This window comes from Kaistella haifensis DSM 19056 (genome assembly GCF_000735695.2).
GTDB classification, from domain to species: domain Bacteria; phylum Bacteroidota; class Bacteroidia; order Flavobacteriales; family Weeksellaceae; genus Kaistella; species Kaistella haifensis.
In genome coordinates this window covers 1-54996 of the sequence record NZ_JASZ02000014.1, presented here as the reverse complement: position 1 = coordinate 54996, position 54996 = coordinate 1, and the positions used below count along the sequence as shown (strand labels likewise).

Below are 54996 nucleotides of genomic sequence, written 5' to 3'. Positions count from 1 at the left end.
GCGGCAATAGAACCTATCATCGGACATTTAAAAACCGATTTTAGGCTGGCAAAAAATTACTTCATGGGAGAAACGGGACCACAAATCAATGCATTACTAGCTGCAACCGCTTGGAACATGAAGAAAATGATGGAACTACTGAAACAGAAAATTATTTTCTTATTTTATAAGATACAAATTATGCTGTTTTCTAATCCTGTTTTTAAATATAAATTAAATAGTGGGTTTTGTTAAGGAACGACTAAATAACCAACGATAAGCTTTGGGGAATTCTTTCGCCCAATAACTTTCAGAATGCTTTCCGTGTGGGTCAAATTGGGTTTTCAAATTGGCTTCCGGAATTTTTTTCTTTAAAAGCATGATCACTTCATCGATATCTTTGGTCATGTTTTCCGACTCTTTTGTTCCTGCAAGAAAGAGAATTTGAGTTTTTTTAAGATTCTTTGAATTTTTTTATGAATATCCGTAATTTATCATAATTTTTGTATATTTGTAGTAATCAAACAATTAGATATGAATTTATTCAGTTTTTCAGCACATTTTGGGACAGAAGATGATTGTATAAATCATTTTAAATCTGAGAGAGATAAAATAGGACTCACGTGCAAATGTGGAAGCACAGAACATTTTTGGATAAAGAGCAGATTAAGTTATGAATGCAAAAAATGCAGAAGTCGAACTTCTTTGAAAAGCAGACAAAGCGCAAAAAATTTAGAACCAGAGCGGCAATAGAACCTATCATCGGACATTTAAAAACCGATTTTAGGCTGGCAAAAAATTACTTCATGGGAGAAACGGGACCACAAATCAATGCATTACTAGCTGCAACCGCTTGGAACATGAAGAAAATGATGGAACTACTGAAACAGAAAATTATTTTCTTATTTTATAAGATACAAATTATGCTGTTTTCTAATCCTGTTTTTAAATATAAATTAAATAGTGGGTTTTGTTAAGGAACGACTATATAATGTAAGAAAACCGCTCTTTGAAGATAATTCTTGAAAAATAAGAATCAAAAGAATGATAAAATCGCCGAAATATTCCCAAAATGAAAATAGCAATTCCAGAGAAGGACTTCAACAATTTTTCATGGATTCCATTAGGGAATTATATTGCGCAGAGAACATCGTGGGAGAAACTTATCAGAAAATAAAAGATGGAATTTTGTCTGATAAATTGAGGTTTATTTTGGACAACCATTTTCAAATTCATCTCAATCATTTGGAACGTCTCGAAAAAATCTTTAAGTTACACAATGAAGAGCCCCAATTTAAAGATTGTGAATCGTTCACTGCACTGATCAACGAAGCCCAGAAACATCTAGAATTTTTTGCTAATGACCCCTTAAATTGGGACATTGCACTGATTTTGACTGCTCAAAAATTGGCTCATTACAAAATTGCAGCTTACAGCGCGAGTGCTCATTTGGCAATCAATTTAAATTTACATACGGAAGCAACACTTCTTGCAGTTGATGTTCAGGAAGAAGAGGAATTTATCCACAACTATCTGGAAGAATTGATTCATGAGTTTTTGAAACCGTTTCGATAGTTTTTTTCGTCATTTTTTTCACAACTATTTTTACCTCTAAGTAAATAAGGTTATTTTCATTTACGACAGATTAAACATTTAAAAAAAATATCCGATTACAAATGGAATTCTTTATATTTGATTATCAAAATTTTAGAGATGCAAAACTGCCTAGAATGTGGTGATCAAATTATCGGAAGAAGCGATAAGAAATTTTGCAACGACGGCTGCAGAAACGCCTATAATAACAAAAATAACCGAGATACATCCAACCTGATGCGCAATATCAATAATAAGTTGCGCAAAAACCACCGCATTTTGAGTGAACAAAAATTCGTTGATGGAAAAGCGAAAACTACCCGTAACAAACTGACTTCAGAAGGTTTTGATTTTGAATATTTCACCAACTTTAAAATTTATAAAAATGGTGCGGAATATCGGTTTCTCTATGAAATTGGTTATCGCTTTTTGGAAGACGACTGGATTTTATTGGTAAGGAAAGAATGATTTTTCCTTAATAAAAACAGAAATTATAAGTTAAAATCAGCTTTTCCTTTTCCTGTGGAATTCTTTTTTTGGGTAAAAATTATTCATTTTCATCAACCAAACGGATTTTATCCTCTAAAATTTCAATTTTTTTATCTCGATATAATCCACCGATAGCTTTCTTGAAATTCTTTTTGCTCATCTGCAGCTCTTGCTTAATTTCTTCTGGTTCAGATTTGTCTGAAAGATAAAGCAATCCGTAATTCTGATTAAGTTTATCAAGAATAATCTGCTGAAACTCATCATTGTTTTCATAACCTTCAGGCTGAAGGGAAACATCTATTTTTCCGTCTTCGCGGATGGATTTTATGTAACCGATTTCTTCCGACAGAGGAAAGAGTTTTTTGTAAACATCGGATGCGTAAATCAGTCCGATATATTTTTTATTTACGATGACATTCCAGCCCAGTTCGCCTTCACCCATTAAAATCAGATTCACCTTATCGCCTTTGCGGAAAGGCAGATCTTCATAAGCAGGATTTCTTTTGAATCTGGTAGTTCCGGTTATCAGGTTTAAAAATTCATCAATATAAACGTAAACCAAATACCTTTTTCCTTCTACAATTTTCTGTTTTTGTTGCTTGTAAGGTATGAACAAATCTTTGATGATTCCCCAATCCATAAAAGCGCCACTTGGCAAACTTTGCACGCAAGTCATCACGGCAAACTCTCCTACTTCGGCGTTGGGTTTTTCAGTTGTTGCTTTCAGTTTGTCGTCGTCCTGATAAACGAAAACTTCCATTTCATCACCGATTTCGGCATCTTCGGAAGCAAAAATCTTAGGAAGAAATGCTCTTTCTCCGTTTTCATCTTCCAGGAATAAACCTGAATAATTTTTTTCTGCGATTTTTAATAATTGAGTTTTGCCGAGATCCATAGGTTAGCGTTATAAATAATTGACTGCAAAGGTAAGAAAACTAAAGGAACAGAAATTGCAGAATTTTGTCATGCCCTCTTCAGTCATCATAAAATATTTTTATAAGCCGGAACTCCAGATTCTAACCATCGTTTATGTGTCTGGAGTCGTATACAATTATCCCGACGTGCCGAAGGAAGTTTTCGATGATTTCCGGGCTGCTTTTTCGAAAGGTGTTTATCTGAACAGAAACATCAAACCTTTCTTTAAATACAAAAAAGTGAGTGATATTTAAACAAATTCATCTCCGCATAAAACGGAGTAGCAGGCATCAGAAATGGTTCCGCAACCTTCAGAAATGGTTTCGCGACCTGCAGAAATGGTTCCGCAACTTACAGAAATGGTTCCGCAACTTACAGAAATGGTTCCGCGACCTGCAGAAATGATTCCGCACGCTGCAGAAATGACAAAACAATATTGCGGAACGATTTCCGTAGCTGATTATTCAAATAATGCATCATTTTCTATAAATTTTGATAATGAAATTATATTTTAATTATTAAATCATCAAAATAAATGCTTAATCTTTTTTCTCAGCAATGATTATCATAAAAATTATGGCTTTGTGATAATGTTATCATTAAGCAACAAAAAAGAGAAGCCGAAACTTCTCTTTATTATCTTAACTAATTAAAGTCTTACATGTGAATCGCGATCTTTCCAGTCGCATCTAATGCAGCTTCCTTAATCGCTTCAGCAAAAGTTGGGTGTGCATGCGACATTCTTGCGATATCTTCTGCACTTGCGCGGAATTCCATTGCGGTTACCGCAGCGGCAATCATATCTGCAGCTCTTGCGCCGATCATGTGAACGCCTAAAACTTCGTCGGTTTTTTCATCAGCGATAATCTTGATGAAACCATCCACATCGCCGGAAGCACGGCTTCTTCCCAAAGCTCTCATCGGGAAATTACCCACTTTAATGGCAACGCCTTCTGCTTTCAGCTGTTCTTCAGTTTTTCCAACTGAAGCAACTTCCGGCCAGGTATAAACCACTCCAGGTATTAAATTATAATTGATATGTGGTTTTTGTCCGGCAAGCTGTTCTGCTACCAAAACGCCTTCCTCAGACGCTTTGTGCGCCAACATTGCTCCTGCAACCACATCACCGATCGCATAAATATTTGAAACGTTAGTCTGCAAATGTTCATTGGTTTTTACTCTTCCTCTTTCATCCAGATCAACACCGGCTTTTTCAAGGGAAAGTCCGTCTGTATAAGGTTTTCTACCTACAGAAACCAAAACATAATCGCCTTCAACAACTACTTCTTCGCCTTTTTTATCTTTTGCGGTAACTTTTACAGTGTCGCCGTTTCTTTCAACAGCCTGAACTGCGGTTGAAAGCATGAATTTCATGCCTTGTTTTCTTAAAACTTTGTTGAGTTCTTTCGATAATGCGCCGTCCATTGTTGGGATAATTCTATCCATAAATTCGACTACAGTTACTTCAGAACCTAATCTTTTGTAAACAGATCCCAATTCCAGCCCGATAACTCCACCTCCGATTACTACTAAATGTTTCGGAATTTCTTTCAGATTTAATGCTTCAGTAGAAGTAATGATTCTTTCTTTATCTATAGTAATGAAAGGCAACGAACTTGGTTTAGAACCCGTCGCAATGATGATGAATTTGGAGTCGATGATTTCTGACGAACCGTCGTTTTTGGTTACTTTTACCTGAGTAGAAGATTCAAAACTACCTACGCCTTCAAAAACAGTGACTTTATTTTTGTCCATAAGGAAGTTGATTCCTTTCGTAGTTTGGTCTACCACTTCGTCTTTTCGGGCAATCATTCTTGCCAAATCTGCTTTTGGCTCGTCGATGATAATGCCGTGATTGGCGAAATTGTGTTTTGCGTTTTCGAAATGTTCAGAACTGTCGAGCAAAGCTTTTGAAGGGATACATCCAACATTCAGACATGTACCGCCCATGGTAGGATATTTCTCTATAATTGCAGTTTTCAGACCTAATTGCGCACAACGGATCGCAGCCACATACCCTCCAGGACCAGAACCGATTACGGTAACATCAAATTGACTCATTTTTATTTTTTTATGATTTTTATTGATTTTTTGAAGTTTACAAATTTACAAAATATTTCGCCACTCGTTTGCAGATTCTGCTAAAAATCTAATAACAGATTTTCATAATGTTTCAGAATAATGTCCTTGGAAAATCTAGTTTTTATCGAGTTGATAATCAATTTTTTATCGTGAGTTTCAGCACAAATCTCTTTTACTTTTTCTGCAAATTGCTGGTGCTGTTCAATATCGGAAATTTCACCATTAATTTTGTCTTGTATAATTTCATTAATCCCGCCCGGACAATTATTGGCCAAGGAATAAACTCCACAGGCTCCTGCCTCCAACAGAACATTAGGGAAACCTTCATAACGCGACGAAAGGATAAACAAATCCGCAAATTTCAGGAATTGATAAGGATTTTTTTGCTTTCCGTGGAAAATAACGTTTTCCAGTTTAAGGTCAATTTTCATTTGATGAAGAATTTCCCGATCTCTTCCTTCGCCAATAATGTGCAGCTTTATTTTTTCATTTTTTAAATGAGAAAAAACTTTCAGTAAATTATCGAAACCTTTTCTGGAAGAGAGATTCCCGATTGCAACAACATTTTTGTAATCATCATTAAATGTCTCCGGTTTTACGGAAATATCCAATTTATTATTAATGAAATCGAAATCTACGGGATTATTTATTTTAACGAGTTTTTCTTTTTTGATATTGAAATACTCAATCAAATCATTCTTCATATCATCGCTCTGACAAATAATCCGATGATAATTGTTGTAAAATTTATAGAAGAACCGAATTTCTTTGCGAGTTACGTGTTTCGAAACAACGTTGGTTTCTCGGGCAATAAATTTAGTTTTCGGAAAAAACTTGATAAATAACGACAAATAAGCATTCACTTCCCCGAAACCGCTGAAAACGATATCAGGTTTCCGCTTTTTAATTTCGAGTAAAATTGGTTTTAAAGAATGCCTGATTCTGGGAGTTTTGATGTCGATAATCTCAATATCTTCATTTAAAATTTCCAGAAAACCGCCTTCTTTTCGGAGCAAAAGAATCTTGGGTTCAAACCGATTTCTGGGAAGGTGATTAGCAAGCGTGGTGACAATTCTTTCTGCGCCACCGGTTTCCAGATCGGGTAAAATGAAGATGATGGAAGTTATTTTCATTTAAAAAAAGTGACAGGAAATTTTCTGTTGCAAATTGATATTGGAAGTGAAACAAACTGCATTTGTTTAAAATTATTTCGAAGATCTTTTTTTACTTTTAATGATGATCACACCGTTTTTCGCTTCTTCACCATATAATTCGATCGCTTTTTCATTCTTTACAACTTCCATAGATTCAATCGTTTCAGGATCTATTTGCCTGAAATTTTCATAAGGAATTCGCTGCCCATCAATAAATATTAATGGTTTATTTTTTACCTCTTTATTGCAACACAAGCAGATACTTTGGTTTTTGTCAACCGGAGTAATATTTAAACCTTTCGTGTTTTTTAATTTTGAATTCTCGTTAGGTCCGTCGATTCCTTTCGTACCGATTACTTGTGCGGAGAAAATCCCACAACATAAGAGCAGTATTACAACAACAAATTTCTTCATTTCTCTTAATTGGCTACATCCGAAATAAATTTAATACGAAGCATTCTCACCTCTTCATCGCTAAGATCATCCCCGAATTCTGCTAGAAGAACTTTCATGCTGTCGCTTTCACTTTCTCCCATAAATTCCATGAATTCCTCAACAATATCTTCATCAAAATTCTCATCGACATAATAATCAATATTCAATTTAGTTCCTTGATATACAATTCGTTCCATTTCTTTTAGCAATTCATCCATCGAAAGATTTTTTGCTTTGGCTATGTCTTCAAGGTCAATTTTTTTGTCGGTACTTTGAATGATGAAAACTTTGTGGCTGGATTTATTGGCGACTTGTTTCAGCACCATATCCTGGGTTCTTTCGATATTGTTTTCATCTACATATTGCTTAATGAATTCAGCAAATTCTTTCCCAAATTTCTTGGCTTTACCGTCTCCAACTCCATATATTTTTGCAATTTCTTCAATGCTGATTGGGTATTGAACGGTCATATCTTCCAAACTTGGATCCATAAAAACTGTGTACGGCGGAATTCCTTGCTTTTTAGCGACCTTCTTGCGAAGTTCTTTCAGTTGACTGAAAAGTACTTCATCCAAACCGCCATTTTGTTGCACCTGAACTTGGTCCGAATCGGCTTTTGTTTGAGCCAAATCATATTCACGGTCTTCTGCGATGAGAAAAGGATTTTTATCTTTTCCAGAAATCACTTGCAAACCTTTTTCAGTTAATTTTAAAACACCGTATGATTCAATATCTTTTTGTAAAAAATTCTGTACTGTAGCTTGTCGAATCACCGATTTCCAAAAGTTTTCCGGCTCATTTTTGCCAATACCAAAATGTTTAGTGGTTTCTAATTTATAAGATTTTGTTACCGGATTTTCTTTGCCAACAATCACCGTAATAAGATCTTTTGTGCGGAATTTTTCTTCCAATTCTTTCACTAAAGTTAAAACCAGTTTCAATTCTTTGGTTGCATCTTTCAGTTTCGGAGGGTTCACGGAATTATCGCACATGTTCGCACCTGCACCGTTCACTGGATCAAATTGCTCGCCGAAATAATAGAGAATGTACTGTCTGCGGCTCATGGAAGTTTCGGCATAACCTACTACCTCGTTCAGCAACTGCAGACCAATTTCACGTTCCGAAACAGGTTTCTGCGCCAAAAATTTCTCCAATTTTTCAATATCTTTTGGATCGTAAAACGCTAAGCAAATCCCTTCTCCACCGTCGCGCCCTGCCCTACCGGTTTCTTGGTAATAACTTTCTAATGATTTAGGAATATCGTAGTGAATTACAAATCTCACATCGGGCTTGTCGATTCCCATCCCGAATGCTATGGTTGCGACGATGACATCGGCTTCTTCCATCAGAAATTTATCTTGGTTGGCCACTCTTGTTTTTTGGTCTAAACCGGCATGGTAAGGAAGCGCATTGATGCCATTCACCTGAAGAAGCTGGGCAAATTCTTCCACTTTTCTTCTGCTCAAGCAATAGACAATTCCGGATTTTCCTTTATGTTGGTTGATGAATTTTACAATTTCTTTGTCAATATTCACTTTCGGGCGAACTTCATAAAAAAGATTCGGCCGGTTGAAACTTTCTTTGAACACCAATGCATTCGACATTCCCAATGTTTTTTGGATATCATCCTGAACTTTGGGCGTTGCTGTTGCGGTAAGTGCAATCACGGGAACATCAGCAATTTTGTCGATAATAAGTTTTAGATTTCGGTATTCCGGACGGAAATCGTGTCCCCACTCCGAAATACAATGCGCCTCATCGATCGCAACGAAAGAAATGGTAATATCTTTCAAAAACTCCAAATAATCTTCTTTAATAAGAGATTCGGGAGCCACATAAAGCAATTTGGTTTTTCCGGCTTTGATATCGTCAAAGACCTGTTTGGTTTGCGTTTTATTTAATGAAGAATTCAAAACATGAGCGACACCTTCATCGGAAGATAGCCCGTTGATCGCATCGACCTGATTTTTCATTAATGCAATTAATGGCGAAACCACAATTGCTGTTCCTTCAGAAATCAGAGCTGGAAGTTGGTAGCAAAGCGATTTACCGCCTCCTGTCGGCATTAAGACAAAGATGTCTTTTCCTTCCAAAAGATTTTTAATGATTTCTTCTTGTTGGCCTTTAAATGTAGAAAAGCCGAAATATTTTTTAAGTTCCTTCGATAAATCGGCAGTATTTGTTTTCATTTGTAATTCCAGTTTTTATGACAATAGTTGAACATAGCACCTGTTTTTTTCTAAAATTCAATTGCAATTTGCGGTCTGTTCATCTAAAATTGTTTGCTAAATTTGCATATTAACCAAAGTTAGAAAATAAAAATCAAAATAAAAAAATTGAAGATTAATTTTAATTAAAATATTAGAAAACATTTGCGTATATTATAAGATTAATCTTTCTGTCCCAATTTATCAAAATGAATCACCCTGATCTACTCCACATCGCCAAAAATGCGCTTTCCATCGAAATCACTGAGCTCGAAAACCTTAAAAACCGTCTCGATGAGAATTTCTTGAAAGCTGTAGAAATCATCAATTCAACAAAAGGAAAACTCATCATTGTAGGAATTGGCAAATCGGCGCACGTGGGAAATAAAATGGTAGCAACGCTGAATTCTACCGGAACACCATCTCAATTTTTACACGCTTCAGAAGCGATTCATGGGGATTTGGGTGTGATCCAAAAAACTGATGTTGTGCTTTGTATTTCTAATTCCGGAAATTCCCCGGAAATTGTCAACCTTCTACCTTTTTTGAAAGATTATTCTTCATCATTAATCGGAATGACTGGAAATTTAAACTCCAAACTTGCTGAGTTTTCGGAAGTGGTTCTCAACACCTCTGTAGAAAAAGAGGCTTGTCCAATCAAATTGGCTCCCACAAGTTCTACGACGGTACAAATGGCGTTGGGAGATGCTTTGGCGGTTTGCTTGATGGAACTCAACGGTTTCCGTGAAAATGATTTTGCCAAATTCCATCCGGGTGGAAGTTTAGGTAAAAACCTTACCGCAAAAGTGGAACAATTTCTTTCTCCTCAAAAACCATTGGTTTCTGCAGATGCTAATATTCGTGAAATCATTATTTCCATCAGCGCATCTACACACGGAATAACCGTGGTTGAAGAAGGTGAAAAAATTACCGGAGTAATTACTGACGGCGATTTGCGAAGAATGCTGATGAGCGAACAGGATCTCTCGAAAATATCAGCCAAAGACATCATGAGCAGTAACCCGAAAAGCATCGATAAAAACGCTTTGGCAAAAGAAGCCATGCAAATCCTGAAAGATAAAAACATCGGTCAACTGATTGTTACTGATCAAGGGAAATATTTTGGAATCATCGATATTCACCGACTTTTGGACGAAGGCATCAATTAAATATTGCGTTTCGGTTTTCATCAATAATTCAGTAATTTCGCAAACTTAATTTTTAACCTTTGAATATATATAATGAGTGAAGGAAAAGAGATGTCGTTTTGGGGACACATCGGCGAATTGCGCAGTCACCTGATCCGTTCGTTAATCGCGATTATTGTGGGTGCAATTCTGGTGGGCTTCAATGTCAACTGGATTATGGATCATATTTTTTTCGGTCCTACACGCAATGATTTCCTTACGTTTCGGGCGGTGAATCATTTTTCTCGCGAGCTGATTGGCCACGACAGCATTGTGTTGCCAGATCATTTTGCGGTGCAGCAAAAGAAACTCTTCCAACAGTTCAATGTAATGATGTCGGTATCGATATTTGGCGGAATGGTAGCGGCTTTTCCTTATATTGTTTGGGAACTTTGGCGGTTTATTTCTCCCGCTCTTCATCCCAACGAAAGGAAAAATTCGGTGTTTTTAATCAACTTTGTTTGGATTCTTTTCATGGTGGGAATTCTTTGTGGGTATTTCCTCATTTTACCATTTGCGATCAACTTCGGGTTGCTCTTCAAAATCTCCGATTCCATCACCCAACTCTTTGATCTCAGTGATTATACGACTTTGTTTATGCAGGTAGTTTTGGGAATGGGCATTGTTTTCCTTTTCCCAGTGATTGTTTATTTCCTCACTTCGATAGGAATTTTAACTCCAAAATTTATGAAAACTTACCGCCGACATGCCATCGTGCTCATCATGGTGGTTGCTGCGGTAATTACGCCAGCTGATGTTTTGAGTATGATGATGGCTGCTTTCCCGCTGCTTTTATTGTACGAATTCAGTATTATGATGAGTGCTTATACTTATAAGAAAGTACAATCCAGAACCGATTTACCGGCAGTAAAATAAGCGATAAGTTGTTCATTAAAATTAAAAATACTACACCTTAAAAATAGAAAAATCCCTTACTAGAAGGGATTTTTTTTTATTTGAAATTCAAAAACTAAGAATGTCCGTCTTCTAGGATTTCTTTGTTCTGATATTCCTGAACCAGATCGATGGCATTGGAAATTACATCGCTCAATGCGGTGATGAAGGTATTTTCTTCCGCAAGACTCATCGCGTGCTTCAGGGCGTCGATTTCCTTCGGAATAATTTCATAGCTGATATCTCTACCGGATTGATGAATTCCGTCAATTAAAAGCCCATTGATTTCTTCTTCGGTTCTCCCGCGAAGATGTTTTTCGTTTCGGATGATGATGTGGTCGAACATCCGTCCGGCAATTTTTCCACATTCCTGGATATCCTCATCTCGCCGATCGCCAACCCCGGAGATAATTCCTATTTTCTTCGGTGATTCTACATTTTTCAGGTAATCTTCAATCGCTTCATAGCCCGCAGGATTATGCGCGAAGTCTATTAAAACTTTGAATTTTTTAAATTTAAAAATATTCAGTCTGCCCGGAGTAAGCGCAGGACTCGGAATAAAGGTACGAAGCGAATTCGCAATATCTTCAATCTCGAAACCTTGAAGATAAGCCGCCAAACTTGCTGCCAGAACATTAGAAATCATAAATTTGGCCTTCCCTTCCATTGTGATGGGAACGTTTTGGGCTTTTACGATTCGGATTTTCCAGTCGCCTTTTTTGATCGTGATGAAACCATCCTCGCATACACAAGTGATTTTTCCTTCCTTAGCAAATTTCTTAATGTGAGGATTGTTTTCATCCAGACTGAAAATGGCTACTTTCGAATGTAAATCAGGCATTAACCTCATGGAATATTCGTCATCTGCATTCAGAACGCTCCAACCGTCTTTTTTTACGGAATCGAGCACTACTCTTTTTACTCGGGTTAAGTCTTTCAAATTATGAATATCACTTAAGCCCAAATGATCTTCTTTAATATTAGTTAAAACCCCGATATCGCAACTGCTAAACCCTAATCCAGAACGGAGAATTCCGCCGCGTGCGGTTTCCAGAATGGCAAATTCTACAGTGGGATCTTTCAGAATAAATTCTGCAGAAATAGGTCCTGTGGTATCACCTTTGGTCAACATGGTATTTTGAATATAAATTCCGTCGGAAGTGGTGAATCCTACACGATAACCATTGTTTTTCACGATATGGGCAATCAAGCGGGTTGTGGTGGTTTTACCGTTGGTCCCCGTCACCGCGATTATTGGAATTCGGAAAGGTTTACCTTGTGGATAGAGCATATCGACTACCGGAGCAGCAACGTTTCTCGGCAATCCTTCGCTTGGCGCTAAGTGCATTCTGAATCCTGGTGCGGCATTCACTTCCAGAATTGCACCACCGCTTTCTTTTAACGGTTGGGTAAGGTTTTCTGCCATAATATCGATTCCGCAAACATCGAGACCGATGATTTTGGAAATCCTTTCACACATCGTCACATTTTCCGGGTGTACCATATCGGTAACATCGATGGAAGTTCCGCCGGTGGAAAGGTTTGCTGTGGATTTTAGATATACAATTTCCCCTTTTTGTGGAACGGTTTCTAAAGTATAACTAAGTTTTTCGAGCAGTTCGTTGGTGTCTTTATCCACCAGAATTTCGGTGAGGACATTTTCATGGCCGTACCCTCTTCTCGGATCTGTATTTTCTTTGTCGATGAGTTGCTGAATGGTCATTTCGCCATCTCCTACGATGTGTGCAGGAACTCTTCTGGCGGCGGCTACCATTTTGTGGTTGATCACCAAAACTCGGAAATCGTAACCGGTAATGTATTTTTCAACAATCACTTTTCTTGAATAGTTCTGCGCATGCTGAAGACCTACGATGGCAGCTTCCATATCATTTACATTGATGGAGGAACCTTTCCCATGATTCCCGTCGAGGGGTTTCAACACAATCGGATAGCCAATTTTGCGGATTACCCTTTCCAATTCTTCTGCCTCGGTGATCAAATCTCCTGATGGAACAGGAATCGCTGCTTCTTCGAGCATTTTTTTGGTCAATTCTTTATTACAAGCAATATCCACTGCGATAGAACTTGTTTTACCGGTAATGGTTGCTTGAAAACGTTGTTGGTTCACCCCGTAACCCAATTGCACCAAAGAGTTTCTTCCCAATCGAATCCATGGGATATTTCTTGCAACCGCCTCTTCCACAATGCTTCCGGTAGAGGGACCCAATCGTTCTCTTTCACGGATCACCTTTAATTGTTGAATGCATTCGTGAATATCATAAGGGCGATCTTCTATTAAACATTTTGCGATTTCTACTGATTGTTCGGCTGCATACACGCCAGAATTCTCTTCCAAATAACTGAATACCACATTATAAACACCAGGAGTTTTTGTTTCTCGGGTTCTTCCGAAACCAGTATCCATTCCTGCTAAAGTCTGAATTTCTAAGGCGATATGTTCTATTACATGCCCCATCCAGGTTCCCATTTCGATTCTATGAAAAAAGCCACCTTCTACCCCTTCCGAACAGCGGTGGGTAAACAAAGAAGGAAGGAGTTGCTCAATTCTTTCACGGAAGCCATCAATTTTATTGGTCGGCAAATGCTCCATTTCTTCCAGATCGAGCCTCATTTGAATTAATTTCTTTCGTCTGATGCTCCAGATATTCGGGCCTCTTAAAACCTGTATTTTCTCAATTTTCATAGTATAATTCTGTAATATTAATGATGGTTTTTTTCAGTAGTTATATCAAAGGTAAAATAAAAGCTTCATAGTTGATATTTTTTCAGAAAAAAAAGTTGAAGAAATGCTTTCGGCAATAGAAATATGTTGAACAACTATTCATGATCTAAGCAAAATAATGCGATTTCTGCACAAGCAATTATAATCTTACCAAATACAGCAGTAGTGTTTAAGGTTCAGATAACCGCATCAATTCCAAAAATGAAGTTTTGGGTGTAGAACGGCTCAAATATCTTGTAAATAAGATATGGTCATTAAACTAAATTGATCGGCATGAAATCGGATATTATTTCCTTGAATTTAAGGTTTGAATCATCGGGAATAAAGCACAAGTTTCATACTGAAAAGTATTTACTTGCTTCGATAAAAACAAATAATTGGAATTATTCTATTTGCATTAATTAACGAAATTAGATGATTTTTCTTATTTCCTTTCAAGATATTCATCTTCTTCTGGTATTGGTTCTCCATTCATAAACGCTTCAAAAGAACCAATTGGAGCAAAATCTATATGAATAGTCGAATAATCATTTTTCTTTCTCCACAAACGAACAGAATCAGTTCCTTTTTTTATCAGCCATTCTCTAGTTACGGGTTGTCTTTCTTTTAAACCTAAAACATCTACTAAAAGCCATTGTCCTAAAGCGGATTGCCCGAAACGTTTTCCATTTTCATCATATTCGGTATTACTTCCCGACTGCAACCCTTTCATATTACTTTGGGTAACCAATGATGGAATTCTCTTACCATTTGGAAGTTGCAAATAAAAGCGAACTTCTGGTTTGTCTTCTTTGTCGCCTTTGAAACTCTCACGACGATTTTCAAAGTCAAAAATATTATTAATGAAGAAATTAGGATTTTTTTTATGAAATTCTCTAGGTATAGGTATATAAACTTCATTAATAGGTCTAAGAGTTCCGCTTCCTTTATTTTTTGGAGCTGCATTCCACGCATTAAGCCCTGATTTTTCTTCTACTTCTTTAGTTTTATAAGAGTACAATGGAAGATATACTTCAACTATATCAGGTTTAGTTTCTTCTTTTGCTGAACCTATTAATTTCATGTAAGATTTTAGAAGAAATTCGAAAGGATCTTCAATTATCTTTACATCAAATTTATTTAATATTAAGGTGTCATTTCTTGATGAGTCAAATTTCTGCCATATTTGAGAATCCCCAAAAGTGAATTTATAATCTTTGTGACCATCAGACCATGAAAATGCTGTTGGTGTTAAAATGAAATTTTGTAATTTATCTACGTCAATTAAAGGATAAGCACATTCATTTATAATAAATTTGCCTTCGTCTCGAGTTACATAATGGTAGATGTTTTTATCTTCGGATAATCCCAAACGTACGTAATCACTCTTCATTTTTTCGTTTTTGATTTCCGAAATTTTGAAAGCTAGTGATTCTAATCCTAATTCTTTACTTTGTTTTATGTCGTCTTGATAACGTTTAAGTTGCATTACCTTTTGAAAAGAAGGTTTGCTACCCAGCCACGTTTTTAAACCAATTCCTATCCTATCATTTCCAAAAACTGATAAGACATCGTGAGGCGTATTCCCTATATCTACATTTTGACTATTGAAAATTTTTGCAAATACAGTTTCTTGAAATTTTGAATCAAGATACGGGATTAAGTCGCCTTGTTTTTGACGAAACAAATTGGTTAAAGCTCCATAAACCTGTAAGAACTGAATATATTCATTTCTTTGTTCAGATGAATATTTATCCCAGATACTCATTTTTGGTTAGTTAGTTGCTCTTGAATAATGAAATAATTCTCCTACATTATTTGTAATAATTTCAAGTTGGTTACTGTAACTTTTAGGTTTTCTTTTTTTAATATTTTTAAAGAATTCAGTTACCACTGAATATTCTAAATTTGAAAGAAAATCATTCATTCTTGATTGATCCCTTTCAGAATTTATTTCCGATAGTTCAGCTTGATGATTTATACATATATCATAAATATTATTATTACAATCTTTAATTCTAATTGCATAAATATTTGAGGGAAGTTGAGTTTTATCAAGATTACTTACATCAACATTAAATATGTCTATAGTTTTCATGATTATAATACTTTTATGATTTCATTACTAATTCTTTCAATCAAAGGCGTTGTTACAGAGTTACCAGCTTGCATATACAATTTACTATTTGCAATAGGAGGCAAAACGTATTTATCCATTGGATAGCCTTGAAAAGCAAAACACTCTTTAGGAGTTAATTTTCTGATTCCAAAATCATCTTTTATTAATGGTACGTTGTGTCCACCTGCACCCATATTTGCTGTTAATGTCGGACAAACACTACTTTTATTTTCTCTTACATAAACTCTACGCCATTGATAAACGGTATCTTTACTTGTAATTGTTTTTACAAGTTCAGGGTAATATTGATGCGTTTCAGGGTAATAATATTTATCTTCTTGTTTTCCGTTTTCTAAAATATCATGAATTGTCTTTGTCAATTTGATTTCTTCAGGAAATTCAAAACTAGCATAATTAGGAACTTGTTCAGGATCAAATGCCACGACAAAAATACGTTCTCTATTTTGAGGAATATTAGCATGCGTCATTGAGTTTAAAACCTTATGAAATACTTTGTAACCAAGTTTCTTTTCTAAAATCTCAAGAATTACCTTAAATGTTTTTCCTTTATCGTGAGAAACTAAATTTTTCACATTTTCTAAAAAAACTACTTTAGGTTTATGCTTTTCAATTATTTGCTCTAAATCAAAAAAAAGCGTTCCTCTAGTGTCAGAGAATCCTTTCCTAAGACCTGCAATTGAAAATGCTTGACAAGGAAAACCTGCGCATAAAATATCAAATTCATCGGGAATATAATTCTTTACGCTTTCTTTTGTGATGTCTCCGAACGGAACTTCCCCAAAATTTTCACGATAAGTTATTTTTGCATCTTTATTCCATTCGCTTGTATAAACACATTTGCCACCAACATTTTGCATTGCGATTCGAAAGCCTCCAATTCCTGCAAACAAATCAATGAACTTAAAAGTATAATTCTTTGGCGTTGGAAATGGCACATTCTCTACCTCAAATAAAAACTGCTGTAAAGCTTCTTTTTCAACAACGAAAACCTCGTTGTCGTTTTTATACTGTACATAACTTTTCAAGATAGTTAAAGCTTCATCTTTATAATAATTTGAAACACCATTATGTAAATTATGAAGATAATGTGTAAGTACGGCTTTCTCATCCTCTAAAGGTTCAACAAGCTTAATCTGGTAACTTTTGTTATCAAATTCCTCAATGCTTATTTTCTCTTTTATCAACATACTTTTTTAGCTTACATGATTAATGTTGCAATTTACATGATAAAAATTAATCTGAAGTAATCTCCCAATATATTAATTAACATTTGGTGATAAAATTAAGAAATTAATTCAATTATTCTTCCCTCATTTTCTTCATTTTCTTGCAGATTTCTTGCACCCTCCTTGCGGATTCCTTCCCAAAAAAGCCTTTTTTCGGAAACAAACCGCAAGGATTCCCGAACAATTCCGCAACAAAGCCCGAAATACGGCAGTAAATAAGTGACAGGAAGTGACAAGGATAGACATCGGATGACATTTCATGAAATACTGCAACAATACATGACGACAGCAGAAATGGAAAGACTTTGAAAGACCACCAATGAATTTCGATGAAAGAAGATGATATTCCGGCACAAACAAAGACACTCACCGAAAAAAAAGGATGATCTAGGATAGGGACAGACGTTAGTGGAAACGCACTTACAATGAAAGAATTCGATAGCCAGTTTGGTACTCGGAAAGTCAACAAGGAACTATTGGAGAAACAAAAAGAATTACTAAGAAAAAAAACGAAAATAAAAGTCAAACTACGTCAAACTATGTAAGTTTAAGTCACTGATTATTAAATACTTGCATTGTGTTATTTAATGTTTTACTTTTGTATCGAACCTTTAAATAAATACAAAGTGGGTACAATTAAGAAAGGAATCCTAGGAGGATTCAGTGGAACCGTGGGAACGGTAGTAGGCGCAAATTGGCGCGGAATGGACGTGATTAGAAGCCGTCCGAAATCATCAGGAAGCAACCCTACGGTTGCACAACTGATGCAGCGGGAAAAGTTTTCGCTGGCGATGAAATTTCAGAACTCCCTTCGGGCTATGCAAAGCAGACTCTATGGGGAAAATTCCGGAGTGAAATCGCGGGTGAATCTAGCAGCAAGCTATCTGCTTCGTGAAGTGGTAGCGGAAGAAAACGGGCAAGCCGTACTGGTAATGAGCAAAGTAATCGTTACCAAAGGGGAAGTTACTGGTTTTCAGAATCTGAGTGTTACTGCAGCAGCAGGCGAAATCCTGAATTTCGAGTGGGACGACAACAGCAATGAAACGCTGGCGAAGTCTACCGATATTTTCTGTACCGCCATTTTCGAGGAAGAATCGGGAGTGTTCAATGTACAGGAAGGTCCGGATCAGCGTGACACTCAAGCATCCAGCGTAGCATTGCCTGCAACCTGGAGTGGAAAATCGGTTCATGTGTATGCATTTTTTCAGAATGAAACACAAGACAAGGCGTGCAACAGCATGTACTTGGGCAAGGTGGATTTGATATAATGGTATCAATCCAATTGACCTCTAAAAAAACCGCGGGAATGTATCATTCCTGCGGTTTTGATTTTTGGTATTCACCATTTAAATTACTCCTGATCTTCGTCAGCTCCTTCTTCTCTTTCCATGTATTCATCGATCTTGCTTTTGAGGTAATAGATTTTACCTCGAATTCTCTTAAATGGAAAAACACCCTCATTCCGCCACCGTTGTAGAGTTCGAGCGCAAACATTAAAAAGAGTCGCCATATCAGCAGTATCATAATACAACTTTTCTACAGCTTGCCTTTTAGTTTTGTCCTCGAAATCCGGTATTCGATAAGATGGCCTTTGTTCATTTTTTTTCCGTCTGTTCATATTAAAAATCTGTCAAAAGAAACTCTTTTCTATAGGTCACTAATCGCCTATTTATCAATGGTTTCTGTTTGGTTTATACACAAATATATGAATTTCATATAGTTTTTCATAGCCAACCACGATGAATACAGCGTTTTTGAAGAAAAAGTTTTCCACATTCACACAGACCTTGCAATGCAACTAAGTTTTTTTGGCAAAACATAGAAAAAAACCACTAAAACCACTAAAACCCGTTAAACATTAATGTTTAAATTACTGATTATTAATTAATTAAATTTAAACACTCTAAAAAAACAATCTGTTATAGGGTTTTTTCTTAAAAAATAAATTCCTAATAACCTCGATAACATTGTTCTAATCAACAATTTCGAAGCATAAGAAGATCAATTCAGATGCTGTTTTTTTCATGATTTTTATGCATCTGTTTTCACCTTAAGAAACATTCAGAATTGCTAGATTGCTGAAAGGATTTCGCTGGCTAAACATAGCAAATGGAATGAGGCAGTATCTCATTTCCGGTAAACGTTTAAAAAAATTCTATTTTCTTTTCAGAAGTAGAAGCCACTTACACTATCATTATATCTGATATGGTATTGGGTGGACGGATTGTTGAGCGTATGATTTGATACGATCCCTATTTTTTGAACCCATTAAAACAATTCTTCAAAAAAAACAGATCATCGAAATGCCCGATGATCTGTTTGAGTATTTGGAGAAACTTGTGCTTTTTTAGTTAAAAAATAAAGGCCATCTTTGAAGAAATTCAAAGCCTAGGATGAAGGCAGGCAAAGCCCAGTCAAAGCCCAGGATAAAGGCACTTCGACCCTAGTTCTTTTTGAAAGTTAAAAACGGTGTTTCACTGGCTTCTCCGAATTAATTTAAAATTCGCTGCATTTCAAATACATTTGCTGATGAATTAATCGAGTGCGGGCTCGTAAGCAGTGATATCTTTTCGCAACCATTCGGGAAGTTCAATAGGTTTCTTCAATGCGATGTCTATCATTACTTGGACACTTTTGCCTTTGGCGTGCAGGATTTCTGAGCCATCTTTGGCGGTACTCGTTATCAGGTATTCGATTTCGAAACTTTTATTTCCCAAAGAGGAAGTCCGCATTTTGATGGTAGGATTTGTTGCCGACAAAGACAGTTCCTTTAAATAATCACATTCTATATGGGCAATCACAAACATGTATTTCTGCCAGTCCCACTGTTGGCTTACGGCGTGCATATAATGGCCGCGTCCGATTTGGAAATATTCAAAATAATACACATTGTTTACATGGGCAAGCGGATCCAGATCATTCCACCTGATGCTTAGCGGCATAGCAAATTTGTAATTCTCGGTATTGACGTTGTTCATTGTTTTTAAATTTTAAGATTGTTCTAAGATCGATAAATTTAGAAAAATTGATGGATTTAAAAATGGTTTTCTATTTAAAAATTTGCAAATATTCCTTTATTTTAGAAAATCTTTGTCCTTATACGCCGGATTGGGATATTGATAAAAGCCTTCGTCAGAGGATGTACCCAACTTACCCAAATCTAGGAATTCTTCTTTGAGCCTCTTCACTGTTAATATCTTTACCGGGTCTTGTGTAGCATCAGCTTTCATTTTTCGAATATTAAAAGCGGTATTGATTCCTATAACATCAATAAATCCAAATGGCCCAAGCGGAGCTCCGGTAGCCACCATCCAGGTTTTATCAATGATTTGTGGATCTGCCACGCCTTTCCCCCAAAGTTCTAATGCTGCATCCAAAAAGGGCACGAGCAAACTGTTCAGGATATACGCCGGCTGTTCTTTGTATATAGGCAGAGCAACCATCCCAATGGATTTGGCAAAGCTAACCAACAGATCAAAAACGGCCTGATCTGTGCCTGAATGCCCCCATAATCTCTGCAGTATTATATTTCCGGATGTCATTAGCAAAATGAAGGGCAATAAATTGATTAGGGCGTCCCGTGTATGGTGCCAAAGCGCTAGGCAACAAGGTGGAAGTATTGGTTGCAAAAATGGTTTTTTCTGGCGCTACCGCTGCAAGTTTTTCGTAAAATTCCTGTTTTATTTGTGGGTTTTCTGGCACTGATTCTATCAACAAATCGGCATCTTTTACCGCTTCTGCTAAGTCTGATGAATAGTATAAATTATTAAAAGTTAATGCCAACTGCTCATCTGTTGCATTCATTTCATTTTTAAGCGCTTCGCTTAGAGAGTTGAATTTTGCTTTTGCTTTTTCCAATACCTCATCACTGATGTCATAAACGGTTACTTTATAGTGGTGAAAAGCAGCTTGAAAAGCGATCTGGAAGCCCAAAACGCCGCTACCTGCGACTGTTACATTTTTAATTGTCATAATACTTTGATTTAATAATTAATATTTATGCTATTAAATTACAAGTATATTATCCATTACCTTATGCAAATATTTCCTGAACCCATTTATTTGTTCCAAGTGATTCTTTTCCCCTTCCGGGGCGAGAAGCAAGTACATCTTAATCGTACCTAAAAAAGTATAAAATGAAAAAAGCAGCTCCTGATCATTTATCGCAAATAATGGCTTTATCATTTTCTTATATTGTGAGAATACCACCTCCCTTCTTTCCCTTATCAGATCCGACAGGGATTCTTTATATTCAGAGATGCCATTTATAAACAATACATCAAATCCATATCTGTTCAAAAGAGCCCAGTTAAAAAACTTATCGATAAAAGCATTGAGCTGTTCAGAAGATTTTTTTTGTTTAATTTCCTCGTCCACAAGCGTGACGGTATCAGCAGTAGTACGTTCAACAATGAAGTATAGCAATTTCTCTTTTGTCCTGAAATAATAGTGGATCATTGAGCTGTTGCATTCTGCAGCTTTGGCAATGTCCCGGATAGAAACAGCATCAACTCCGCGGGTGAAAAACAACTGCATTGCCGCGGTTTCTATTCTTTTTTCCGTATTATCAGTACCTGAATATTTCATATCTTATCATTTAAGTTGATGCTTTGCTAAATTTCTCCTGTTTCCAATTCTTTTTGCATACGTCTTCTGTTTTTTCTACTCATCCATAGTTTGCCGGCCCTGTCTATTCGGATTCGTAAAAGCCTATATCTTATTTTACCAAAATGATGGAACAGCACGTAAACCAACACGCCCATTCCCGCCAAAATAATATAGCCGTAAAGCGTTTTATTGGCAGCAAGAACAGCATTAATCTGAATGCTTCTCAGGTTAACTCCGCTACCGGGACTGAGCAAGGTAACATCGTCCAGATACACCGCCAGATTACCGAGGCTCTGAAGCTGCAGCTGATACTGCATCCAGGAAAACAGTGCCGAAAATATCCCAACGGTAATAAAGGTACGCCACAGTACAATAATGCCGATTGCAGACAGCAGTTCCGTCATTCCCAGCTTATCAAAAGTATAATACCAGATCACGATAAACAGTACTCCCATGCCGTAGCCTTTGAAAAACATAGGCAGCAGCCAACTTGCGTAGTTAAATTCCGGAACCATAGAAAAGTACATCACGATAACGTACATTAAATATGCTGCAAAACCTGTAAACATCAGCATTCTGATATGCATTGATTGGTTGAACCACTTTGCAGAAACCACCGCGCCGATCAACAGTCCCGGAAATATCATGAGGTTTAACGAAGCATTCGACAAATGATTATAGCCCAAAACGCCGACAGCAAAGATATTCTGGAGCGTGGTGGTTCCTAAATACATCCCAAGAAAAAGGAGCATCAGCATCCCATGGCGTACATTGCTTTTGGAAAATGCCTTAAGGGATATAAATGGTCTTTTTATAATTTGCATTCTCAGAATAAATAATAAAAAGGTGACGGAAAAGGCAATGGTAGCCCACTTTATTTTGTCTGATGCAAACCAGGCTTGTTGTTTCCCGAATGAAAAAATATAGCCCAGAAACATAAAACTGATGACAAAGAGCAGCATACCAAGCCAATCGATGTAATGTAACGGTACTTTTTTCATAAACCGCTGATTATGCTGAAAAACCACACATATCAATGCTGTTGCAAGGCAAACTGCAGCAATAAGCAGATAAGCGTACTGCCAGCTGTACTCCATCGACAAAGAAGCTACATAATAAGAGGAAACCTGGGTGATCCCAAGAACTACTGTATAAAACACCGCATAAAACCTTCCGCGGTTGCCGTCTGCACTCAAAATAAACATTAGGGGCAGGATTACCTCCATCATTCCTACCATTCTTAAAAAACTGATCAGAAAAGAGGCTCCAATAATGATTTCCGGTTGGTCCGTATTCCCCATTACCACAAACAAAAATGCCATTCCCGTAAGCGTAGTTACCATGATTTCTTTGGTTCGGAAACGGGCTTTCAGTCGTATCACCAGTGGCATGGCCAATCCCATCCCGATAACGCCTGCGTAATAGGCCCACATATAATCTTCTGTAAGCGCACCAGTTGCACCAACCAAAAAGGGTATATTGGATGTATAAACCGCCGTTACTCCGAAAAGTACAATGGATATCACCATTATAAGCAAAAGCATGATGGGCTTGGGAACCCAGCTGTGAAATAATCCCTGATTATATTGGCTCATTGTATTTTCTTTTTTTTAACATTAATCTTTCAGCTGGATGTTCATATTCATCCCTGCTTTCAGCTTTTCAACATTTTCTTTCTTGTTGGCTTCGGTAAATTCAATTCTTACAGGAATACGCTGCTGTACTTTAACAAAATTTCCGGTAGAATTATCAACAGGAACGCTAGAATATTTCGCTCCTGTTGCTGCTGAAACAGCTGTAACAACTCCTTCAAATTCCTGTCCTCCCAAGGCGTCTGCCTTCATTTTTATTTTTGAGCCTAGTTTTATTTTAGGCATCTGGGATTCCAGGAAATTGGCGGTTACCCATTTCTGGCCGTTCAGTACGATAGTCGCTACCTGTTGCCCGGGTTGCAGAAGCTGGCCTTCATTGATGAGTCTTCTGCCCATCACCCCATTGTAAGGTGCGGTAATAACGGTATAGGAAAGATTGAGCCTTGCCATATCCAAAGCCGACTTGGTTCGTTGGATGTCTGCGTCATTCAACCCCAATCTTGTCTGTACTTCCGAAACGGAAAGTTTGGTGGTATTTTTCTGTCCTAATAAAGATTCATAAGCTGCTTTTGTCGCGTCATATTCCGTTTTTACCTGATCATATTGCTGCTGGGTAACGGCCTCTGCTTGAAGTAGATTTTTATAACGTCTTAAATTTTGCTCCACATTCCACAGCCTTGCTTTTGCTCCTTCAATATTGGCATTCATCACCGCTACGTTATTGGAAACGGTATTCACGGAAGATGATGTCATATTTCTTGAAGCGGCTGCCGCCATATATGCTGCTTCGGCCTGCCCTACCTGGGTAAGGATTTCCCTGTTGTCCAAAATAACCAGCGTATCCCCTTTTTTTACCTGTTGGTGCTCTATAAATTTGATTTCTTTGATGTAGGCAGACACTCTGGTATTGATGGGATTGATAAATTCCTCTACCTGTGCAGATTCCGTATAGTCCTTGTCGCCAATATGAAAATATTTGGCAATCAGCCAGTAAAAACAAAGGGCGATCACCACAAATGTTAATACATTGACGATAACGGCCTTTTTTATCCCTTTTTTAGTGACCGCCTGTTTAGGATTGATTTCGATTCCCGAATCTTGTGCTTTTTTATCTTTCGGCATTTCTGTATTTTCTGTATTTTCCATGTTATAGTGTTCCTGTTGTTTTTATGAGATTATAATATTGGTATAAGACATTGATCTCTGCATTGGCATATTGCAGTTCTGCTTCCAGCTTGGCATTGGTGGCATCGGTCATTTCTGCTTGAATGGCCAGCTGATTTAAATATTTAGCCTCCACGATCCTATAGTTTTCCTGGGCAAGGCGTTGGCTTTCCATCAAGATATTGGCATTTTGTACGGCTTCCTGATATTTGACATAGGCAGCATTTACCCCCATTTGAATATTTTGTTTCATTAAAACCGTGGTCTCTATCAACTGCGTTTTTTGCAAATTGCCGAGTTTTAATTTTTCTTTGGTTTTGTAGAGATTGTCTATATTATAATTTAATGAAAGACCTACTTGCCACGAATTGGAATACATATCCAAAACCGGACTCACGTTGGTTATCGGCCGCTGCATATTGTAGCCACCGATTGCTGAAAGTGCAGGGTATTTGTCGGTATTGATAATCTCTATGTTTTTATCGGCCAGCTCCACATTCTTATTCATGGAAGTCAGCTGAGGATGACTCTGGTAAGCAAGATCAAAATAATAATTTTTGTCCCCTTCCAGTAATTTTTCCGTAATGCTTTCTGTGGGGATGATGGAGGTATCATCAGGAAGTCCCAATGCTATGGAAAGATTATAATCCAGAATGGCAATATTGTTTTTTACCACAAGGATTGCCTGATCTATATTCTGCAGAGCCAGTTCACCACGAATAACCTCATTTCGGGTAATCATTCCTTGCTTGTAATACTTTCTTACATTCTCCAGGCGAATCTGGGCCAGTTTTCTGTTGTTCTGATAAACTTTTTCCTGATTAATCAATTTGCAAAGATCCAGATAGTTTGAGATGACAAGGAATTTGATAGACTGTTGGTCCTTCACCTCATCCAGCTCCGCAAGCTGCTCGCGGATTCCCATCAGTTCTATTGATTTTTTTACGAGTCCGCCTTTATAAAGTAATTGTGATGCCTGCACAGCATAAGAATTTCCAAAATGCGGCATATCCTTGGTGGTCACCTTTGTGAAGTCTTTGTCCAGAATAAGCACATCACCGATGTACCCCGCAGTGGCGGAAGCGGCGGCATTGGGCAGCTGCTGCAGTTTTGCCACCCTGGTCTGTTGTTCTGCAATTTCTTTGCTTACAGAAGAAATCTTTAATTGCTGGTGATTTTCTAGTGCAAGATTGATTGCCTGAGAGATATTTAATTCTTTCTGAGCCTGGCCAAATACGGACCCGCACGAGAGAAAAATAGAAAATACCGTTAAAAACTGAATGCTCTTTGAACTTTTCATTTGTTCCATTGATTTTATGGAACAAAATTACGGCAGTTCAAAATTCAAACAAATGATTGAATTTCAGTAAAAGATGTTCAAATACGATATTTCATCACAAAAATTGCTTTCTATACTGTATTGGGCTAATTTTTTGATGTTTTTTAAAGAAATGAGAGAAGGAATAAGAGTCGCTGAACTGTAAATTATCAGCTATTGTATTAATGGATTTTGAGGTTCCGGATAATTGCGCTTTTGCCTCATTAAGAATAAACTCAGAAATGATTTCGTTGGCTGTTTTTCCGTTTTCCTGTTTCAGAACACTGCTTAGATGCCTCATTGATATGCCCAACTTTTGAGCATAAAACTGTACGGATTTATGGGTAAGATAGTGCTCCGAAACCAGCATAATGAAATCATAAACAATCTGTTGCGAACGGCTCATCTTGCCCTGTTGCTCGTAACCGCTAAAAGGGGCAAAACTCATTAAAAAATAGATGATGATCGACAAATAATTCACCCCAATTTCCTGAGAAAACTCTATTTTATCTTGGGATTTGAGGGTTTGGCTCAGAAGTCCTGTGTTATCCCACAAAATGGAAAACTCTTCCGGTTTAAGAGGGAAATTTCTGCTCAGTTGTTTTTTAAGGTTGTTGTATAAATTGAGTCTGTTTAATTTCAATGATACTTTTTCGATAAACGACCGATTGTAGGCAATAGAGCGGATTTCTATATCATTGCTGATTTCCAATAGCTCATAAACCGATTTCATATTGATAAGCACCACCGAATTTTCATGGATTTCTACCACACTGATCTGCTCTTTCAGTATAATTTTTCCTTTTTTAAGAAATAAAATAGCTGATTTTTTCGGTCGATAGGGATGTCCCACAGGAATATGTTCATAAACCTCTTTTTCCGTATAAACCGTTATCGTCTGAAGTTCTGATTCCTGATCGTTCACTATGTTTTCCGTGGTTTTCAATATTTTATTTTTTAAACAGATGATTCAATATTCGTAAAACTGCAACGGCACAAACTCAGATACACTATTTTGAATAAATTTATGACAATATCCTAGTTTAGACCACTAACCAACCTAATTCTTTCTATGAATAAATCTTTATAGTTAATTTTATTGGCATCGCTCAAAAATGATTGCTCAATCAATAATAGCATTTTCTTCTCAGCTTTGAGAAATCTTTTGAATACGTTTTCAATTTGTTTTTCCGATAGCCCAAGTTTAGTTCCCAAAATAACAAAATCAGATTTTGTTAAGCGACTTTTTTTACCTCCGATTGTTAAAGCGGTTTCTTCTTTATCCTCCGGTAAATGCAGTTGAACATTCAATAAATCATAAGCAGGAGCAAGCGCCCATTTTTCATCCTTTAAAATCAATGAAAAATTCTTAAGATGCATATCATTATTCCCTATAATATAACTAAAAATAATGACCTCATAAAGTCTTAAAACATCAAGTAAGGTATTGGACGAATGGTCAATAACCGCTTTTCCCACCTTTTCAACAGAACTTCGATATTTATCAAATGCTTCAGTAATTTGAAACATATCCAACATGTGAATTTTTTTACCTTTTGTTGTTCTGTCTATTCTTTTGGTGATGTAAGAAAGCTCTCCCGATTTTAATCGTATTAATGAAGATACAACGGTCTGTATTCTTAGCAATTCTGCTAACTTCATTGTTAGGTGTTCATTTTCTGGCATTTCGGGAAACGTTTTATTTTGAGGTTTCAAAATAAATTGACCTCCTAAAGCTTCTAATACCGTTAATCTTCCTTTTGTTCCATCTGCTAACTTTTCTTTTATAAAACCTAGAGATAATTTGGGTTGAACACCAGGAACTGAAATAGAAGTTTCGATAATCTCCTTTGCTAAAGTTTCCATCTCGTCTAAAGTATAATTAAGCAATGGAGCTTCCGCAGTACCAAAGATTTTTTTACTGCATTTTGGATGAAAATCAATTTCATCGTCTTTCAAAGCTTGATAACAAAACAGACATTTACTCATTTTCAGATAATTCAGTTAGTTCAACGCTTACTGATCCAATACAATTCTTACAACAAGCTAATAATAATCCCATGCGATCATTCTTATTAATTTTCCAGTTATCGGAGGCAATGTCTAAAAGCCATCCTTCGGGAATTAATCCTTCAAAGAATGGGAATAATCTTTTTTCTTTATAGACTTTACTAGAAACAGGCATTGAAAATGTAATCAACTGATTGGGATATTTTTGAATATAAGTAGAATCGTAGGAAAATGTATATTCACCATCGCCTGTTTCGGTAATAATCCCCGCAAAAATGGAATTATAAAAAACCCTTCCCTGTCTCATTCTTCTACTTCTTTAGTGTTCATAGGGATTAATTTACTACCAAACATCAAAAGAACCTGATTTACTTTTGCCAGACTCAAATTTTCTTTTCCCTGTTCTATTTTTCGAACAACAGTAAGTGCAACACCTGCGCGTTCAGCAAATTCTTCTTGGGTTAAACGAGCTTCTTTACGCTTTTGCTTTACAAAATTTGAAAGATTAGGATACATACTATATGCTTTTACAACGAATATAAAGCAAATGTATAAAATTATATGCAAATAAATACAATAATTTGTATTAAATAACAGATATATGTAAAAGCATATAATTTGAAATTAAAAAAAGCCTTCAATAAAAATAACTAATATAAAGTAAATTTTAAAAGAAATATTTTTATACAAAAGTTTTGATAGATTACTTTCCGATACAGAATGTAAAAAACTCTTTATTTATGGAGCTTTCCAAGTATTGAGATGTACGAAAGTAGTACAGCATTTATAATTTTATAAATTCAGATTGAATCTTTTCGATAACTTTAATTGGAATATTTTGCTTTTCGCACAGTGGTTTGAATAATTCAGTAGCTGAAAGCACACTTTCAATAACTGAATTGGGATTTTTGATGGTGAACTGATCTGCTATTATCAAAAGATCATCTCGGGTGATATCCGTTCTTTTCCCATTAACAGACATCGCCCTTGAAACTCGGGTGTAGTTTTTTAAAGCATCTAATGGATACGTTAAATCATAAGCTGGTGCCAAATTCCAACGGTCTTTCTCTTTATTATAGATAAAAGAAAAATTCTTCAAATGATCATCAATATTAAAAAACACAATATTGAAAACCATTCTTCTAAATAGCTGTTCAATATCTTTGTGTGGCAACTTTAGATCAACCGCAAGCCTAAACAGATTTTCATAAGATGAATGTTCAGGCTTTTTGAAATCCCAACCTGTCATTCCTGAAGCTGTTAAAATATGGTGCTTCTCGCCTTTTTGCCGATCAAATCGCAGAGTAGCAAAATGCTTATCATCAATTAGTTTTGAAGACATCATCACAATTCCTAAAGATTGAGCGATTTCATAATACACATATTCTACTTTTTCCTTGGAATAACTTTCTTCTGCATCTACAGAAAGCTTGATCAGGTAATGATTGTATTCTTCCGAATATTCCAAATCTCCTGCTTTTAAAACTCCAGTTTCCTTATGTTCTGACACCAAAATTTTAGGTCTGGCTCCACCTGCAGAAGTTCCTATTTTAAAGATATTGAGTAAAGAAATATCGCTTAATCCTTTTTGTTCTACCGAAGTTTTTACATCCAAAACCTTTTTTACCACTTCAGTTATTTCCTCTACGTCAATACTTACATCAGAAGAAATGTCTTTAGCCGGAGCAAATTCTAAAGCGCCCATACCTCTTTTACCCACATAGGTAAGCTGCTCCAGCGGTGAAATATTTATAAAATCCTTTTGGGAAGCTTCCAACCATTCTTTAAAAACAATATTTCCAAAGTAATCGGGCAAAGAATCGGCAATCATAGGTGGTAAACCTCTAAATGTTTCTCCCTCAAATTCGGAAAAAACCTGCACGTTTGGGCTTCTACGGATGACATAAGGAAACAGTCTTTTGTATGAATCCAACTCCAAAAATTCAGGATTGTATTGAAATGAGGATTTTCTCTGATCTTCATCATAGCCTATTTTACCAATTTCCAATCCATTAAAATGAACTGAAATAATCTGATTTTTTGCCATAATTAATACATTGGTGGATTATCTGTAAGATCATTCGTTTTACCAATAACAAATTGATTCAGCGATTTCATTGCATCAAAATATTGCAAAACCTTTAACAAAGTGTCTAAGGTTGGGTTTTCTCCGTTTTCGAGTTTGGCGATGGTAAATCTTGATAAATCCAATTCCTCCGCTAATTCTTGCTTGGAAAGATTTTGCGCTTTACGCATCTGTCTGCACCATTGCCCTATATTGGTTTTAACCTCTTTAATCGTAATAAAATCGAGCATAAAATGTAGGTTATAATAAACAAATATAGTAAAATTTGGTAACAATGATTGTTTTAATGAACATTTAATCAATAATTAGTATAAAAGGAAATTCGCGAAAGTCAAAGCTCTGTTGCGCATTTTTAACTTTCAAAATTTTTATCCCAAGAGCATGAATGCTTTCTGTCGTTAAAAGATAAATGATTTATCTAATATTTATAACCTATTCTTCTTAAAATTCTCCGCCTGCTCCAGCACATTCTTATAAACCTCATCCTGCGTAATCGGTGGATAACCGAATTGGTGAAGTTTCACAATAATCTCCATTTTCAATTGCGCTTTGATATCGTCTCTATCGCTCCAGTCTGGGAATTTGGCGGTGTCGTCTACTATCCTTTTGATTTCTCTGGCTAGTTCCAGCATTTTGTCTTTGTCAAATTCAAAACCATATTGCTTGCAGACCATATCCAGAATATCGTAGAACGCTTTTTCCTCGTAGTCGATTCCAAGGTCTTCAAAAGATGCCATTTCGGTACGGAGTTTTAAAATCAGGTCGAGGATTTGTTCGGAAGTATCTGCCTGAATACCATCATAGTCCAAAATATCCAGTTCGCTTCGTTCGTTATAATTGTTGATGATTTTCTGAAGTCTTTCAGAAAACTCGATGCCTTTTACTTTGTTGACTTTCTTGAAATCTGATATCGCCTGTTTCAATAGTCTTTCCAGTATTTTAATTTTGGTATTCGGCAGTTCCAGCGCATCAATTTTCTCTAAAAACTTATCGTTGAACAAATCAATCGCATTGGCTTTATTGTCATCCAGTTTAAAGATTTCTTCCACGCCTTCCGAGACGATGGCATCTTCTACCATTTTGCTCACTTTAGCATTCATCTGTGCGGTGTCTGGCGCTTCGCCTTTGGTCAGCTTTACCACAATCGATTTGATGGCAAAGTAAAAATGAATCTCATCGGTTTCTTTGTCATTGAAGATTTCCGAACCGCAAGTGAGATTGTAGGCAGCCTTCAGTTTTTTGGTAACATCTACAAAGAACTTTTCAGACTTTTCCGTAAGCAAAACCAATTCTGATGCACGATTCAGACAATGCAACTGCTCAACAGGCGAACCTGTAAAATAATCCGTCTTGTCGAACTGGTAGAAAAACTGTCTCAAAAGTTCCAGTTGGTCTTTCACGATTATCACGGCTTTGTCAATGTCTTCAAAATCATCGGCTGCTGTTGTGTTGTTAAACATTCCCAAAGCGTGGTTCAGGTTTTTCTTGATGCCGATATAATCTACCACCAAACCTTTGTCTTTCCCTTCAAACTTTCTGTTTACACGGGAAATGGTCTGAATCAGATTATGCGTCTGCAAAGGTTTATCAATGTAAATCGTATCAAGAAACGGAACATCAAAACCTGTAAGCCACATATCTACCACGATGGCAATTTTGAAGTTGGAATGTTTCTGTTTAAACTGTCTGTCCAGTTCCTTTCGGTCTTCTTTTGTTCCGAGGAGATTCCACAGAATTTCTTCATCATCTTTGCTTCTGGTCATCACCATTTTAATGCGCTCGATGGGTTTTATTTCCTTCTGCTCTTTCTCGCTCAGATGTTCCGCAATGGTTTTCTCACTCCATTCAGGTCTTAGTCTGATGATTTCTTTGAATAATTTATAAGCAATCTCCCGCGAAGCACAGACAAACATCACTTTTCCGGCAACAGTCGCTTTCTCCTCGATTCTTTTTTCGTAATGACTGATAAAATCCTGTGCAATGGCTTCAATTCTTCCTGGGTCACCCAAAATCACTTCCATTTTGGCAATCGCTTTTTGGCTGGCTTCCACGTGGTATTCCGAAGCACCTTCTGCAACGGCGTTTTGATAATACTGTTCGATTTCCACCACTTTAGAATGGTTTAGATTTACTTTTGCAGCACGACCTTCATAAACTAAACGAACTGTGATTTCATCTACCACAGATTCAAACATCGTGTAAGAATCTACCACCGGACCAAAAACATCCAGTGTTTTATCAATTGGTGTTCCTGTAAAACCTACATAGGTTGCATTCGGTAGAGAATCGTGCAGGTATTTTGCAAAACCATAGGATTTCCTCACACCGTCTTCATCGATGCGGACTTTCAAATCCAGATTCACCTGAGAACGGTGCGCTTCATCGGAAATACAGATGATATTGGTGCGGTCGCTCAAAATCTCGCTGTCTTCTGCAAATTTCTGAACAGTTGTCAGAAAAACACCGCCACTTTCTCTGCCCCGCAATCTTGTGCGAAGATCGGCTCTGGATTCTATATTAATGATGTTTTCATCGCCAATAAAATCCTTGGCATTGGTAAAATCTCTCGACAGCTGGTCATCCAGATCGGTACGGTCAGAGATAATAATGATGGTCGGACTTGCCAATTGCGTAGAACGCATCAACAGTCTCGACAGGTACAGCATCGTATAACTTTTCCCGCAACCTGTCGCTCCGAAATAGGTTCCGCCTTTTCCGTCGCCTTCCGGTTTGCGGTGCTTTTGGATATTATCGAAAAGCTTATTGGCAGCATAATACTGCGGATAACGGCACAGGATTTTTTCTTCTTTTTTAGTCGTATCGGGAAACCAAATAAAATGATGCAAAATATCACAAAGCCTTTGCTTGTTCAGCATTCCGTGGACGATTGACGTGGCAGTATGAATTCCCGTCAGTGCTTTCTTTTCTTCGCCTGTTATTTTATGCCAACCGTAGAAAAAATCGTAAGGCGCAAACAGAGAACCCGCTTTGTTATTCACGCCGTCGCTGATGATGCAGAACGCATTGTATTTCATCAGTTCCGGAATATCCCTTCGGTAGCGGATGCTTAGTTGTTTGTAAGCATCATAGATGGTAATCTCTTCTTCTATTGTTGTTTTAAACTCAAAAACCACTACTGGAATCCCGTTGATGAACAGAATCAAATCCGGAATGCGCAGTTCTTTTCCCTGAATCTCCAATTGGTTCACTATCTTGAAGCGATTGGTTTTCAAAAGAGTGCTTTCATCAATATCGATATAGCGGATGTGCAAATCTTTTTTAGAAGGATTGTTTCTCTTAAAAATCAGACCGTCTGCCAACAGTTTCCCAATGTATTTATTGCTGTCGTACAGATTGGAAGCAGGTTGATACGCCAGTTCATTGATAAGAGTTTCCAGCTCAATCGCTTCCAAATCGGGATAACGCAACAACAGAAAATCACTCAGATCTTCCCGAATCAAAACCTCCTGATGCGATGCCCGAACTACGTCTTTGCCATTTACGTACTCATAGCCTTCTCCTTTCAGAAGATGGATGAATGATTTTTCTAATTGGGATTCGGTGTATTTCATTAATCATGTATTTTAAATTAAATCATAATAACCAGACTTAATTCTTTTTAAAAGAGCAAGTTGTCTACCTATGCCTTCGTTACCTTCTTGTTTTAGTTCTTGATGCCTATATTCGTCTTTAGTATGCCAAGAGTGGTTTTCATCAGGAATTAAGTGTGAAACATATATATTAAGTTCATTTTCAATTTTTTTACAATAATATTCCTTTTGAGCAAATTTTTGATAAACAGATTGCTGGTTATCATCTTTATGAAGACATTTCACCAAATTTTCAGTACCTTCCTTATCAAAATCAAAAAGAAAAACTATCTGTTTTTGTTCGGCTAATTTTTGAAAAAAAGGTATCACTTTAAATATTTTGACCAAATCAGGCATATTACCCACACCTCTAGAATCAATAAATTTATATTTTTCTTCCGTTATCCCAGATTCAAAATTCTTAACATCATTTTTTCCTTCAACAAATACTATCAATTCATATTTAATATTAAAGACGTCCTCTAAAATCCCAAATTCACCATGATATACAAACTTAGGAGCTAATCTTTTCAAAATATCTCTTTTACCCTCCTCATCTGAAGCACATTTTAATTCACGAGAATCAGTCAATTCAAATAGTTCGACCGGTGCGACTTCAACCACAGTGGAAGGTGAATGCGTAGTAAGGATAACATTTATACTTTTGAATTGTTCTTTAATAACAGCAATATATCTTTCAGCTAGCAATGGATTCAAATTGGCATCAAACTCATCTAGCATAATCATTTCTAATTTTGATTCTTTTGCAGCAAAATAGTAACAAATCAACTCAAAAATAATTTTTTCACCACTAGAAAGTGAGTCAAAATGTATATACGTTTTTGAATGTTTATTGAAATGTTCGAATGCTATTTCATAGTAAGATTCATAGCTTTTAGGTGGAACAAGTTTATATTTAAAATACCCCTTTTCTGAATACTTTTGGAGCTCGTCATTAATTTCTTCCCATAATTTCTTTATTTTTCGTCGGGAATTTTTAGTTTTAAAATCTTGAAATATTTTATTTGACATCTTGTGGACGATAGACTCTATAGACCGAAATTCTCTAGTAAGCAAATCATAAACATAACTCTTCAAGGCTTCTTCACTGTGTATTCTTGAATTCTTTCGTAAGTCAATTCTAAATCTCTCTTCTATACTTTTTTTCTTCTTTCTAAGAATCAAATTTTGATCTTCGTTAAATCCTAAAGAATTAAATTTTTCTAAAATATTTCTGCCTTTTTTAACTCCAAATAATTTTATATTATCTTCATTATTTTGGTTTAACTCATTAATCAATTTATTATTGATATCTTTTTCGGTTACAAGTCCTAGACAACTTTTTATATTGTCCAACTCATCAAATTGATAGTCTGATAATAATTTAGCAATTGCTTCTAAGTATGAATACCCGTTTTGATAATAAATACTGTCTGTGTCGAATAATGATGAATAAAAATCTGTTCTATCTAAAAAAAGTAAGTCTGCTCTCCCTCTTCTTCGGAGACCAATAGATTCGATGTCTTCCATTACTCTTTCAAATGAAATCTCATCATTCAATCTAACTCCGCTACTATAAGTAACACTTTTTCTCCTTTCATCAATAGTTTGAAGAGTTTTTATAAAACATTTGCTTCTATCTGGATAATTTTCATATAAACACTTCAGAATTGTAGATTTACCCGAGCCATTTAACCCTGTTATAACTGCTAAATTTGTATTGAATTCTAAAATGATATCATTTGCAATTCCTTTATAACCTTTAGGGACTGTATATTTATATTTTTTCATTTAAATTTCATTTTGTAATTTTTTAAAAATTCTTTTACTTATCCACTGCTAGTTTTGATGATAATACCCAGAAATAGATTATTCATTTACGATTACTTTTAAATCAATATCTGCAACTTCTTTTAAATAATTTGCGGTTACACCAAGCAAAGTCATTATTGATTCTGACGTATTTTGTTTTGACAAACTTGGCTGCACAACGAATATCTCAAAATTCATTGGCTTTTTATTTTTTGCAATTGCTAAGAATCTTTCTAGTTCTTCTTTGGTTCCCTTTTCAATTCGACTTCGCTCCTGACCGTTTCTAATTTTAACTTCTCTTCTCAATAAATGTTGAAAGAATTCAAACCCACTCTTATGCTTCCAATGAATTGATTTCTGGGCCTGACCACATACTTCGTAAAAATTATCCACTCTTGTGTTGACTAGACCATCTTTTGCAAATTTCAAATGGTAAAACTGTACTTTAATTTCATTATCATATTCTTTTATAGTAATAATATCTGCAATTTCCCCCGAGTAGTCATCATCATAAACAATATCAAAATCTTGAGCTACTAGATCTTGTATAACTTTATATTGAATCGAATCTGTTTTTAATGGATGAATTCCCTGCGCCTCTTTTCTTAAATCTATACCATCCCAATTCCAATCAATTAATCTTTCTGTTGGATATGGTTGAATAAGTTGTTTTAATTGAATATATTCATTTCCTTGAAGTGCTGATCCATCTGCGAACCATATAATTGGTGGAAATTGATTGAAATACTCAAGAAGGGTAAACGTTTTTGACGCAATCTTCACTTCGCTTTGAGCGACATCTAACTTGATAATTCTAAAGTTTGGATAATTGCTTCCATCATTATTAGTATCTGTAAATAATTCTTTTCTAAATTTTGCAGAACCATTGGGTGAAACAACTTGAAAATCAATAATTCCGTGATCGTTTTGATTTATTATCTCAATTGTACAATAAGCAGAATTAAAAATACCATTGATAGTTATTTCTATTTTTGATTCAGGAAAATTATAGAAATTATCATCCCAATCAATATATGTTGCATACAGATGAGGAACTTCAGTAATAACCTCTGGAATCAAAGTCTCACGTAAAACTTGATTTGGATCAATATCTTCGTCAATTAACTTTTTTCCTAAATTATCACACCAGTTTATAAAATCTTTAAGGTCTCCTCTCATATAACTCCAAATTCTCCCTTTGTAAGAACAACCAAGAGTAATCTTCTCTCCATCTTCGAAGCCCGAACCAAATACAAATGCTTTCTCGCCTCTTTGTTGTTCGGCTAAAGAAAGAGCATCTTGAATATCTGTTCCTACACGCATTGTAAACCTTATTTTCCTATTTAAAAACTCCTTCAATCCTACATTTTGTAGTGATACACGATTTACATCGTAGAAGCTTCGGTATACTAATAGCTTGTGAATTAATTCAGATCTATCATCTAAGACAGCTTTGGCAAGCTCAGGATATAGGCTAGATTTGTCAGAACTATGAATGAAAAGAAGATTATTTTCTTCATTGTAGTATAATATTGTAAGCCTCCAATCTAAACCGAAAACTTCTTTATAATTTACCCATTCAACTTCAGATTTTGACGCAGTAATAATCACTACAGTGTTTTCAGCTGGGTTATAATCATCAAATTTATACTCTAATTCATCATAGCCATTAATACCTTTTTTAAAATTTAATAAATCAAAAGAATTATCTGGATTTAGATTTTTGTAAACAACGGTACTTAGAGCAAACTTAATATTTTGAAAAGGAATTTTAGAATTATCCAAATGTTGAAAACCATTTATAAATTCATCAAAATCTATTTGTTCATCAATCTGATCAGAGCTTAGTCTTGATAATAAAGTATTCCAATCCGAATCTTGAGCGTATAAATCACTCAATTCGTTTTCTGTTTCAGAATCTGCCAAATTTGCAATGAAAGTTGCATTGCCTAACTCATCATCTATTGAAGTTCTTGTAAATCTTCCAGCAAATTGCAAAGTAATTGGTAAGCTTTTTCTAATATCATGAAACGCTGCAATTTTTAGTTGTGGTAAATCAAAACCTTCTCCCAACATATTTACAGCAACTATGATTCTATGTTCACCATTAATTATATTTTGTAAAATTTCATTTTTACCTGCTACCGACGAATGTATCAATATTGGTTTTAAATCTTCATATTCTTCATAGTATTTAAACACTTCTGCGGCTTTTACAGTATTTACACATCTGGCCATTAAAATATGGTTAAATCCATTTGCTAGATCTTCCCGAAGTTTTTCAACTGCTTTTTGTGCAATTAATTTGTGACCTTTATTTAGATCATACTCTCTTATTGGTAAAAAATTAATTGGTTTAAAGTAGCCTTGTTCTTGAGCCCTTTTTAAACTAAAATTAAAAATTACTTTTCCTTCTATTCGCTTTTGGTCATTACGGAAAGGGGTTGCGGTAAATTGCAAAATTTTCTTATTATCAAAAGCTTTTCTAACACGCTTCCATGAATTTGCCTCAACATGATGTGCTTCATCAATTAAAACATTTGAAATATTATCATTTAAAGTAGCTAATACGCTGGGTTGAAAATTTGACAAAATATTCATTGTTGTTACAATAACATTTGACTTTTCGATAAATTCAAGTAAATCTTCGTTGCTTTGAAAACTTTGATATATAATTCCAACTTTAGGATTAATAACACTTGGATTGATAATTCCAAATTGTTTTAACAAACCTAGTTTTAAAAATTTATTTGAAATCTGAGTTCTTAATGCATCTGAGGGAACGGTTATAATTATTTTATCTAATTTACCCGCAATTAAGGTAGATAACATTGTTTCAGTTTTACCTGTACCAGTAGGCATCACAATAGTTCCAATCTCTTCAGAGACTTTCAAATGACTTAAAATTGAATAAAGTGCAGCAATTTGAGGTTCCCGTAAACCATTTATGTTAGCATCTAAATTTTCCTCTAAAAAATTAAAGTTCCTTGTCCAGGAGGTTACAATCTCTGAATTAGAGTATTCTCTTTTCAAAGGGTGCTTCAACCATCTCTTCAAAACAATTTCTCCTTCCACCTCTAAATTTTGATCTGTTGGCTTCTTATTGGAAAGAATTATGAATTCAAAATTAGGCGATTGAAAATCTTTATTAGATGTAATACAAATTGGAGCTCCATCAACTATAACAACAACATAACCTCTGTAGCTATTTTGAAAAAAATAATCTACATAAGCTTTCTCTAAAATAATTTGTTCAACAATATTTTTTACACCTACTTTATTAAAATAGGATAATCTTAATTCAGGAAGTAAAATTTTAGCCATATGTAGTTTTTATAGTTATCAGTTTTAGTTTTTATTTTAAGCAATCACTTCCTCCCCAACCGCCAACCGCGACAACAACAAGCTTTGTAGTTGGGTGAGTTTTTAATCTAGTTTCTATTAATCTTATCATAAACATCTTTCATTAATATAGGACAAAGTGGTTTTAAAGATTCTTTTAATTCTTTATTTAATCTTTTCCGTGTTTCTAAAATTTTATAGATTGAAATAATTGCCTCTTGCTCTTTATTACTTGGCAAAGGAATTTCTATTTCACAGAATCTTTCCCAATCCAAACTAGCTCTGACACTACCATCACTAATAAACCATCCATATCTATTAAATTCTGCTCTAAAAAACCATAACATTAAAAATTCAGGCATTAATTCTTTATTAGTCACTTGAAATACAGAATATGCGGGAGAAATAATTGCAGGTTTTTCCTTATCATATAGCACAACTCTTACAGTTTCATCACGTCCCACTTGCATTGAACTGTATGCAAATTGATTTTTGCTTATAATTTTATATGTAGACAAATCTGTAGAAGTCAAATTTGCTTTGGAAGACATAAATTCCTTGTGTACATTAATACCCAATACATTATTATAAGTATAATCTTTATTCCTATAATCAATCACTTCAACACAACTTCCAATTTTCACTTTTGCGTTTGACAGTTTGTATTTATCAATAAAATTATCACAAATAAATTGCAAATCTTCTAAAGAATCAGCATAGCTTTTTTGATTTTTTTGCAAAGCATTATAAACATCTACATATTTTTTTTGGTCTTCAATTGGAATATATGGAATTTCGATTTCACATAATCTTTCAAAGTCTAAACTAGCCCTAACACTCCCATCACTAATAAACCATCCGTATCGATCTGATTCTGCTTTTTGAAAATAAAGCATTATATATTCAGGAAAAATTTCTTCTAAATTATTTACTGATATTACTTGATATGCAGGCGATATTATCGAAGGTTTATCTTTTTTATATAAGGCTATGCGAATCGTTTCATCTCTACCAACTTGCATAGCACTGTAAGCAAATTGTCCTTTTCGGATTATTTTATATCTTGATAAATCTGTTTGTGATACATTTGCCACAGAAGGCATAAACTCTTTGTGTATATTTATACCTAAAACTTCTTTTATCTCAAAATTTGTGTTTTTTTCATCAATCAGATGAATATATTTACCTAATTTCTCATATTTCATAGCCTAATATTTTAAAAGCATTTATGAGTTCATTTTGAGATTCTTTTTCTTCTTGAATTATATTCTTAAACTTCTTTTGAATACGTTTCATTTCTATATCAAAATCTAAATTTAAATCTCTGTCTACAAATTCAACATATTTACTTGGTGTTAAAGAATAGTTATTGTTTCTTATTTCTTCAAGGTTTGCGCTATAACAGTATTCAGGGATATTTTGATAAGTTGTTTTCCAATCAATCTGTTGCCAATTGTGATAATTATCTGCTATTTTTCTAACGTCTTCTTCTATAAATTCCACATATGATTTTTCATAAGGAGTTCCCCATCTTCGTAGATCAATAAATAAAACCTCGCCCTCACGACTACGGTAGTTTTTAATACCGTCGTTCACTTCATAAGTCCTTTCCTTTTTATTGCGGTTCAGAATCCAAAGTGTAACGGATATATCCGTTGAATAAAACATATCCCGAGGTAAAACAACTATCGCTTCCACCAAATCATTTTCGATAATCTGTTTCCGGATTTTATATTCTTCGCCACCGCCACTCAAAGCACCATTTGCCAAAATAAATCCGGCAACGCCATTCTGAGAGAGTTTAGAAATCATATTCAGAATCCACGCATAGTTGGCATTGGATTTTGGTGGTACTTCATACCCTGCCCATCTTGGGTCGGTAGTCAGTTCGCTGTCTGCACGCCAGTCTTTTAAATTAAAAGGCGGGTTCGCCATTATGTAGTCGGCTTTCAAATCTTTGTGTTGGTCGTCGCCAAAAGTATCTGCTGCTTTGTTCCCCAGATTAGAAGAAATCCCACGGATGGCAAGGTTCATCTTCGCCAATTTGTAGGTGGTATTGGTAAGCTCCTGACCGTAGATAGAAATATCTTTTTTGTTTCCTTTATGCTTCTCAATAAACTTCAGCGACTGTACAAACATCCCGCCCGAACCACAGGAAGGGTCATAGATTTTCCCTTTGTACGGTTCTATCATTTCTGCAATCAGATTAACAATCGATTTCGGGGTATAAAATTCTCCTTTTCCTTTCCCCTCAGCAATGGCAAATTTACTCAGGAAATATTCATAAACACGTCCTACAATATCGCGGGCTTCATCTTTCAGGGTATCAATATTGTTAATGGTATCCAACAAAGCCGAGAATTTAGACTGATCCAGGCCAAGACGGGAAAAATAATTATCGGGTAATGCACCTTCCAGAGATTTGTTGGTACGCTCAATGGTTTTCAGGGCAGAATCTACTATCAATGTGATATTTTCCTGCTTGGCATTTTCCATAATGAAAGTCCACCGCGATTCTTCCGGCAGATAAAAGACATTTTCCGCCTGATAAAATTCAGGAATTTCTAAGAAGGCTTGTTTACCTTCTGCAATCAATTCTTCTCTACGTTTGATGAATTTATCACTCGCAAATTTTAAGAAGATTAAACTCAGTACAACATGCTTGTATTCAGAAGGCTCTACAGAACCTCTTAATTTATTGGCAGAATCCCACAGGATTTCTTCGGTACTTTTCGTTTTTACAGCTGTTTTCGTTGCCATTATTTCTTTTCTGAGCAGGTTATTTTATTAATCGTTAAATATAACTAAAGGAAAACAAAAGAAAAAATCTTAAACCGTAAATGTTCTTGTAACTACTGTATCCTGATATTAGATTGAAGACTCTTAAAACGTTGGAAATGGACTGGAAGGTTTGTAGATTTACTTTCCGATACAAAACTTAGAAAAAATATTGCCTAAGACTTCGTCGTTGGTAAATTCTCCGGAAATTTCGCCGAGGTATTCCAGGGCGTTGCGAAGTTCGTAGGCCAAGAGTTCGGTGGAGATTTTGGTGTGTACCGCCTCTTCTACTTTCTGAACGGATTCCAGGGAATTTTGTAATGCCTGAAAGTGTCGTTGGTTGGTGATTACGACATTATTTTCTTCTGTTTTAAGCTCTTCAACATAAGAGGAAAGCTCGTTTTTCAGATCCTGAAGGTTTTGGTTTTCCAGTGCTGATATTTTGATGAAATCAAATTCCTGTGCGATTTCCTGTCTTAGCAAAGCTTCCATTTTTTCATGCTGTGACGGTACGACTTCATCAATTTTGGTCGCACAAATGATGAGTTTTAAATCGTCACGAAGCAAGGGCTTAATCATCAATAGATCTTCGGTAAAATCATTGGTTGCAGAATCGATGAGATAAATCAGGATTTCCGCCTGCTCCACTTTTTCAATGGCTTTTTTCACACCGATTTTCTCGATTTCATCGGTAGTTTCCCTTAAACCCGCGGTATCAATCAACCGGAAAGCATTTCCTTTAATGTGCAGCAATTCTTCGATCGTGTCGCGGGTTGTTCCTGCGATATTGCTTACAATCGCTCGTTCTTCTTTAAGCAGGGCATTTAACAAAGTTGATTTTCCAGCATTGGGTTTCCCTAAAATCGCCACTGCTACTCCATTTTTCACCGCATTCCCGTACTCGAAACTTTCGATAAGTGATTTTAATTTGTCTTCAATTCTTTTTAAAAGACCGGTAAGTGCTGTTCTGTCAGCAAATTCTACATCCTCTTCTGCAAAATCCAATTCAAGTTCTATTAACGATACAAAATTGAGCAAATCGGTTCTTAGAATCGAAATTTCGCTAGTTATTCCTCCTTTGAGCTGATTAATCGCCACTTTTCTGGACGCTTCATTTTCGCTGGCAATTATATCTGCAATCGCTTCTGCCTGAGAAAGATCAATTCTTCCATTCATGAACGCACGCATGGTAAATTCGCCGGCTTTCGCCATTCTCGCTCCGTTTTTAATTAAAACTTCAAGAATTCTTTTCCCAATGAAAGGCGAACCGTGAAAGGAAATTTCCACCACATTTTCTGTAGTGAACGTTTTTGGAGCCAAAAAAACCGAAACCATAATTTCATCGATGATTTCTTCGCCATCCACGATGTAGCCGTAATGTACGGTATGGCTTTTCTGTTTTTCCAGATTTTTCCCTTTGAAAGATTTTTGGGCAATACTTACCGCGTCATCCCCGGAAAGGCGGATGATTCCGAGCGCTCCTATTCCGTTGGCAGTCGCCAATGCACAGATGGTGTCTTTGTTCATGTTGCAAATTTAAGCAAAACTTCTCGACCTATTTCTTTCCATTTTAAATGAAATTTATCTTTAATAATGATCATTAAAAATAAAAAAAGTGCAACAAATGCTGCACTTTCAAAGGGTTTTAAATTCTATTTAAAGAGGTTTTACCAGTTCTAAAAACCATTCTTTCACTTCACCTTCCAAATCGTCGGCTAATTTCTCTTTACACCAATCGTGGTAAGCATTGAGCCAGTTGATTTCCGGTTCTGTAAGTAAGGAAACATCGATCACATTGCGGTCAAACGGACAAATGGTAAGGGTTTCGAATTCATAAAAAGTTCCAAATTCGGTTTGTTCTACTTCTTTTACGGCAATTAGGTTTTCGTGACGGATTCCGTAGTGATTTTCGAGGTAGAAACCAGGCTCATTGGAAACGACCATTCCCGGAATCAGTTCCTGGAAATTCATGTCTTTGCGGATATTTTGGGGACCTTCATGAACATTCATGAAACTTCCAACACCGTGTCCGGTGCCGTGGTTATAGTCTTTTCCTTCTTTCCAAAGCGCAAGTCTCGCGAAAGCATCCAACTGAACGCCTCGAGTTCCTTTAGGAAATTTCACCATAGATAGTTGAATTAATCCTTTCAAAGCTAAAGTTGAATTGCGTTTGAACTCATCTGAAACCGCTCCTAAAGCCAAAGTTCTGGTAATGTCGGTAGTTCCTTCCAAATACTGACCTCCGGAATCTACTAAAATTGAGGAATCATTGGTCACAGATTTACTGCCTTCTTTGGGTGCAGAATAGTGCATAATCGCTCCATTTTCTTTATATCCAATGATGCTTCCGAAACTTTCGCCCACGAAATTCTTACCTTCTTTTCTGAAACCATACAATTTTTCACCAATTGAATATTCGGTCATCGGTTCTTTTCCGGCTTGGTGAGTGAGCCAGTAGAGGAATTTCACCATCGCTACTCCATCGCGTTGCATCACGGTGCGGAATCCTTGTAATTCGGTTTCGTTTTTAATGGCTTTCATTAAATTTCCAGGAACAGGTGCTATGATCAAAGTATTTTTCTCTTTTAAAGCTTCGAAAATCGATTGGTTGCTGTTCGGAGAAACCAATATTTTTTCATTTTGGATGGCTTGAAGTTCGGTGTAGAAATCCTCATAAGGCAACATTTTTACCTGCGAATCCTCCATTTGTTTTCTAGCATCAACATCAAGCTTTTCGAGATCTACGAAGAGTTTTGCTTCATTTTTAGTCAAAATAATATATCCTAAAAACACAGGATTCGACTGTACATCGCTTCCTCTTAAGTTTAAAGTCCACGCAACATCATCAAGACTGGAAATAATATGAACTGAAGCACCGAGGCCTTCCATTTTCTGACGGATATCCAAGAGTTTTTGGGCAACAGATTTTCCGGCTCTTTCCACCGGATGAACGAACACCGGATTTTTCTGAGCGTCCGTATTACGGTTGGTCCAAACGTCTTTTAACAAAGGTAAATCGAGCAGTTCTATATTTTTTCGAGATAGTTTTTGGTGAAGATCTTCCCAGTTGGCATGTGAAGTTGCTACTGCATTTACAGCGACTTTTCCGCCATTCGGGAGTTGTGAAATGATCCAATCGATATAATCCGGAGTGTTTTCCTCACCCATTTTCATCAGTTCGATTCCGGAATCTTTTAGTTCAGCAGCAGCTTGAACAAAATATCTACCATCCGTCCACAATCCTGCTTTATCCTTGGTGAAAACTACAAAACCCGCGGAACCTGTAAATCCGGAAATCCAGTTGCGCTCTTGCCATTCTTTGGGCAAATATTCGCTCATGTGCGGATCTGCGGAATATACGATGAAGGCATCGATGTGGTTTTCTGTCATTTTTTGGCGCAATGCCGATATTTTCTCTAAGGAATTCATAATCTTTAAATTTTGCGTGAATTTACGAAGAAAATGAGAATTCAAGATGGTTTTAAGACTTAAATTTTTCCTAAAATAAAACATCCATCATAAAATCATTAGCTATTAAAACAAAAAAAGTGCACTGAAACTGAGTTCAGTACACTTGATAATAAAGTTATAAAAAACTGTTACGGATTATTTTCCGGCAGCTTTCATTGAAGCTTCTTTTGCTTTAAATTCCTGGAATTTAGCTTCCTTTTTATTGGATAAATAAAGACCTTTCAACAAAGTCACCGCATCGATATTTTCCGGATCGTTTTCGTACCATTTTTCAGCGTATGGTAAAGTAGTAGCCAATCTAGCTCTTCTAGCTTCGATGATTTTGTTGGCTGTTTCAGTTTTACCGGCTTTTTTTGCTGCGTTGTATTCATCAGTCGCCTTAGCATCGTCGCCCATTGTAACATAGGTAAGGTTTTGCCAAGCTTGTGCGAAATTTGGTTTCAACTCCACTGCTTTTTTATAAGAAGCGATGGCATCATTCACAGTTGCAGGATCTTTGCTTTGAAGCACTCCAAGGTTGTACCAGTTGTTAGCATCAGTAGGATTTTTCTCGGTTTGAGCTTTTAAGTTTGCCACGAAAGCATCCATTTTCCCCGATTTATAGTAAGCTGTTCCTTGAAGTTCTGAAAGTTTTGCACTTGAAGGGAATTTTTTCAATCCTTTTTCGATTAATGCTAAAGCTTCATCCGTTCTACCCGCTTCGATCAACAAAGCTGCATTGGTTTCGTACAATTCTTTCTCAATGCTTGGAGTAGTTTCGGTCTTGAAATCGGTATAATCGGAAGTTGCACCCATTTTTTTGTACAAATCCCAAGACGCTTTATCCAAAGATTCTACCGCACCTGATTTTTTGTTTTTGGCAACATAAGAAGTATTTTCTCCAGTGTATCCAGAATTGATCAAATCATTGTAAACAGCGATTGCTTCAGGTTTTTTTTCAGCCAAAGCATAATTTAATCCTGAATAATAAAGGTATTGTTTATTATCTTGTCCACCAGCTTTCAACAAGTCGTACACTTCTTTAAATTTAGGTGCAGCGGCAGCGTAGTTTTTAGCATTATACGCGTCCATTGCTGATTTGTTGGCAGCATCGATCAGTGGATTGATGGTATTCCCAATTTTTCCTGTTAAAGTAGTGGTATAGGATTCTTCTTTCAAACCTTGGATTCCGGATTGGTCAGCTGCAGCTTTTCCAACGAAATACACCTTGTTTTTAGAAGCATCTTTTCCGCTGTAAATTTTTTCTTTACCCAAGTCGCTCATTTTCGCAAGGTAAGTTGCACCATCGGCGTTTTTGCCAGATTTCAACAGCGCTAACCCTTTTGCATAATAATATTGCTCCTGAACAGAAGGCTCCAACAAGTGGATTTTGCCTGCCATTACCGATTCAGCTGCTGAGATCTGCGCATTGGCAGTAGCAACATCTCCCGCATCAATTGCTTTCACAGCTGCTGCGATTTCTTTCTTTTGTGCAAATGCTATGGTTGCTGAAACTAGAGCAATGCTTAAAAATATTTTTTTCATGATATTTAAATTAAAAAAAACGTTTGGTCCTATTCTGATTCCTCGGAATCATTTTCATTTTCTATTTTTTTATTTTCTTCTGCTTCCTGTTCTTCGATTTTCTTTAGATATTCGGCGTCGCCCATATTGCTTATCGCGTTATCACCGGTTTGAGGAGCATCTTTAAATTCAGGAAGTACCGAATCTACAGCACCTGGAAGTTCAGCTTCCGGATTTTCTGCTTCTTCGACTTCTTCTACATCTTTATCCATTTCCACTTTGGCAATTGCCGCGATGGAATCATTGTTTTTAAGGTTAATCATCTTTACACCTTGTGTATTTCTACCCATCACGCGGATTTCGTTCATTCCCATTCTTATGGCAACTCCGGATTTATTGATGATCATTAATCCATCTTCATCAGTTACGTTTTGTATTGCAATCAAATTACCTGTTTTTTCAGTAATATTTAAGGTAATTACCCCTTTTCCGCCACGGTTGGTAACGCGGTAATCTTCCACTGCGGTACGTTTACCATAACCTTTTTCGGAAACTACCAAAACGGTTTCATTCTGCACATCGTTCACAACAATCATACCAATAACTTCATCATTATCTTCCAAAGAAATTCCGCGAACTCCGATAGATCCTCTACCTACTGCTCTTGCCTTTTCTTCTGGAAAACGGATACATTTTCCGTTTTTGGTAGCGATCATGATTTCGGAATTTCCATTGGTTAATCTTGCTCCTAATAATTGGTCATTATCTCGGATTTCAATGGCATTTACCCCGTTGGTTCTTGGTCTGGAATACGCTTCCAAAGAAGTTTTCTTGATGGTACCATTCTTGGTAATCATCACCACATTCATTTGGTTGATGTAATCGACATCTTTCAAATCATTGGTTCGGATATACGCTTTAATTTTATCATCCGGTTCAATGTTGATTAAATTTTGTACCGCTCTTCCTTTTGCTGTTTTGGAACCTTCAGGAATTTCAAATACTCTTAGCCAGAAACATTTTCCTTTTTCCGTAAAGAACAACATGTATTGGTGATTGGTCGCCGCCACGATGTATTCTAAGAAATCTTCGTCTCTGGTTGTTGCAGCACGGTTTCCTACGCCGCCTCTACTTTGAATTTTATATTCGGAAAGAGACGTTCTTTTGATATAACCAGCGTGAGAAATTGTAAGAACTACTTTTTCATCCGGAATAAGATCTTCAATCGACATTTCGCCTCCTGAATAATCGATTTCGGAACGTCTCTCGTCGCCGTATTTTTCTTTAACCTCTAATAATTCGGTTTTAATAATTTGGTAACGTCGAGGTTCGTTGGATAAGATATCTTCATAATCTCTAATTAAATTCATAATTTCTTCATATTCCGCACGGATTTTGTCGAGCTCCATTCCGGTCAACCTCGCCAATCTTAAATCCAATACCGCTTGCGCCTGAATTTCGGAAAGATCAAATTCCTTCATTAATCCATCTTTCGCTTCAGCTGGATTCGAACTGTGACGAATGATGGCAATAGCTTTATCCAAATCATCCTGAGTTCCGATGACCTTCATGAAGCCTTCGAGGATATGCGCTCTTTCTTTGGCTTTTCTAAGTTCGTATTCGGTTCTTCGGACGATGATTTCGTGACGGTGATCTACAAAATGATGAATGATTTGCTTTAAATTCAACTGCTCAGGTCTTCCTTTTACCAATGCGATATTATTCACACTGAAAGAAGTTTGCAATGAAGTGTATTTGTATAGCATATTGAGAACAACATTCGGGATTGCATCGTTCTTCAGTTCGTACACGATTCTTAAACCACTTCGGTCAGACTCATCCCGGATTTCATAAATTCCCGGAATTTTATCGTCTTTCACCAGTTCTGCTGTTCTGGCAATCATTTCGGCTTTATTCACCTGATAAGGGATTTCCGTAATGATAATGGCATTTCTGTTGCCAACCTCTTCGAAGTTTACTTTAGCACGAAGAATAATACGCCCTCTTCCGGTATGAAAAGCATCGCGAACCCCATCGTAACCGTAAATAATACCACCAGTTGGGAAATCCGGAGCGATGATGTGTTTCATCAGCTCGTCGATGGTGATTTCGTTATTATCGATATAGGCAACAATCGCATCGATACATTCTGAAAGATTATGAGGTGCCATATTGGTCGCCATACCTACCGCGATACCCGAAGTACCATTCACCAAAAGATTTGGGATTTTTGTAGGCATTACGGTTGGCTCTGTAAGCGAGTCGTCGAAGTTATTTTGGAAATCAACGGTTTCTTTATCCAAATCAGCTAGAATTTCGTCGGAAATCTTTTTCAATCTTGCTTCCGTGTAACGCATTGCTGCAGGCGGATCCCCATCCATGGAACCAAAGTTCCCCTGTCCATCAACTTGTGGATAACGCAAACTCCACGGTTGTGCCATACGTACCATTGCATCATATACCGAGGAATCCCCATGTGGATGGTACTTACCTAAAACATCCCCCACGATTCTTGCCGATTTCAAATATTTCCTATTCGAAAATACCCCCAATCCGTACATACCATATAAAACTCTTCTGTGAACGGGCTTTAAGCCATCTCTTACATCGGGTAAAGCTCTGGAAACAATTACCGACATCGAATAATCGATATAAGAGGATTTCATTTCATCAACAATGTTGATAGGTATTAACCTTTCTCCTTCTTTTTGCATAATCTATTTTAATAAATTGAAAATCAAGCATTTATAAAAATGCCTAATTATTCTTATTTTTCTACATTTAAGAACGGGCTAATTTACGAAAATTTTACCGATTTTTGTGCTAGAATTATCGACAATAAATCTTAAAAAAAGTTAAAAAAAATGAGCGTTTTAAGTCTTACTTTTCATTCTACCAGCAACATCAGTTCATCATGGGATCGCTACACGGAAAACACGCTCTTCGAAATGATCGAAAACCTGATGGATGTGGAAAATTACATCCTTTCCGATGTAGAAAGCGACATGATTAACGAGGGTAAGAACACCAATCTTTTACTAATGTTTGATAACACGGAGAAACGCCAAGAATTCATTGATATTGAGCTGAAAAATATCACCGAAAGAATCGAAGACCAGTTCGGAGACGAAGTAATGGTGTTTGCCACCTTGCTGAATCCAAAACAGAAATAAATTTCAATTAATAAAATTCTACATTCCACTGATGCGATTGAGTGGATCCTGGAGCCAAAGAAAGAATCCCTTCCTTTTCTTCGAGTTTACCAGATGTGTGATGAATATCTGCGAGTCCAAGCCATGGTTCGATGCAGATAAAAGGGGCTTTTTTCTTGGTCCAAATTCCTAGAAATGGAAAATCAGGAAAACTCACTTTAAATTTTGGAACCTTATTTTTAAGCAGAGTTAAATGAGAAGTGGTAGCGTTTTTTAAAACGATTGCATCTTGCTCGAATAACGAATAATTCAACGGAAGAACATTGTCCTCCAAAACAATTTCATTCGTGTCGCCGGAAAATAAATTGTTCGATAATTTATAAGTAGTTAAATTATCTGCTCGATCAAATTCCAAATTATAATCCACGAAACTTCCAACGATAGAAAAAGCTGGATGCGCACCAATTGAATAATACATATTGATGCTTGAAGTATTGGTTACGATATATTGAATAAATAATTTACTTTCAAGGATATAATATTTTATACTTAAAGTGAATTCGAATGGATAAATTTCAAGCGTTTGGTGAGAATGTTTTAAAGTAAATGTCGCAGACTCTTCCGTACTTTCAGTAATTTCAAAATCATAATCTCTAGCAAAACCATGTCTTGGCAATTGATATTTTCGTCCATTAAATTCATAGGAACCATCCTTTAATCCGCCAACAATCGGAAACAAAACAGGCGAAGTTTTGTCCCAAAAACTTCGATCGATTTCCCATAAAAAATTTTCCTGACCTTTATAAACTGAAACCAATTCCGCTCCTTTTGGGCAGATTTCTACTTTCAGAAATTCATTCTTTATCGTAATATTTTGCAAGATATATTGGCTTAAATTACTTCTAAAAACCTCATCGTATCGACGTTGTCCGCATAAACTTCCAATCCCGGATTTTGTGCTTCGCCAAAGTTAATGGAATCCAATCCCAATATTTGTTTTGCAACAACTGCTTGAATATTTTCGTCATTTTCACCAATAAATTGCTCTACTTCTTCGATCGAGGAATATCTTGAAAAATTAATCACCGAAAGAGGAGAAAATAAATCATTATCTTCCTTCAGCATCACAAAATTATTATCCCAGAATTTCACTTGATTAAGCAGGTAAACTGCGCGGTTGTATTCGTAGTTATTAGCGTACTTATGATGGTTGATGACTTCTTTGAAATTTAAAAAATTCTCAAAAAGAATATCAACTTTCATCTCTTCAGGGATAAAAAGTCGAGTCACATTTCTGCATCCCAAACCATAATACCTAAAAATATCTTCAGCTAAAAGCTGCAATTCCGCTTCGGTTTCGTCGCCTTTCAGAACCGCAATCGAAGTTCTGTTTTTGCGGATAATGCTCAAGTGATTTTTAAAATAATATTCAAGATATCTCGCTGTATTGTTGCTTCCGGTAGCAATTACCGCATCGAAATCCTCAAGTTTTTCAACCAACTGAAATGGAACCGTTCCTTCAGAGAATTCATTCCATTTTCGCAGTAGAAAAGGCAGTAATTGTCGGTCTTTGGAAGATAATTTAATCAGTGGAATATGATTACTCAAAACCACCGAGATCACATCATGAAATCCGACCATTGGGATATTTCCGGCAAGAATTAATCCTACTTTTTTAGAATGGATCGGCGTTTTATAATTGGAAAGCCATTGATTTAATTTTTCTTGCGTCAATAAATTCGCCCATTGTCTTAAAGAAAATTTTTGATTTTCCAGGGTAAACCACGAATTTTCGATCTCCGATTTTCTTAAAATTGATAAAATTTTTTCGTCATCCTCGGTATAATTTTCAGGGGTTCTATCTAAAAAATTCAACAGAAATGCACTAAGTTGGCAAAGCCCTGAAATTTGTTTTTCTTTATTCATGGTATGGAAATATTGGCTGATTGTTGATCATTTTGCGCAGGTCCGATAAATCATTTAAAATCATCTGAAAAAGAAGTATCTGTAGCTTTCTCATTTAGATACGGCATTTCAACAGCGCATGAAAACTTGAATGATCGTGCATCATTTTCGTTGGCAAAGATACTTAATTGTCGAACGGAGTGCAAATTGGTGCAACGGTAATTGTTGGAAGCATTTTGTTTACGCATATACGTTATAAAATACCCTTATCCTTAGAAGGTTTGAGGTAATGGATTTAGCAATTTTCGCAATAGCTACAAAAAATTTCGTCTTCTACTCTACCGTTCCATAAAGCGAACACTCTATAGCACAATTTTCTATGCTAGGAAAATGCATGCAATAATCATATTTAATAATATGTAAACTTTCTGTCAAATAAATTAATTTTCATACAACTTTATTATTAACTTTAAATAAAATTTAAAAGTTTTAAATTATGATTTTAAAATTAATTTTTAGAGACAAAAAAAATGCTTTTCTTTTTTATACCAACTTGACTATCAAACTAATCTTGTTTCCTTGTAAAAATGAAGGATTGGAAATTGTTGTATATTGAATTTCGATCTTAAAAAATAGAAAAATTTTAATGAAGTTAATCGCATTGATAAACTATTAAAAAATAAAATGGACTTTTAAAAAAAAAATAGAATGATCAATCTGTTGGCCTATTTTATCATTCGGACGAAAATTTCACAAAAAAATAATTCATACAATTTAAAAATGGCATTTAATTTGCCATGGTTAAAAAGTTAAATGATGCACCTTTCATGGTTAATCAAAATATGATTCTATGCGGTAAAATAATTTGGAGTTTACATTGACACTTGATAGCAAATGTAGAAATGATCCCTTCTATTATATAGGAATTTAATTATCCTACCTGGGACTTTTCAGAGAACGCATTAGTGTTGATTACAATTGATTAGCATAGCCCGTATGAGATGGATTTTAAATTAAATTTTCCTTTAACATTAAAAGGATTGCTGGTTATTTACTTTAAAGCAACGGCGTAGTACATGCAATTGTAGTGAGGTACTCGAAAAAGATAAAAAAAATCAAAGCAAATAAATATTATATTATGAAAAAAGAAAAACCAAATCACAGCGCAAAAATTGATGACCTTTCTAAAAACTTCATCTCGAACGACGGAAAAACTTTCGTATCAGAACACGGCATTCCCGTACATGATTCTCACAATTCTTTGAAAGCAGGAGAAAGAGGACCTTCGCTTTTAGAAGATTTTCTTTTGAGAGAAAAACTAGCACATTTCGACCGGGAAAGAATCCCAGAAAGGGTTGTGCACGCGAGAGCTGCGGCGGCGCATGGGGTTTTCACCCTTCAAAAAGATATGAGCGAATACACTTCCGCCGATTTTCTCAATGGCGTCGGAAAAGAAACCCCAGTGTTTGTGAGGCTTTCCACTGTAGCAGGATTTAAAGGTTCGACAGATTTGGCTCGAGATGTAAGAGGATTTGCAGTAAAATTTTATACCAACCAGGGTAATTTCGACCTCGTTGGAAATAATATACCGGTATTTTTCATTCAGGATGCAATGAAATTTCCGGATGTTGTGCATGCTGTAAAACCGGAACCTGATAATGAAATGCCACAAGCCGCATCCGCTCACGATACCTTCTGGGATTTTGTTTCTCTATCTCCGGAAGCCTCGCACATGATCATGTGGACGATGAGCGACAGAGCGATCCCGAGAAGCTTAAGAATGATGGAAGGTTTTGGAGTGCATACTTTCAAATTAGTAAATAAAAAAGGGAAAGCGCATTTTGTAAAATTCCACTGGAAGCCGGTTTTGGGTGTACATTCCGTTTGTTGGGATGAAGCGCAAAAGATTTCCGGAAAAAATTCAGATTTCCACCGTGAAGATTTATGGGAAAACATTGAAAAAGGCAATTTCCCAGAATGGGAATTTGGCGTACAGATTATTCCTGAAGAAGATGAGTTTAAATTTGATTTTGATATTCTAGACCCCACCAAATTGATTCCTGAAGAATTAGTTCCTGTAGAAATTATTGGGAAGATGACTTTAAATAGAAATCCTGACAATTTCTTCGCGGAAAACGAGCAGTCCGCTTTCTCTCCGGGAAATATTGTTCCTGGGATTGATTTCAGTAATGATCCCTTATTGCAGGGAAGAATTTTTTCTTATCACGATACACAAATGCATCGATTAGGCGGAGCTAATTTCACTCAACTTCCAATCAACAGACCATTAAATGATGCTCATAATACACTTCGGGATGGTTTTGCACAGCATAGAATCTATAAAGAAAAATCGCATTACACTCCAAATTCGGTTGCAGGTGGCTGTCCTTTCTTAGCAAAAGCAACAGAAGGCGGTTTCATTTCTCATGGTGAAAAAATTGATGCACATATCATAAGAGGCAGAAGCGAAAGTTTCCGGGACCATTACAGTCAAGCAAAAATGTTCTTTAACTCCCAATCCACGTACGAAAAAAATCATATAAAAGACGCATTTTCATTTGAATTATCAAAGGTAAAATCCCCGGCAATTCGCCAAAGAGTCGTTCAGCAACTTAGCAATATCAGTTTAGATCTTTCATCGTATGTGGCAGAGAAATTAGGCTTAGAGGCACCGAAAGAAGCAGTACCAGTAGATAACCATGTACACAATGCAGACCAAAGTCCGGCAGATGTGGCATCAGTAATCAAAGAGCCAGCTACCAAAAAATCGGACGCTTTAAGTATGGCGAATACTAAAAAAGATAGTATAAAATCTAGAAAAATAGCGGTTTTTGTTACGGATGGTTTTGATGCTGGTTCTTTTGCCGAACTTAATAATGAATTAGAGAAGGAAGGAGCTGAAGCTTGCCCTATTGCTCCAAAATTAGGAAAAGTGAAAGATAGCGAAGGAAAGGAATTTGAGGTAAAGGACACTTACTTTAATACAGCTTCTGTCCTTTTTGACGCAGTATATATTGTGGGCGGTGAGCAAAATTTCAAGGCGGTATCAGAAATTTCCAACGCGGTGGAATTTGCAAATGATGCCATCAAACATTGCAAAGTGATTGGCGGCTGTAATGGTTCTGAAATGTTTTATTCTAAGGCGCCACTTTTTGCAAAGGCAGGCAAAGACGATAAAGCATTTATCCTGACTAGTGATGTTAAAAAATTTATAAATACTTTAAAACAACACAGAAATTGGGATCGAGAACCGAAACTAAAATAATAAATATCAGAATTTTAACTTACTGGTAATGTTATCATTTTAACCATATCCTTAAATATAAATTGAAACCTCTTTTGGTAAAATTATAATTTGAGGATATTTTTTTTATGAATATCCGTAATTAGGAATAATTCACTATATTTGACTGTAATTTAGGTAATTATATGGATATATTTAGTTTTACGGCTCATTTTGGGACAGAAGAAGATTGCAGAATTCATTTTAAGGCTCAGAGAGACAAAATCGGAGTATTTTGCAAATGCGGCCACAAGGAGCATTTCTGGATTAAAAGCATTTGGACTTACGAATGCAAGAAATGCCGCAGCAGAACCTCTTTGAAAAGCGGAACAATCATGCAAAACTCCAATCTTTCTTTT

At 36.1% G+C, this 54996-nt stretch carries 44 protein-coding genes and 4 pseudogenes; 13 read left to right on the top strand and 35 right to left on the bottom strand.

The annotated features are described in order from the left end of the window. Positions 1-234: pseudogene (locus AP75_RS14275) on the top strand (hypothetical protein); the annotation flags it as partial. On the opposite strand, the gene AP75_RS14270 reads toward AP75_RS14275, so the two are convergent. Then, complete coding sequence (locus AP75_RS14270; RefSeq protein ID WP_158212071.1) at positions 214-387, bottom strand: hypothetical protein; 174 nt, start codon at positions 385-387, stop codon at positions 214-216. The pseudogene AP75_RS14275 and the gene AP75_RS14270 overlap by 21 nt on opposite strands. Positions 388-513: 126 nt before the next feature. Here AP75_RS14270 and AP75_RS14100 point away from each other — a divergent pair. The 4 genes and pseudogenes from AP75_RS14100 to AP75_RS07965 all read left to right on the top strand — a co-directional run. Then, positions 514-693: pseudogene (locus tag AP75_RS14100) on the top strand (IS1595 family transposase); the annotation flags it as partial. Further along, positions 666-956 carry a hypothetical protein gene (locus tag AP75_RS14265; protein WP_158212070.1) on the top strand — a complete coding sequence of 97 codons (291 nt, stop codon included), beginning with the start codon at positions 666-668 and terminating at the stop codon, positions 954-956. The pseudogene AP75_RS14100 and the gene AP75_RS14265, both read left to right, overlap by 28 nt. Before the next feature lie 67 nt (positions 957-1023). Next, a complete protein-coding gene (locus tag AP75_RS07970; protein WP_031501618.1) occupies positions 1024-1554 on the top strand; it encodes a YciE/YciF ferroxidase family protein in 531 nt (176 codons plus the stop codon). 138 nt (positions 1555-1692) lie between these two features. Next, the gene (locus AP75_RS07965) at positions 1693-2040 is read left to right on the top strand and encodes a hypothetical protein (protein ID WP_031501617.1); all 348 of its coding nucleotides are present in this window, start codon (positions 1693-1695) and stop codon (positions 2038-2040) included. Between the two features lie 79 nt (positions 2041-2119). Here the strand turns inward: AP75_RS07965 and AP75_RS07960 are convergent, their stop codons facing one another. Beyond that, positions 2120-2956 carry a CvfB family protein gene (locus AP75_RS07960; protein WP_088264175.1) on the bottom strand — a complete coding sequence of 279 codons (837 nt, stop codon included), beginning with the start codon at positions 2954-2956 and terminating at the stop codon, positions 2120-2122. Between the two features lie 19 nt (positions 2957-2975). Between AP75_RS07960 and AP75_RS07955 the strand changes: the two genes are divergently transcribed. Both AP75_RS07955 and AP75_RS07950 read left to right on the top strand, forming a co-directional pair. Then, positions 2976-3230: a KTSC domain-containing protein gene (locus AP75_RS07955; RefSeq protein WP_242589787.1), complete on the top strand. Its 255-nt coding sequence runs from the start codon at positions 2976-2978 to the stop codon at positions 3228-3230. 42 nt (positions 3231-3272) lie between these two features. Then, positions 3273-3491, top strand: a complete 219-nt coding sequence (locus AP75_RS07950) for a hypothetical protein (RefSeq protein ID WP_088264173.1) — start codon at positions 3273-3275, stop codon at positions 3489-3491. A 142-nt stretch (positions 3492-3633) separates the two neighbouring features. Here the strand turns inward: AP75_RS07950 and lpdA are convergent, their stop codons facing one another. The 4 genes from lpdA to recQ all read right to left on the bottom strand — a co-directional run bounded on the left by lpdA (position 3634) and on the right by recQ (position 8836). Then, positions 3634-5037 (bottom strand): dihydrolipoyl dehydrogenase, encoded by a 1404-nt coding sequence (lpdA, locus tag AP75_RS07945; RefSeq protein WP_088264171.1) that lies wholly within the window; start codon positions 5035-5037, stop codon positions 3634-3636. A gap of 80 nt (positions 5038-5117) precedes the next feature. Further along, the gene (locus tag AP75_RS07940; protein ID WP_088264169.1) at positions 5118-6191 is read right to left on the bottom strand and encodes a glycosyltransferase; all 1074 of its coding nucleotides are present in this window, start codon (positions 6189-6191) and stop codon (positions 5118-5120) included. A gap of 72 nt (positions 6192-6263) precedes the next feature. Further along, positions 6264-6626, bottom strand: a complete 363-nt coding sequence (locus AP75_RS07935; RefSeq protein ID WP_088264167.1) for a TonB-dependent receptor plug domain-containing protein — start codon at positions 6624-6626, stop codon at positions 6264-6266. 5 nt (positions 6627-6631) lie between these two features. Beyond that, complete coding sequence (gene recQ / locus AP75_RS07930; RefSeq protein ID WP_088264165.1) at positions 6632-8836, bottom strand: DNA helicase RecQ; 2205 nt, start codon at positions 8834-8836, stop codon at positions 6632-6634. Positions 8837-9063: 227 nt separating this feature from the next. On the opposite strand from recQ, the gene AP75_RS07925 reads away from it, so the two are divergent. Further along, positions 9064-10023 carry a KpsF/GutQ family sugar-phosphate isomerase gene (locus tag AP75_RS07925; protein ID WP_088264163.1) on the top strand — a complete coding sequence of 320 codons (960 nt, stop codon included), beginning with the start codon at positions 9064-9066 and terminating at the stop codon, positions 10021-10023. A 72-nt stretch (positions 10024-10095) separates the two neighbouring features. Next, a complete protein-coding gene (gene tatC, locus AP75_RS07920) occupies positions 10096-10917 on the top strand; it encodes a twin-arginine translocase subunit TatC (protein WP_088264162.1) in 822 nt (273 codons plus the stop codon). 94 nt (positions 10918-11011) lie between these two features. On the opposite strand, the gene cphA is transcribed toward tatC, so the two are convergent. From cphA to AP75_RS07895, 5 genes are all read right to left on the bottom strand, one after another. Beyond that, entirely contained in the window at positions 11012-13639 is a 2628-nt protein-coding gene (gene cphA / locus AP75_RS07915) for a cyanophycin synthetase (RefSeq protein ID WP_031504090.1), read from the bottom strand. Positions 13640-14102: 463 nt separating this feature from the next. Then, positions 14103-15425 carry a phospholipase D-like domain-containing protein gene (locus tag AP75_RS07910; protein ID WP_088264160.1) on the bottom strand — a complete coding sequence of 441 codons (1323 nt, stop codon included), beginning with the start codon at positions 15423-15425 and terminating at the stop codon, positions 14103-14105. Between the two features lie 6 nt (positions 15426-15431). After that, a complete protein-coding gene (locus AP75_RS07905) occupies positions 15432-15755 on the bottom strand; it encodes a hypothetical protein (protein ID WP_088264158.1) in 324 nt (107 codons plus the stop codon). A gap of 2 nt (positions 15756-15757) precedes the next feature. Beyond that, positions 15758-16984, bottom strand: coding sequence for a DNA cytosine methyltransferase (gene dcm, locus AP75_RS07900; protein WP_088264156.1), 1227 nt, complete (start codon positions 16982-16984; stop codon positions 15758-15760). Between the two features lie 95 nt (positions 16985-17079). Beyond that, positions 17080-17259 (bottom strand): hypothetical protein, encoded by a 180-nt coding sequence (locus AP75_RS07895; protein WP_031504088.1) that lies wholly within the window; start codon positions 17257-17259, stop codon positions 17080-17082. Positions 17260-17649: 390 nt separating this feature from the next. On the opposite strand from AP75_RS07895, the gene AP75_RS07890 reads away from it, so the two are divergent. Continuing rightward, positions 17650-18291 carry a DUF6266 family protein gene (locus AP75_RS07890; RefSeq protein ID WP_034767600.1) on the top strand — a complete coding sequence of 214 codons (642 nt, stop codon included), beginning with the start codon at positions 17650-17652 and terminating at the stop codon, positions 18289-18291. Between the two features lie 83 nt (positions 18292-18374). On the opposite strand, the gene AP75_RS14660 is transcribed toward AP75_RS07890, so the two are convergent. From AP75_RS14660 to gyrA, 22 genes and pseudogenes are all read right to left on the bottom strand, one after another. After that, entirely contained in the window at positions 18375-18533 is a 159-nt protein-coding gene (locus AP75_RS14660) for a helix-turn-helix domain-containing protein (protein ID WP_394335372.1), read from the bottom strand. A gap of 1024 nt (positions 18534-19557) precedes the next feature. Next, positions 19558-20001, bottom strand: a complete 444-nt coding sequence (locus tag AP75_RS07880) for an acyl-CoA thioesterase (protein ID WP_228406645.1) — start codon at positions 19999-20001, stop codon at positions 19558-19560. Positions 20002-20097: 96 nt separating this feature from the next. Then, positions 20098-20995: pseudogene (locus AP75_RS14875) on the bottom strand (3-hydroxyacyl-CoA dehydrogenase). A 33-nt stretch (positions 20996-21028) separates the two neighbouring features. Beyond that, entirely contained in the window at positions 21029-21610 is a 582-nt protein-coding gene (locus AP75_RS07870) for a TetR/AcrR family transcriptional regulator (RefSeq protein ID WP_031504083.1), read from the bottom strand. Between the two features lie 26 nt (positions 21611-21636). Further along, a complete protein-coding gene (locus AP75_RS07865) occupies positions 21637-23226 on the bottom strand; it encodes an MFS transporter (protein WP_031504081.1) in 1590 nt (529 codons plus the stop codon). Positions 23227-23247: 21 nt separating this feature from the next. After that, positions 23248-24369 carry an HlyD family secretion protein gene (locus AP75_RS07860; protein WP_088264154.1) on the bottom strand — a complete coding sequence of 374 codons (1122 nt, stop codon included), beginning with the start codon at positions 24367-24369 and terminating at the stop codon, positions 23248-23250. Between the two features lies 1 nt (position 24370). After that, on the bottom strand, positions 24371-25687 hold the full coding sequence (locus AP75_RS07855; protein WP_088264179.1) for a TolC family protein: 1317 nt from the start codon (positions 25685-25687) through the stop codon (positions 24371-24373). Between the two features lie 94 nt (positions 25688-25781). Further along, positions 25782-26651 carry a helix-turn-helix domain-containing protein gene (locus AP75_RS07850; protein WP_242589786.1) on the bottom strand — a complete coding sequence of 290 codons (870 nt, stop codon included), beginning with the start codon at positions 26649-26651 and terminating at the stop codon, positions 25782-25784. Between the two features lie 92 nt (positions 26652-26743). Then, the gene (locus AP75_RS07845) at positions 26744-27664 is read right to left on the bottom strand and encodes a HipA domain-containing protein (protein ID WP_242589785.1); all 921 of its coding nucleotides are present in this window, start codon (positions 27662-27664) and stop codon (positions 26744-26746) included. 22 nt (positions 27665-27686) lie between these two features. Then, positions 27687-28022: a HipA N-terminal domain-containing protein gene (locus AP75_RS07840; RefSeq protein ID WP_088264150.1), complete on the bottom strand. Its 336-nt coding sequence runs from the start codon at positions 28020-28022 to the stop codon at positions 27687-27689. Beyond that, on the bottom strand, positions 28019-28231 hold the full coding sequence (locus AP75_RS07835) for a helix-turn-helix domain-containing protein (protein WP_088264148.1): 213 nt from the start codon (positions 28229-28231) through the stop codon (positions 28019-28021). Before AP75_RS07835 ends, AP75_RS07840 begins: the two co-directional genes overlap by 4 nt. Positions 28232-28499: 268 nt before the next feature. Next, complete coding sequence (locus AP75_RS07830; RefSeq protein ID WP_088264146.1) at positions 28500-29762, bottom strand: type II toxin-antitoxin system HipA family toxin; 1263 nt, start codon at positions 29760-29762, stop codon at positions 28500-28502. Between the two features lie 2 nt (positions 29763-29764). Next, positions 29765-30031: a helix-turn-helix domain-containing protein gene (locus AP75_RS07825; protein ID WP_031502141.1), complete on the bottom strand. Its 267-nt coding sequence runs from the start codon at positions 30029-30031 to the stop codon at positions 29765-29767. A 195-nt stretch (positions 30032-30226) separates the two neighbouring features. Next, positions 30227-33373: a type I restriction endonuclease subunit R gene (locus tag AP75_RS07820; RefSeq protein WP_088264144.1), complete on the bottom strand. Its 3147-nt coding sequence runs from the start codon at positions 33371-33373 to the stop codon at positions 30227-30229. Between the two features lie 12 nt (positions 33374-33385). Then, positions 33386-35182 (bottom strand): AAA family ATPase, encoded by a 1797-nt coding sequence (locus tag AP75_RS07815; RefSeq protein WP_031502140.1) that lies wholly within the window; start codon positions 35180-35182, stop codon positions 33386-33388. 78 nt (positions 35183-35260) lie between these two features. Then, positions 35261-38527, bottom strand: coding sequence for a DEAD/DEAH box helicase (locus AP75_RS07810; protein WP_088264142.1), 3267 nt, complete (start codon positions 38525-38527; stop codon positions 35261-35263). 107 nt (positions 38528-38634) lie between these two features. Then, positions 38635-39750, bottom strand: a complete 1116-nt coding sequence (locus AP75_RS07805) for a restriction endonuclease subunit S (protein WP_088264140.1) — start codon at positions 39748-39750, stop codon at positions 38635-38637. After that, on the bottom strand, positions 39740-41305 hold the full coding sequence (locus tag AP75_RS07800; protein WP_088264138.1) for a type I restriction-modification system subunit M: 1566 nt from the start codon (positions 41303-41305) through the stop codon (positions 39740-39742). The genes AP75_RS07805 and AP75_RS07800 overlap by 11 nt, the downstream gene beginning before the upstream one ends. A 159-nt stretch (positions 41306-41464) precedes the next feature. Further along, positions 41465-42850 (bottom strand): tRNA uridine-5-carboxymethylaminomethyl(34) synthesis GTPase MnmE, encoded by a 1386-nt coding sequence (mnmE, locus tag AP75_RS07795; RefSeq protein WP_088264136.1) that lies wholly within the window; start codon positions 42848-42850, stop codon positions 41465-41467. A gap of 129 nt (positions 42851-42979) precedes the next feature. Further along, complete coding sequence (locus AP75_RS07790; RefSeq protein WP_031503292.1) at positions 42980-44752, bottom strand: aminopeptidase P family protein; 1773 nt, start codon at positions 44750-44752, stop codon at positions 42980-42982. Positions 44753-44929: 177 nt separating this feature from the next. Continuing rightward, a complete protein-coding gene (locus AP75_RS07785; protein ID WP_088264134.1) occupies positions 44930-46318 on the bottom strand; it encodes a tetratricopeptide repeat protein in 1389 nt (462 codons plus the stop codon). 29 nt (positions 46319-46347) lie between these two features. After that, positions 46348-49011 (bottom strand): DNA gyrase subunit A, encoded by a 2664-nt coding sequence (gene gyrA, locus AP75_RS07780; RefSeq protein WP_034767261.1) that lies wholly within the window; start codon positions 49009-49011, stop codon positions 46348-46350. A gap of 150 nt (positions 49012-49161) precedes the next feature. On the opposite strand from gyrA, the gene AP75_RS07775 reads away from it, so the two are divergent. Further along, positions 49162-49470, top strand: a complete 309-nt coding sequence (locus AP75_RS07775; RefSeq protein WP_031503294.1) for a DUF4286 family protein — start codon at positions 49162-49164, stop codon at positions 49468-49470. Between the two features lie 7 nt (positions 49471-49477). Here AP75_RS07775 and AP75_RS07770 read toward each other — a convergent pair whose 3' ends face one another. Together AP75_RS07770 and AP75_RS07765 are read right to left on the bottom strand one after the other, a co-directional pair. Continuing rightward, positions 49478-50329, bottom strand: coding sequence for an aldose 1-epimerase family protein (locus tag AP75_RS07770; protein ID WP_051872646.1), 852 nt, complete (start codon positions 50327-50329; stop codon positions 49478-49480). Positions 50330-50340: 11 nt separating this feature from the next. Continuing rightward, a complete protein-coding gene (locus tag AP75_RS07765; protein WP_088264132.1) occupies positions 50341-51375 on the bottom strand; it encodes an acyl-CoA reductase in 1035 nt (344 codons plus the stop codon). A gap of 1117 nt (positions 51376-52492) precedes the next feature. On the opposite strand from AP75_RS07765, the gene AP75_RS07760 reads away from it, so the two are divergent. Further along, positions 52493-54619: a catalase gene (locus AP75_RS07760; protein ID WP_031503297.1), complete on the top strand. Its 2127-nt coding sequence runs from the start codon at positions 52493-52495 to the stop codon at positions 54617-54619. A gap of 164 nt (positions 54620-54783) precedes the next feature. After that, a pseudogene (locus tag AP75_RS07755) lies at positions 54784-54996 on the top strand (IS1595 family transposase); the annotation flags it as partial.

Coding starts and splice junctions, on each gene's coding strand:
- AP75_RS14270 (WP_158212071.1), bottom strand. CDS start 387: ATGACCAAAGATATCGATGAAGTGATCATGCTTTTAAAGAAAAAAATT.
- AP75_RS14265 (WP_158212070.1), top strand. CDS start 666: ATGCAGAAGTCGAACTTCTTTGAAAAGCAGACAAAGCGCAAAAAATTT.
- AP75_RS07970 (WP_031501618.1), top strand. CDS start 1,024: ATGATAAAATCGCCGAAATATTCCCAAAATGAAAATAGCAATTCCAGA.
- AP75_RS07965 (WP_031501617.1), top strand. CDS start 1,693: ATGCAAAACTGCCTAGAATGTGGTGATCAAATTATCGGAAGAAGCGAT.
- AP75_RS07960 (WP_088264175.1), bottom strand. CDS start 2,956: ATGGATCTCGGCAAAACTCAATTATTAAAAATCGCAGAAAAAAATTAT.
- AP75_RS07950 (WP_088264173.1), top strand. CDS start 3,273: ATGGTTCCGCAACCTTCAGAAATGGTTTCGCGACCTGCAGAAATGGTT.
- lpdA (WP_088264171.1), bottom strand. CDS start 5,037: ATGAGTCAATTTGATGTTACCGTAATCGGTTCTGGTCCTGGAGGGTAT.
- AP75_RS07940 (WP_088264169.1), bottom strand. CDS start 6,191: ATGAAAATAACTTCCATCATCTTCATTTTACCCGATCTGGAAACCGGT.
- AP75_RS07935 (WP_088264167.1), bottom strand. CDS start 6,626: ATGAAGAAATTTGTTGTTGTAATACTGCTCTTATGTTGTGGGATTTTC.
- recQ (WP_088264165.1), bottom strand. CDS start 8,836: ATGAAAACAAATACTGCCGATTTATCGAAGGAACTTAAAAAATATTTC.
- AP75_RS07925 (WP_088264163.1), top strand. CDS start 9,064: ATGAATCACCCTGATCTACTCCACATCGCCAAAAATGCGCTTTCCATC.
- tatC (WP_088264162.1), top strand. CDS start 10,096: ATGAGTGAAGGAAAAGAGATGTCGTTTTGGGGACACATCGGCGAATTG.
- cphA (WP_031504090.1), bottom strand. CDS start 13,639: ATGAAAATTGAGAAAATACAGGTTTTAAGAGGCCCGAATATCTGGAGC.
- AP75_RS07910 (WP_088264160.1), bottom strand. CDS start 15,425: ATGAGTATCTGGGATAAATATTCATCTGAACAAAGAAATGAATATATT.
- AP75_RS07905 (WP_088264158.1), bottom strand. CDS start 15,755: ATGAAAACTATAGACATATTTAATGTTGATGTAAGTAATCTTGATAAA.
- dcm (WP_088264156.1), bottom strand. CDS start 16,984: ATGTTGATAAAAGAGAAAATAAGCATTGAGGAATTTGATAACAAAAGT.
- AP75_RS14660 (WP_394335372.1), bottom strand. CDS start 18,533: ATGGCGACTCTTTTTAATGTTTGCGCTCGAACTCTACAACGGTGGCGG.
- AP75_RS07880 (WP_228406645.1), bottom strand. CDS start 20,001: ATGAACAACGTCAATACCGAGAATTACAAATTTGCTATGCCGCTAAGC.
- AP75_RS07870 (WP_031504083.1), bottom strand. CDS start 21,610: ATGAAATATTCAGGTACTGATAATACGGAAAAAAGAATAGAAACCGCG.
- AP75_RS07865 (WP_031504081.1), bottom strand. CDS start 23,226: ATGAGCCAATATAATCAGGGATTATTTCACAGCTGGGTTCCCAAGCCC.
- AP75_RS07860 (WP_088264154.1), bottom strand. CDS start 24,369: ATGGAAAATACAGAAAATACAGAAATGCCGAAAGATAAAAAAGCACAA.
- AP75_RS07855 (WP_088264179.1), bottom strand. CDS start 25,687: ATGAAAAGTTCAAAGAGCATTCAGTTTTTAACGGTATTTTCTATTTTT.
- AP75_RS07840 (WP_088264150.1), bottom strand. CDS start 28,022: ATGAGACAGGGAAGGGTTTTTTATAATTCCATTTTTGCGGGGATTATT.
- AP75_RS07835 (WP_088264148.1), bottom strand. CDS start 28,231: ATGTATCCTAATCTTTCAAATTTTGTAAAGCAAAAGCGTAAAGAAGCT.
- AP75_RS07830 (WP_088264146.1), bottom strand. CDS start 29,762: ATGGCAAAAAATCAGATTATTTCAGTTCATTTTAATGGATTGGAAATT.
- AP75_RS07825 (WP_031502141.1), bottom strand. CDS start 30,031: ATGCTCGATTTTATTACGATTAAAGAGGTTAAAACCAATATAGGGCAA.
- AP75_RS07820 (WP_088264144.1), bottom strand. CDS start 33,373: ATGAAATACACCGAATCCCAATTAGAAAAATCATTCATCCATCTTCTG.
- AP75_RS07815 (WP_031502140.1), bottom strand. CDS start 35,182: ATGAAAAAATATAAATATACAGTCCCTAAAGGTTATAAAGGAATTGCA.
- AP75_RS07810 (WP_088264142.1), bottom strand. CDS start 38,527: ATGGCTAAAATTTTACTTCCTGAATTAAGATTATCCTATTTTAATAAA.
- AP75_RS07805 (WP_088264140.1), bottom strand. CDS start 39,750: ATGAAATATGAGAAATTAGGTAAATATATTCATCTGATTGATGAAAAA.
- AP75_RS07800 (WP_088264138.1), bottom strand. CDS start 41,305: ATGGCAACGAAAACAGCTGTAAAAACGAAAAGTACCGAAGAAATCCTG.
- mnmE (WP_088264136.1), bottom strand. CDS start 42,850: ATGAACAAAGACACCATCTGTGCATTGGCGACTGCCAACGGAATAGGA.
- AP75_RS07790 (WP_031503292.1), bottom strand. CDS start 44,752: ATGAATTCCTTAGAGAAAATATCGGCATTGCGCCAAAAAATGACAGAA.
- AP75_RS07785 (WP_088264134.1), bottom strand. CDS start 46,318: ATGAAAAAAATATTTTTAAGCATTGCTCTAGTTTCAGCAACCATAGCA.
- gyrA (WP_034767261.1), bottom strand. CDS start 49,011: ATGCAAAAAGAAGGAGAAAGGTTAATACCTATCAACATTGTTGATGAA.
- AP75_RS07775 (WP_031503294.1), top strand. CDS start 49,162: ATGAGCGTTTTAAGTCTTACTTTTCATTCTACCAGCAACATCAGTTCA.
- AP75_RS07765 (WP_088264132.1), bottom strand. CDS start 51,375: ATGAATAAAGAAAAACAAATTTCAGGGCTTTGCCAACTTAGTGCATTT.
- AP75_RS07760 (WP_031503297.1), top strand. CDS start 52,493: ATGAAAAAAGAAAAACCAAATCACAGCGCAAAAATTGATGACCTTTCT.